The organism is Curtobacterium sp. MCPF17_003, assembly GCF_003224385.1.
Taxonomy (GTDB): Bacteria; Actinomycetota; Actinomycetes; order Actinomycetales; family Microbacteriaceae; genus Curtobacterium; species Curtobacterium flaccumfaciens.
The window spans coordinates 57672-113094 of the sequence record NZ_QKLC01000005.1 but is presented as its reverse complement, the minus strand read 5'-3'; the positions used below and the strand labels follow the sequence as shown (position 1 = coordinate 113094).

Here is a 55423-nt window from a genome sequence, read left to right as displayed (position 1 = left end):
GCGACCGACCGCCAGGATCTGGGCGAGTTCCGAATCCGTGATCGGACGGGTCTGGGTGCTGGTGTAGACGAGCGATCGCATGGTGCTGCTTCCTGGTCGGACGGTCCCCCGGCGTGTGTGGGAGGCGCCGCCGTGTCGAACCCGAATCGACTCGACGGCACCTCGCGGTCGCCGTAACCAGCGGCGACCACCTTCACTGCGACACAAGACGGTCCGTGGCTGCTCGGCACCCGGAGGATGCCGACCTCTGAATGCAACCATCCGGCTGTGTCCGGCGGTACCCCCACAATGGGGAACGCACGTTCTCCGGCTGTTCCCCGGGGTTCGCTTCAGTGCGCGCGGTCGCCCGACGGGGGCGTCTCGACGATGCGTTCGCCCGTCGTCGGGTCCCAGCCGATGGTGCGGGGTTCCACTGCTCGCGGGCGTCGCTCCTCGAGCGGGAAGAACGGTCGAGCGCTGGGCAGGTAGCTGAGCACCGCTGCGACGACGATGCACACGGCATCGACGAGGCCCCAGTCCGCGCCGTCCGTGGCGATGGTGAACACTGCGCTGCAGGCAGTCAGCCCGGCGATGATCGCGAGCCAGAGTCGCGCGTTCCCGGAGCCTCGTCCCATCCGCGTCGCCAGCCACACGAACAGCGCCGACCAGGCGAGGACGAAGAGCAGTCCGATCGAAGCCCCGATGATCGCGCCACCGGCTTCGCGCAGGGAAACGGCGATGCCGGGCGCTGCGGCCACGAGGCGGATGATGACGGACGCCCACCAGAGCGCCACGGCGATCGTGACGACCCGCGGTCGTGTGCGCTGTGCGGTCTGCTGTTCCATCAGGTGCTCCCCCGTCGTTCCGCCGGATGCGGCTCGACGATCCTACGGTGACGGCGCGGAACCGCGGTCTCGCCGCCTAGGGGCGGTAGTCCTCACGACGTGGTGGGACCTGCGCCGCATGCGAATCCGTGAACGGCTTCGCGCCCCGCATCCCGCCCATCGTCTTCGCGACCGTCGTGAGCAACCAGCCCAGTCCTCGTGCCACGGTGCTCAGGATCCTCATGGTGCCCCCTCGTCGGTCCCGACCTGCGTGGTCGTCCGTTTGCCACGCTACCGCCGACACGTACGGTTGGCGTATGGACGCAACCGATCTCCCGCGCATCGGAGCACCGGCGACGAGGGCGCTCCATGGCGCCGGGGTGCACACGCTCGCCGACGTCCGCCGGGTGGGTGTCGACGAACTCTCGCGCCTGCACGGAGTCGGACCGACGGCACTCCGACGACTCGAGGAAGCGCTCGAGGCCGAAACGGGCCACTGATTCCGGTGGGCTACGTGTCCTGCCGAGCAGCGGCCGTCGACGGCAACCGCGATGCCACGAGCGTCCCGACCAGCGCCACGACCGCGAACGCTGCGAACCCGAAGGGCAGCGCGATCGCGCTGCCGACACCGCCGACGACGAGCGGGCCGACGGCGTCCCCGGTCTCGCGCCCGAGCTCCGCAGAGCCCATGGTCCGCCCGAGCCGGTCCGGCGGAGTCGTCCCGGCGAGGTGCGCGAACGCGACCGGCGTCAACGTCGCGACACCGGCCCCGGCGAGCAGCGCCGCGATGAAGACCGCCACCGCGGACGGCGCGACGGCGACGACCAGGAAGGCAGCAGCGACCGCGGCTGTCCCGGCCACACCTGCCACTCCGGTACCGAGGCGCCCGGCGTCGTGCAGTCGACCGGCGACCGGCTGCACGAGCGACGAGGTCACCGCGAGGACGGCGACCGCGAGCGTCGACACCAGGAGCGGGGTACCGACCTGGGTGCCGAGCGCCGGGAGCATGCCGGTGAGTGCGCCGATCGCCGCACTGCCCACGGCCAGCACGACGACCGGGATCAGGAACTGGCGGTCGGTGGCCGCGCGGACCATGACGGCGAGCGTGGCCCGCTGCCGGGGCAGGGGCACGATCGGCTCGACGGCGACGAGCACCGCGACCGCCGTCACGAGAGCCATCACGACCAGGATCCCGAAGAGCCACTGCGTGCTGCCGAACTGCACCACGAGTGCACCGATGACCGGTCCCCCGGCGTAGCCGAGACCCTTCCACGAGCCGTACCGACCGAAGTACGTCCCGCGACGGTGCGCCGGCACGAGGCGGGCGACCGCGGCGGACGACGCCGGCGAGAACGCTGAGGCGCCGGCACCCTGCAGCAGGCGGGCGAGCCCGAGCCAGAACGGTCCGGTTCCGAACACGCCGACGAGCGAGGCCGCCGCGAACACGACCAGTCCGCCGACGATCACCGGTCGCGGGCCGATGCGGTCGGACAGTGCGCCGAAGACCGGCTTGAGGACGAGTTCGGCGACGTCGTACAGCGCCAGGAAGAGCCCCAGCCACGCGAGCGTCAGACCGAGTTCGAGGTGCTCGCCGCCGACCGCCGCCGCGATGCCGTTCGCCCCGAAGGCGGTGACGAACCCCGCGGCGTACAGCGGAGCGAGCCGAGGGGGCGTGGTCGTCGACGGGGCGGTCACGTGACCACCCTTGCGGACGGCGGGCCAGACCGCCAGCGACGGTCGGTGCGTGCGCCGCCGACGACCGACCTGGTCAGTGCGTCCGGTGACCGTCCGTGCCGTACATCTCACGTCGAAGGCGGCTGAACCGTCCCTGGTTGCTGAACCCCCACTTCGCCGCGACGTCCTTGATTAGCTTCGACTCATCGTCGAGGAGTTCCCGGTGCGCCTCGGCGAGCCGGGCGCGGCGCAGGTAGGTCATCGGCGTCATGTCGAGTTGCCGACGGAAGGTCGACTGGAGTCCGCGGGAAGACACCCGTGCCGCCGCCGCCACGTCCTCGAGGGTGATCGGGTCGCTCAGGTGCGAGTCCATGTACGCGGCGGCCCGCCGGACCGTCGCCGCCCCCGCCCCGGTGCCGGCCAAGACCCGCGTGACGGTCTCGAACGGCAGTGCCCAGGTCGCGACGCTGAGCAGGTAGTCGAACGCGGCGGTGCGGACCAGCTCGTTCCGGAACGCGGATTCCACCCGGACGACGTTCTGGTGGACGTGGGAGACCGCCTGTGCCCAGACGTAGGCACGTTCCGGGATCGGCCGGTGGCCGTGGAGCCGGAGGACGCCGGTGTCGGCTCCCTCGGCACGGACGGCGTGCTGTACGAGCGAGGACTCCGGCATGTTGACGACGAGCAGCTCCGAACCGTCGTACTCGGCGACGGTCTCCTCCTGACCGAAGAGCACGCCGCCGACCTCTCCGCCGTCACCGTGCTCGGTCCGGAGTCCGCCGCCGAGTCGGGTGGCCGAGGTGAAGACCCCCGCCGGCTCGACGGTCACCTGCGCGTGGAAGCCCATCGAGAGGCGCGCGATGCTCAGTCGGTCGTCGCCGCGGATGTCCGCGCGGAACCGCACCCGGCCACGCGGCGGCTCGAGGCGCACCTTCGGGTACATCGCTCCGAGTACTTCACTCACCGCGTCGAAGTCGACGGTGTCCTGCTGCAGCATCATCACGGTCATGCGGTGGTCGTTCTCCCAACAGCCTGCTCGGCTCCGAGCATCCCCACGCTAGCCCACAGCCGCTGGCACGATCCACGAACGACGAAACCCCCGACCGGACCTGGTGGTCCTGCCGGGGGCTTCGTGGTGGTGGGCGATACTGGGATCGAACCAGTGACCTCTTCCGTGTCAGGGAAGCGCGCTACCGCTGCGCCAATCGCCCAAGTCCCTGCGTGGACCGGAGTCCATCAAGGTCTTGGAGGGTGGATCTGGAGGTGGGGACGGGATTCGAACCCGCGTGGACGGCTTTGCAGGCCGCTGCCTAGCCTCTCGGCCACCCCACCATCGAGGTTCACGTCTCCGTGAGTACCCGAACGGTGGGATACCCTCTGGTGAGTCGCGGGCCTTCGAAAAGACCCACACTCGAGCGGATGACGAGATTCGAACTCGCGACCCTCACCTTGGCAAGGTGATGCGCTACCACTGCGCCACATCCGCACTTGTCGTTCCGCTGTCGCGGCGACGACGTAAACTCTATACGCACCGGGGCAGTTCCACCAAAATCCTCCCCGTTCACCGGGCGTGTCCCCCGAGTTCATGCGGATCGGGGCGGTTCGACGCCCCCTGGGGCGAGCGCGCCACACCCGGGCCGCGCGATGTGTTCGATGCACCGCCGGACTTCCGCTAGTATCGATCCGCACGAACAGTGCAGGGGGCGATTGGCGCAGTTGGTAGCGCGCTTCGTTCACACCGAAGAGGTCATCAGTTCGAGTCTGGTATCGCCCACGTAGCAACACGAACACCACCGACAAGAGCCCGACGCAGCAGCGTCGGGCTCTTGTCATCTCATCAGGCCCCAGCACGCGGGCCTCACCACCAGCACGATCGGACGAAGGGGCGCATGACCGACGTCGACCTCGAGTTCGCCCGGGTCCGAGCGGTCCTCGACCGTCCGACCCTGCGGCTCATGTCCCGGCCGACCAGCGCCACGGTCCTCGCCGTGTTCCGCACGGTCTTCGACCGCGACGTGCAGTACGTGCCCGCCGACCGCATGCACCTGCAGGTCGAGGAGCACGTCGCGCGCCTGCAGGCGGCGGGTGCCCGCGTGCCCGCCAGCGACCCGGCAGTGCCGGCGGCCCGCGAGCAGGCCGAGGGTGAGCAGGAAGCCCGACCGAACGGCCGCGCGCTGTGCCGCGAGTGGGTCGGCGCCCAGTGGCTCGTCCGCTCGAACTCCCCCGACGGCGACGAGCAGTACTCCCTGACCAGCCACGCGCTCGAGGCGCTCTCGCTCGTCGATGCCCTGTCGGCCGACCGCGCCCTGATCAGCGAGAGCCGGCTGGCGATGATCGTGGACGCGGTGCACCGGTGGGCGGCCCGCGCCGAACCCGACCCCGACGTGCAGATCCGCCGGATCGACGCCCAGATCGCCGAGCTGCAGGCCGAACGCGAGCGCCTGGAGCACGGCGACGACGTCGTGGCCGTCGACGACGACCGGATGCGGGACGGGTACACGAACATCTCCGACCTGATCCGGCAGCTGCCGAGCGACTTCAAGCGGGTGGAAGAAGCGGTCGCGACGATGCACCGCTCGATCGTCGAGGACTTCCGGCAGGAGGTCCGCCCCATCGGCGAGATCCTCGACGACTACCTGGCGCGCACGGACAACCTGATGGAAGCGACGCCCGAGGGCCGCGCCTTCGAGGGCGCCTTCGAGCTCCTCCGCGACGACGCCCTCCTCCTGCGGCTCCGTGACGACATCGCCACGATCCTGGCGCACCCGTTCGCGCAGGGCCTCGGAGCCGGCGAGCGTCGGGCCTTCCGCAACACGGTGACGATCCTGCGCCAGGGCATCGAGGACGTCCTGGCCCAGCGCCGTCAGCTCACCGCCACGCTCCGCGACCAGATCGTCGCCCACGACGTGGTGCGCGACCGCGAGCTCGACGCGGTGCTCCGCTCGATCAACCGCGGCCTCGCCACCCTGATGGACCAGGGCGGTGCACGCGATCGGATCCCGCTGCCGCTCCTGCCGGCGGCCGCCGAGGTCGGCACGCTGCGCGAGCGCTTCTACGACCCGGACGCCGAGTCGGTGCCGCCGCCCATCGAGGAACCCGACGACGACGTCTTCGAGGACCTCGACGTCGAGATGCTCCGCAAGCACGGTGGGCCGCTCCTGACCGAGCTGCGCGCGGCACTCCGCTTCGCCGAGGCCGACTCCAGCGTCGACGCGTTCCACGGGTTGCCGCCCGAGCAGCGCCGACCGGTCGAGCTCTTCGGCCTCGCGCACCTGCTGACGGGGCGCGACGACTTCGAGTCGGCCGCCCACGTCGCCGAGCACCGCACGGTCCGGCCCGACGGCACCGCGATCACCTTCCACATGCCCACCGCTGCGCTCGACGACGAGCGCACTCCGGTCGGCGACGCACACCACGAGAACGCACAGGAGGCACGGTGAGCGACACGACGCCGACACCGGTCGACGAGACGGTCCCCTACGACGACCCCGCATCGGTGATGCAGGACGACGAGCGTGACGAGTCCAGCTTCGCCCTCTTCGAGGGCGACGAGGGCCGGCTCGACGAGCACCAGCGACGCGCCCTGGTGGCACTGCTGCGGCACTCGTACGTCAGCTCCCGCACGCACCCCGACGAGTGGCGTGCCGTGCTCGACGCCGAGTACCAGCTGCGGTCCCGCCTGAACGACCTGTTCCTCGAGCTGCACGTCGACCGTGACCGCGAGGTCGCCTGGAAGCGCCAGGCCCGGTCGGAGAGCCAGCGCCGCACCTTCCCGACCCTGCTCCGCGACCTGCCCTACACCCGCGAGGAGACGATCGTCCTCGTCTACCTGCGGATGCGCCTGCGCGCCGACGCCCGACCGGGTCCGGACCAGGTCGTCGTCGACCGGTCCGAGATCCTGGGGCACGTGGCGGGCTTCCGTCCGGCGACCGCGACCGACCGCACCCGCGACGAGGGCCGGGTGGCGAAGGCGATCGAGCGCCTCGTGACCGCGCGCATCCTGATCCGCACCTCCGACCCGGACCGCTTCCGGGTGGCGAGCGTCGTCGAGGTGCTGCTCCCCCTGGAACGGCTGCTCGAACTGGACGCGTGGTTGCGGACCACCACCGCGCAGGACGAGGCGACCGCCCCGGGCGGTGAGGCGACCGACGGAGCCGCCACGGGCCTCCCGGACGACGACGAGACGGACTCCGTGACCGACACCGACCTGGACGAGGCGAGCGAATGACCGACACGTTCGAGATCCCGGCGCTCTTCGACACGGTCGCGCAGTGGCGCGCCGAGTCGATGCAGGTCGTCAACTGGGGTGGGTTCCACGGCCACCGGCAGGTCGAGCTGTCCGGCACGGCGACGCTCATCTCCGGCGCCTCGGGAACCGGCAAGTCCACGCTGATGGACGCCTACCTGGCCGTGATGATGCCGTCCGACGTGCCGTTCAACGGCGCCTCGAACGACGCCACCACCGGCCGCGCCCGCAGCGCCGACCAGCGCAACCTGCTCACGTACCTGCGCGGCAAGGTCGACACCCGGCGCGACCCGGAGACCGGCAGCCTGCGCGACGTGAACCTGCGCGGCGACGACCAGACCACGTGGGGCGCTGCGGCGGTCACGTTCCGCAACGACGACGAGCGGCGCTTCACGGTGCTGCGTGCGTACATCGTGCCGAAGCGTGCCCGCGGGGTCGGCGACATCCAGATGACCATGGCGACGGTCGACGACACCTTCGACCTGCGCCGGCTCGAGGAGTTCGTGCCCTCGCGGTTCCACCACCTCGAGTTGACCGGCCGCGTGCCGGGGCTCGTCATCCGCGACACCTACCAGGAGCTCGCCTACACGCTGCAGACCCGGCTGGGCATCGGCGACTCCGGCGGCGGCAACCGCGCGATGCGCCTGCTCGCCCGGATCCAGGCCGGTCAGCACCTGCCGACCGTCGACGCGCTGTACAAGTCGCTCGTGCTCGAGACCCCCGGCACGTACGAGGCGGCCGACCGGGCCCTCGCGCACTTCTCCGCCCTCGACGAGGCGTACGAGGCGATGGACACCGAGGAGCGCAAGGTCCGCATCCTCTCCCCCATCACCGACCTGCACGACGAGATCTCGCGCGCGACCGAAGCCGCAGCGGCCCTGGACGGCATCGCGACCGGCGCCGAGGTGTCGCCGTTCGCGCACTGGACGGCCTCGCGGAAGCGTGATCTGCTCGACGCCGAGGTGTCGCGCAACGCCCGCGAGCGCACGGCATCGCGCGCCGAGGTCGCCGCGGCCGAGGCCCGGCACGCCGCCGTCGAGATCGAGCTGCGCGACGCCGAGGCCCGGCTCCGCGACCAGGGCGGCAACGCGCTCGCCCAGCTCGAGGACCGCATCGAACGACTCACCCGTGAGCGCGACGCCGTGGTCCGCACCCGCGCCACGTTCGACGACCGCACCGCGGTGCTCGGAACGTCCGTCGCGACCGAGGCCGACTTCACCGCCGCGCAGCGCAGCTCGCACGAGTTCCTCGGGTCGTACACCGACGCGCGCACCGCCCTCGACGAGCGGCGCGACGCCCTGACCCGCGAGGAGTACCCGCTCCTCGACCGCGAACGGTCCCTGCGGCAGGAGCGCCAGTCGCTCGAGCACCGGCAGGGGGCCATGCCGCTGCCGATGCACGAGGCCCGGCTCGCGATGGCCCGCGCCGCCGGCATCGATCCGGCCGAACTGCCCTTCGTGGCGGAACTGCTCGACGTGCTGCCCGGCGAGGAGCGCTGGCGCACGGCCATCGAGTCGGTCCTGGCGCCCGTCGTCCGCACGCTGCTCGTCGACCAGGACCGCCTCGGCGACTTCAGCGAGGCGATCGACGCACTGCGCCTGCCCGTCCGCGTGCAGTTCGAGGGTGTGCCGACCGGCCCGCACCTGGACCTCGACGGCGACCCGGCGATGGTGTCCGGCAAGCTCGCCATCAAGCCGTCGCCGTTCAGCACCTGGGTGCGCGAGCGGATCGAGTCCGACCGCACCGACGCCCGCTGCGTCGCCTCGGCATCGGACCTCGGCGGTGGTGGCCGTCGGGTCACCGAGTCCGGGCAGCTGCGCGACGGCCGTCGTGGCGCACACGGTGACCGCCGCCAGTCGAACGTCATCGGCTTCACGAACGAGGCCCGCGTCGCCGCGGTCGAGCAGGAGCTCGCCTCGATCGCGCAGGACCTCGCGACGCTCGAGGCCCGCCGCACCGACGTCGCGCAGGACCTCACCGCGCTCGACGTGCTCCGCGCCGCACATCAGCACGTGGTCGACGCCACGTGGACCGCGATCGACGTCGACGGGCCGGGGACGTCCCTCGCCCGGCTCGACGAGGAACGGCAGGCGCTGCTCGCCGCCGACGACGGGCTCCGGACGCTCCGGGCCTCGGTCGCGCGACTGCGGAAGTCCCTGGACGAGGCGGCCGACCGTCGCTCGGCCGCACGGTTGTCCGTCCAGCGGCTCGAGGAGCGCCACGCGGTGCTCGTCGACGGCCAGGACGCCGCCGCCGAGATCCTCGAGCGCTTCGAGTCGTCGCCCGGCTCGCTGCCCGACGACCAGCAGGCCCGCCTGCTCGAGGAGACCTTCGAGGAGATCGGTGCCCCGGACGGCGTCGACGGGTTCGACGACGCCACACGACGGCTCAAGCGGCGGCTCGAGGAGCGGCTCTCGCAGGCCCTCGACGGTGCCGCGGCGGCCTCGACCTCGTTGACGCTGACGTTCCAGCGGTACCAGGACGCCTGGCCCGACCCGAACCTCGGCACCGGCGTCGCGTCGTACCCGGACTACCACGCGATCCTCGACCAGATCGTGGCGACCGGCCTGCACGCGCGTCGGAGCGAGTGGCGTCGACGCCTGTCGCAGTGGAGCGGCGAGGACCTCGTCCCGCTCGCCGGCGCCTTCGACCGCGCCGTCGTCGAGATCGAGGAGCGCCTCGAGCCGGTGAACGAGATCCTGCGGGAGCTACCGTTCGGCGCGAACCGGGACCGCCTGAAGATCCAGATCCGCCGGGTCACCCGCGAGGACGTCACCGCCTTCCGCCGCGAGCTCCGCGCCCTGTCGGCCTCGGTCGACACCGAGTTGACCGACGACGTGCTCGAGACCCGGTTCCGACGGCTCCGGCGCTTCATGGCGGTCATCCGGCCCGACCCGGACGCCGCCCGGGGCCGCACCACCCAGCGCGACGCCGTGCTCGACGTCCGGCGGCACATGGAGATCACGGCCGTCCGGTACGACACCGACGGCAACGACCTCGGCGTGTACTCGTCGCTCGGCGACAAGTCCGGTGGTGAGACGCAGGAGCTCGTGGCGTTCATCGTCGGTGCCGCGCTGCGCTACCAGCTCGGTGACGAGACCCGTCCCCGGCCCCGGTTCGCTCCGGTGTTCCTCGACGAGGCGTTCATCAAGGCGGACTCGGAGTTCGCCGGCCGGGCGGTCACCGCGTGGCTCCGGCTCGGGTTCCAGCTCGTCGTGAGCGCGCCGCTCGACAAGGTCACGGCGCTCGAACCGTCGATGGAGCGGCTCCTCTCGATGCGCAAGCACCCCGAGTCGGGCCACTCGTCCATCACCGAGATCGCCCGCGTGGAGCCGGCCGCCGTCTGACGGGCCGGGGTGGTCGCGCGTGTCGGGTGGTCGCGCGTGTCGGCTGGTCAAGGCACCCCGCTCAGGTTCGCCGAGGGGTCACGGACCGTCGGATGGAGGCCGCGCAGCCGACAGTTCGTGACCGTTCGGCGCGCCGCAGGCGGGGTGTCCTGACCACCCGGCCCGCGCTCTGGACACGACCGACAGCGGCCTGGAGGCGCGGTGCGGGCCCGGTACGAGTCTCCCGGCCGTCGTCCCGCCGGTCGCAACACCCCGCTCAGGTTCGCCGAGGGGTAACGAACCGTCGGATGGCGGCGGCGCCGCCGACAGTTCGTGACCGCCCGACGCGCTGCAGGTGGGGTGTCCTGACCACCCGGCCCGCGCTCTGGACACGACCGACAGCGGCCTGGAGGCGCGGTGCGGGTCCGATACGGGCCTCCCGGCCGTCGTCCCGCCGGTCGCAACACCCCGCTCACCTCCGCGCGCTGGTCACGAACCGTCGCCTGGCGGCGCCGCCGCCGACGGTCTGCGACCGCTCGGCGCGCACCCGGCGGGGTGTCCTGACCACCCGGCGGCCGGGCCGTCAGCGTGTCGACAGGTGCCGCACAGACGTTCCATGACCACGCGCCGCTACGGTGATGGCGTGTTCGGACGCCGCCGCTCCCCCAGTCCCCGCCCCGACGACGCTCCCGGTCTCGGCATCGGTGCCCTCGTGCAGGTCATCGACACCGACCGGGGTGGCGAGCAGTGGGCCGACGAGCCGATCGGGGTGATCGTGGCTCCCGGCGGGAGTCAGATCGGCGGGACACAGCGCACGTGGACCGTTGCGTTCGAGGAGCCCGTGTACACGAAGGACGGCCGCGGCCCCTTCGAGCGCGCGACCGTCCTGAGTCGTCAGCTGGTGCCGGTCACGACCGACAGCGGCGAGTAGTCCGGGTCAGGGACTCAGTACTCCTCGGAGCCGCTCTTCATCATGGCCGCGACGGCCATGCAGCACCCGACGCCACCGAGGACGCCGACGCCGATGATGATCCCTGCGATGAGTTCGAGCATGGGTGGTGACTCCTTGGTTGCGTCGGCGTGTGGCTCCGCTCAGGTTACCGGATGCCGCGCATGAGCCGCAGCACCGGCTTGGCCAGGAGCAGCAGGACCACACCCACCACGACGGCGACCAGGCCGAGGATCGTGAAGTACGGAGCCTCGTTCGCCGGGTCGTAGTAGCGGGACAGCACCCCGGTGACGGCGGTGCCGAGCGACACCGACAGGAAGAACAGCGCGACCATCTGCGTCTGGAACTTCGGCGGCGCGAGCTTCGTGGCGACGGACTGGCCGACGGGCGAGAGCAGCAGCTCGGCGAGCGTGAACACCAGCAGGATGCCGACGAGCGCGAGCAGCGGCGTGCCGTTCTCGCCCGAGCCGGTGAACGGCAGGAAGAGCAGGAACGCGAGCCCCATGATCCCGGTGCCGAGTGCGAACTTCGTCGGGGTGGACGGCTGGCGGTCGCCGAGCTTGGTCCACAGCGCCGCGAAGACGCCGGACAGCACGATGATGAAGACCGGGTTGATCGACTGCACCCACGACACCGGCATCTCCCAGCCGAACAGCGAACGGTCGAGTCGTTCGTCGGAGTAGACCGTCACGACGGTGAACTGCTGCTGGTACAGGGACCAGAACACGGCGCTGCCGATGAACAGCGGGATGAACGCGAAGACCCGCGACCGCTCGTCACGGGTGATGCCGCTCGACAGGATCACGACGAAGTAGCCGATGGTGGCGAGCACGACGACCGCCACCACGACGGTGGGCAGGTTGCCGACGTTGAGCAGGCCGGTCAGCACGGCGACGACGATGACGACCAGCGCGACGACGACGCCGGCACCGATGAGCGGCAGGCGGCGGCGGTCGACCGGGTTCGCCACGTGGCGGACGACCTCGGGCAGCTTCTTCCGACGGATCGCGTACTGCACCAGGCCAGCGGCCATCCCGACGGCGGCGAGGCCGAAGCCCCAGTGGAAGCCGAGCGAGCTCTGCAGCAGCCCGGTGAGCAGCGGTCCGAAGAACGCCCCGAGGTTCACGCCGAGGTAGTACAGCGAGAAGCCGGCGTCGCGGCGCGGGTCCTCGCGGCTGTAGAGGCCGCCGACGATCGTGGTGGCCGTGGCCTTGAGCCCGCCGGAGCCGAGCGCGATGAGCACGAGGCCGACCCCGACCCCGGCCACCCCGGGGACGAGCGCGAGTGCGATGTGCCCGAGCATCACGACGATCGCGCTGCCGAACAGGGTCCGGTCCGCACCGATCAGCCGGTCGGCGATCCACGCCCCGATGATCGTGAACAGGTAGACCGCGCCGCCGTAGGCACCCATGATGCCGGCGGCGATGCCCTTGTCGATCCCCAGGCCGCCCTGCGTGACCGTGTAGTACATGTAGATGAGGACGATGCCCTGCATGCCGTAGAACGAGAACCGCTCCCAGAGCTCCACGGCGAACGGTGTCGAGAGCTCGAAAGGTTGCCCGAAGAAGGTGCGTCCGGGACGGCCTTCGCGGTCCGCGGGGGTGGTACGTGACATGGCGGCCAGTCTGCCCCTGGCCGGGTGGGCACGCCCAATCGTCGAACACCGCTCATGTCTTTGGAGGGTTCCCACGACCTCGTGACGGCATCGACGACACGGTGTTGTGCGGCGCGCACGGCGTTCCCGCCACTGTCGGCACGGGTGTCTAGCGTGGACGGTGCAACACGGACACCGCAGTTCAGGAGGACTCCGCCCATGGTCGACACCGCACCCGCCCAGCGCACCACCCCCGCCAGCGGCAGCGACACCGCGCCGGACGTCGAAGCGCCGAACGCCGACGCCGCCGGCGACCCGGCAGCGGGCACCCCGACCGCCGGCACGGACACCGACGTCCGCATCGACGTCGAGCTGGTGCAGGAGCTCCTGCTCGGACGCTGGGCCGAGGACCGCCGGATCTCCCGACGGCTCGCGCTCGACCCCGCGATGCAGAAGATCGAGGGCCAGCCGATCCCCGAGCACCGGGCACGCGTGCTCGAGCAGCTCCGGACCCTGGTCGACGCCGGGGCCATCCAGCGCCCCTACCCCGCCGAGTTCGGCGGCCAGAGCAACCACGGTGGCAACCTGGCGGCGTTCGAGGAGCTCGTCACCGCCGACCCGTCGATGCAGATCAAGGCCGGGGTGCAGTGGGGACTGTTCGGGTCCGCCGTGCACCACCTGGGCACCGAGGCGAACCACCGCGAGTTCCTGCCGGGCATCGTCTCGTTCGAGGTCCCCGGCTGCTTCGCGATGACCGAGACCGGCCACGGCTCCGACGTGCAGAGCATCGCCACGACGGCCACGTACGACCCCGCGACCGAGGAGTTCGAGATCCACACGCCGTTCCGCGGTGCGTGGAAGGACTACATCGGCAACGCGGCCCTGCACGGTCACGCCGCCGTCGTGTTCGCGAAGCTCGTGACCGCGGGTGTCGACCACGGCGTGCACGCGTTCTACGTCCCGCTCCGCGACGCCGAGGGGGTGTTCCTGCCCGGCGTGAGCGGTGAGGACGACGGCCCCAAAGGCGGCCTGAACGGCATCGACAACGGCCGGCTCGCCTTCGACCACGTCCGGGTCCCCCGCACGAACCTGTTGAACCGCTACGGCGACGTCGCCGCGGACGGCACCTACTCGTCGCCGATCGCGTCGCCCGGCCGTCGGTTCTTCACGATGCTCGGCACCCTGGTGCAGGGCCGGGTGTCGCTCGACGGCGCCGCGGTCGTCGCACAGAAGATCGCGCTGCAGATCGCCCTGACCTACGCGATGCAGCGCCGTCAGTTCCCCACCGGTGACGGCACCGAGGGCGTGCTGCTCGACTACGGCCGGCACCAGCGCCGTCTCATCCCGCGCCTTGCGACGGTGTTCGCGCAGTCGTTCGCGCACGAGAAGCTCCTGCGCACCTTCGACGACGTCTTCAGCGGGCGCGAGGACACCCCGGAGCGCCGGGAGGACCTGGAGACCCAGGCCGCGGCGTTCAAGTCGATGTCGACCTGGTCGGCGCTCGACACCCTGCAGGAGGCCCGCGAGGCGTGCGGCGGTGCCGGGTTCCTCGCCGAGAACCGTCTGACCGGGCTCCGCGCCGACCTCGACGTCTACGTGACGTTCGAGGGCGACAACACCGTGCTGCTGCAGCTCGTCGGCAAGCGCCTGCTCACCGAGTTCCGTGCCAAGGCCCCGAAAGACCCGGCGTCCACCGCGAAGTTCGTGGCGGCCGTCGCGGCGTCGAAGCTGGCCGACGCGTCCGGCATCCGTCGCCTCGGCCAGACCGTGGCCGACCGCGGCTCCCTGGCCGCCAGCGTCGCCGACCTGCAGGACCCCCGCACGCAGCGCGAACTGCTCGCCGGCCGGGTCGACACCATGGTCGCCGAGATCGGCATGCGCCTGGCGTCGGCCGGCAAGGACCGAGCACGCGCCGCCCGACTGCTGAACCGCTCGCAGCACGAGCTCATCGAGGCGTCGAAGGCGCACGCCGAGCTCATGCAGTGGGACGCCTTCACCGAGGCGCTCGACGAGGTGACCGAGGGCGACACCCGCCGTGTGCTCGTCTGGCTGCGCGACCTGTTCGCACTCGGCCTGCTCGAGCAGCACCTGGACTGGTACCTGCTGCACGGCCGGCTGTCGGCGCAGCGTGCCCGTGCGGTGTCGGCGTACATCGACCGGCTCGTCGCCCGGGTCCGGCCCATCGTGCCGCAGTTGATCGAGACCTTCGGCTACGAGCCCGGTCACGTCCGGGCGCCGATCGCGCTCGGTGCCGAGCAGGCCCGACAGGACGAGGCACGTGCCTGGTTCGCCGCCGAGGCCGCTGCCGGCCGCCTACCCGAGCAGGAGAAGAAGCCCCGTCCGTGACGGACGTGCAGCCCCGTCCATGACGGACACGCGGCCGCGCCCGTGACGGGCGTGGCCGTGTCGGGAGCTAGGAGTCGTTCGGTTCCGGCGCAGCCCCGCCGCGGGCCCCGAGCGCCGCGCGCAGCTGCGCCTCGGCGTCGTCACCGGCAGCGGCGGCCTCGGCGTTCGCCTCGGCGACCGCACGCACGACCTCTTCGCGCTGGATCTTCACGCCGCGTGGGGCGTCGATGCCGATCCGGACGCCGTCGCCCCGGGAGTCGAGCACCGTGATGACGATGTCGTCGCCGACGAGGATCCGCTCGCCGACCTTCCGCGTGAGTACCAGCACGCGTTCAGCCTAGCGACACGACGGGGAGCCCCAGCAGGTCCACCGACTCGGGCGTGGCGGTCTCGCGCGCACCGATCGCCACGATGCCGACCACGGGCAGCCTCGAGGCCACCGCGGACACCATGGCGGCCGAGTCCGCGGGCTTCCGCCCGACGTCGACCACGACCCACACCTGGTCGGCCTGCAGCGCGTCGCCGGTCGCCCGGTCGTCCCACGCGGCGACGGCGAGCACGGCGTGACCGTCGCGGACACCGTCGGCCCGCGCCAGGATCGCCGCACGGCGGTCGGCGGCGTCCGTCGGCCGGAGCGCGTGCCGCACCGCGAAGAGCCCGGCGGCCGCGTCGACGTCGTTCGGCCGCCCGACCAGGAGCACCAGGTCACCGTCCGCGGACCGCACGGCCGGGGCGGTGGACCGGGCCACCGCTGCCGCTGAGGGCGAGCCGAGGACGCGGGACGGGCCTCCCGACCGGGTCTCGACGACCGGCTGCGCGACGGCCACCGCCTGCGCGTCGGCCACCGTCTGCGCGTCGACGGCTGCCTGGAGGCGCGGGTCGACCCCCGTGGGCACGTCCGGCTCACCCGGGGCGCGCGTCGGGCGCGGGGCGCTCGGCGTGATCCCGTCCGCCTGGAACCCGTCGAGCACCGACGCGAAGGCGTCGGCCCGCGTCGTCGCGGTGCCGTCGGTGCCGGCGATGCGCGCCTCGGCCGCCTCGGCGTCGGCGAGCAGCGCGGCGATGCCGACGCGCTGCACGGGCGAGTCCGCGATGACCACCCGGGCGGTGGGCTGGTCCCCCGGTTCCGGCACCTCGACGGTGGCTTCGACGTGCGCCTTGCGGAACAGCCCGCCGAAGCCCGGCGTGGTCACGCGTTCGGCCGCGACGATCCGCGCACCCGCGCCGAACTCGGTCCGGACCGCGTCGCGGACCGACTCGAGCGTGGCGCCGCTACGCTGCAATCGGGTCGGCGGCACGGACCACTCCCACGGTCTCGATGGTGGAGCCCGCGGCGGTGGCCTCCTGGTACGACAGCACCGGGAGCCCGTTCGACTGGGCGGCGACCATGCGGTGCACGGCCGGGCGGAGCTGCGGGGCGCAAACCAGGACGGCGGAGAGCCCCTGGTCCTCCACGGAGCGCACGGCGTCGCGGACGGAGCCCAGGACCTGCTCGATGCGGTGTGCGTCGAGCACGATCTGGCTGCCCTGCTCGGACGGCCGGAGCCCCTCGAGCATCGACTGCTCGAGCATCGGGTCGATCATGATGACGCGCAGGGTGCCGGCGTCGGTGTGCCGGGCGGCGAGGGCCGGGCCGAGGGCCGCACGGGCGGACTCGACGAGCCCCTCGGGGTCGGTCGACACCTTGGCGCGGAGCGTGAGGGCCTCGCAGATCCGGCCGAGGTCGTTGATCGGCACGCGCTCGGCGAGCAGGCCCTGCAGCACCCGCTGCAGTTCGGCCATCGAGAGCATGCCGGGGACGAGTTCCTCGACCGCCGCGGGGTTGACCTGCTTGACGCCCTCGGTCAGGACCTTGACGTCCTCGCGGGTGAGCAGGCGTGCCGCGTTGTCGCCGATGACCGCCTGCAGGTGGGTGACGAGCACGGAGACCCGGTCGATCACGGTCGCGCCGGTCATCTCGGCGGCGTGCCGGAGCTCGGCGGGCACCCACTTGCCGGTCAGGCCGAACACCGGCTCGACGGTCGAGGTGCCGGGCAGGCCGTCCAGGTGGTCGCCGAGCGCCAGGACGCTGCGGGCGGGCGCGGTGCCCCGACCGGCCTCGACGCCGGCGATCCGGATGGCGTACGTCGACGGCGGCAGGTCGATCGAGTCGCGGGTGCGCACCGGCGGGACGACGATCCCCATGTCGATCGCGATCTTGCGGCGGAGGGCTCGCACCCGGCCGAGCAGGTCGTCGGAGGCGCCGGACACCATGTCGACCAGGTCGGGGGCGAGCAGGATCTCGAGGGCGTGCACGCGCATCTGCTCGAGCAGGTCCTCCGGGGTGTCGCCGGTCGGTGCCGCCGCCGCGAGTGCCTGCTGCTGGGCGGCGTCGGCCTCGGCCCGGGCGGCGTTCCGGCCGATGCGCCAGCCCGTGAAGAGCAGGGTCGCGCCGACGAGCAGGAAGGGCAGGATCGGCATGCCGGGGATGAACCCCATCGCGATCGCGGCGACACCGGCGATCATCAGGGCGTTGCGCGACTGCGACAGCTGGGTCGCGGCCGAGGAACCCATCTCGGACTCCGCGCCGGACCGGGTGACGATCATGCCCGTCGAGACCGCCATCAACAGCGCCGGGATCTGCGTGACCAGGCCGTCACCGATCGTCAGGATGCCGTACTTCGACAGGGCGTCGGTGGCGGACAGTCCGTTCTGCAGCATGCCGATGGCGATGCCACCGATCAGGTTGATGATGATGATCAGGATGCCGGCGATCGCGTCGCCCTTGACGAACTTCGACGCACCGTCCATCGCGCCGTAGAAGTCGGCCTCGGCGGACACCGCGGCGCGGCGCTCCTTGGCTTCCTGGTCGGTGATCAGCCCGGCGTTCAGGTCGGCGTCGATCGCCATCTGCTTGCCCGGCATCGCGTCGAGGGTGAAGCGTGCCCCGACCTCGGCGACGCGCTCGGCACCCTTCGTCACCACGACGAACTGGATGACGATGAGGATCAGGAAGATGACCGCGCCGATGATGATCGACCCGGAGACGGCGACGTGGCCGAACGCCTGGATGACGTCACCGGCGAAGCCCTCGCCGAGCACCAGCCGGGTGGACGCGACGTTCAGGCCGAGCCGGAACAACGTCGCGACGAGCAGCAGGGACGGGAACACCGAGAAGTCGAGCGGCTTCTTCACGAACAGCGTCGTGAGCAGGATCACCAGCGCCAGCAGGATGTTGATGATGATCAGGAAGTCGAGCAGGAACGACGGCACCGGCAGGATCAGCAGCAGGATGATGCCGACGATGAACACCGGGACGACGAGCTTCGGCAGGTCCTTGCGGTTCATGCGGGGAGTCCTTCGGTCTGGTTCTCTGCGATGCGCGGTGTGCGGAGCTTGCGGGGGCGGAGGTCCCCGGTCAGGGTGGCGGGGTCGATGACGCTCGCGACCTCGTCCGGGGTGGTCGGCCGCGGCGGCGCGTGCGTGCCGGCCGCGGTGCCGCGGGCCTTGAGCGCCATCACGAAGGACAGGACGCGGGCCACCGGGGTGTACAGGTCGACGGGGATCTCGTGCCCGAGCTCGCACGCGGCGTGCAGCGCCCGGGTGAGCGGGACGTCACGGACGATCGGCACCCGCTCTTCTTCGGCACGCGCACGGATGACGTCGGCGACCGGTCCGGCCCCCTTCGCCACCACCCGGGGCGCGGACCTGCCCGGCTCGTACTTGATCGCGACGGCGTAGTGGGTCGGGTTCGTCATCACGACGTCCGCGGTGCCGATGGCCTGGATCATCCGGTTGCGGCTCATCGCGAGCTGACGGGAGCGGCGCTGCGACTTCACCAGCGGGTCGCCGTCGCTCTGCTTGTTCTCGTCCTTGACCTCGCGCTTGGTCATCATCGTGCGCTTCCGGTTGCGGCGGATCACCACGAACACGTCGAGGGCTGCGAGGACGAGTCCGGCGACGATCGCGGCGCGCAGCAGGGTGCCCGACCCGGCGGCGGCGGCCTCGAGCACGGCCGACAGCGGCAGCGAGCCGCTCGTCATCAGGACCGGCATGAGCCCCTGCACCGCGAACCAGAGGACGAGCCCGACGACTGCGGTCTTGAGCAGCGCCTTCGCGCCGTTCCAGAGCGCCTGGGTGCCGAACACGCGCTTCAGTCCGGCGATCGGATCGAAGTGGTCGGGCTGCGGCGTCATCTTGCGGAAGTGCACCCCGCCCTGGGTGACGGCGGCGGCGAGCACCGCGACCGCGACGACCGCGAGCATCGGGCCGAGGGTCGCACCCATCGAACCGAGGGCGTCGGCGAGCAGGGCCTGCACGGCACCGAGCTCGGGGTCCTCGATGACCCGCTGCACGGCGAGCAGCTGGTCCTGCCCAGCGGCCGCGGCGTTGCCGATCGCGGCCGGGATCATGAGCGCCGCGACGGCGATCCCGATCCACGCCCCGAGGTCCTGTGAGCGACCGATCTGGCCCTTCTCGTGGACCTCGCGCATCCGCTGCTGGGTTGCCTGTTCGGAACGTTCTCCGCTGTCGGACACGTCGTCACCCCCGTCCCGTGATCGCCTCGACGGCGTCGCCGGTCAGCGACGACACCACCGAGGGCAGGGCCATGAAGAGCGCGCCGGCGAACAGGACGGTCAGGCCGATCTTGATCGGGAAGCCCATCTGGAACGCGTTGAGCGCCGGTGCCACGCGGGTCAGCAGCCCGAGCCCCACGTCGGCCAGGAACAGCACGACGACGAGCGGACCGGCGATCTGCAGGGTGGCGAGGAACATCTGCGACATCGCGGTCACGAGCATCGACGCGAGCCCGTCCACCGCGAAGGTGCCGGTGAGCGGCACGGCGTCGAAGGACCGCACCAGACCGCCGACGATGAGCTGGTAGCCGCCCGAGGTGAAGAGCAGCGCGAGCGCGGTCATCTGGAACAGGCGGGTGAACTGGGCGCCGTTGACCTGGGACTGCGGGTCGAACGCCTGCGCGAGCGTGAACCCGCCGAACAGGTCGATGAGCGCGCCCGCCGACTGCACGGCGGCGAACACCAGGAACACCAGGAACCCGAGGGACAGCCCGACGACGAGCTGGGTGAGCAGGGCGAGCAGGAACGGGCCCGTGTCGAGCTGCTCGTAGCCGGCGGCGACGCGCGGGGCGACGCCGATGGCGAGCCCCAGCCCGAGGATCACCTTGACCGTGCCGGGGAACGCCCGGTACGAGAACGGCGGCGCGATGACGAAGAACGCGACGAGCCGGACGCCGGCGAGCATGGTCGCCTCCAGACGGTCGGCGTCGATGCTGAGCTCCATCAACCGGCCCCGAGCAGCTTCGGGATCATGTCGAAGGCGACGTGCGTGAACGCGATCATCTCCGAGATCATCCAGTTGCCGCAGACCACCAGGGCGATCGCGACGGCGACGGCCTTCGGCACGAACGAGAGCGTGACCTCCTGGATCTGCGTCACCGACTGGAACAGCGAGATCGCGAAGCCGACGACGAGCGAGGTGATGAGCACCGGGGCGGCGAGCTTGCCGGACACCAGGAGCGCCTGGAGCACGAGGTCGATGACGGCCTGCTGGTTCATGCGTGCCCCCTAGACAACGTGGTAGCTCTCGATGAGCGAGGTGATGATGAGGCCCCAGCCGTCGACCAGCACGAAGAGCAGGATCTTGAACGGCAGCGAGATCATGACCGGCGGGAGCATCATCATGCCCATCGACATCAGGGCCGCGGAGACGACGAGGTCGATCACCAGGAACGGGATGAAGATGACGAACCCGATGATGAACGCGCTGCGGAGCTCCGAGATGATGAACGCCGGGATCACGGTCGTCATCGGCACGTCCGCCATCGACTTCGGGTTGTCGAGCCCGGCGGCGCGGGTGATCAGGGCGACGTCCTCGTCGCGGGTCTGGTGGAGCATGAAGGTCCGCAGGGGTTTCGTGCCGATCTCGACGGCCTGGTTGAAGTCGAGGTGCCCGGCCAGGTAGGGCTGCAGGGCGTCGTCGTTGATGTGCCCGAGCACCGGTGCCATCACGAACAGCGACAGGAACAGTGCCAGTCCGGCGATCACCTGGTTCGGCGGGATCGACTGCAGCCCGAGCGCGTTCCGGGTCATCGCGAGCACGACGAAGATCTTCGTGAACGACGTCATCATGAGCATCAGCGCGGGTGCGACGCTCAGCAACGTGATGCCGATGAGCGTCACCACGGCCGACGACGGCGTGCCGTCCGGGCCGTTCACGCTGACGCTGAAGTCACCGGTCGCGGGGGCGGTCGGGGTCGCCGGGGCGGTCGGTTCGACGACACCGGCGGCGTGCGCGCCGGTCGTCGTGAGCATCAGGAACCCGGCCACGACCGCCAGGCCGAGCAGGACGAGGGCGACGAGTCGACCCGACCGTGCCAGCCGGTGCGGCCCTGCCACGGTCACCCGGCCCGCCGGTTCCGCAGCGCGGCCGCGGCCTGGCGCCAGGTGTCGACCGACAGGATCGAGCCCTGCAGCTGCTGCGCGCTCGGCACCGCGCGCTGCGGACGACGGTTGCGCGGGCGCATCGGCAGCGGCGCGACGGCGCTGGTCGCGTCGGTCGCCCGGGTCACGTCGTCCGTGCCTGCCGGGAGGCCCGGGGTGGCGTCCGACTGCTGCGCGAGTTCCCGACCGAACGCGTCGGCCGACGGGGCGGGACGCACCGGCAGCGCCACCGGGCCGGTGACGATGGTGAGTTCCGGCGCGGGTGCCTGCCCGCTGGTGAGCAGGTTGACGCCGTGCTCGGACACGCCGAGCACGAGCCGCTCCCCCTCGACGTCGACCACGACGACGCTCGCCTTGCCGCCGATGCCCTGCCGGCCGACGACCTCGACGGTCGCCGCACGACGGCCCGACGGCTTGCCCGAGAAGCGCTTGCGGCTCGCGCGGTGCAGCACCCACATGAGGGCGAGCACGACGCCGAGCGAGAGCGCGACGCGGAGGGTGACGACGAGGGTGTCCACGTGCGGGTCAGACCGTTTCGGCGACGTCGAGGATGCGGGTGATCCGGACCGCGTAGTCCTGGTCGACGACGACGACCTCTCCGTGCGCGATGAGCCGGCCGTTCAGCAGGACGTCTGCGGGGGCACCGGCACTGCGGTCGAGCTCGACGACGGCGCCGGGCTCCATGCCGAGCACGTCGCGGACCGACATCCGGGTGCGGCCGATCTCGACCGTCAGGGTCATCTCGACGTTGTTGATCCGGCCGAGGTTGCCGGCCGGCAGGTTCGCCACGACGGGCGCGGACACCGTGCCGTTCTCGCGGATCCGGATGCCGAACCACCCGGCGGGCAGGCCACCGGCGGTCAGTTCGAACACGACGGTGTCCGGGTCGGCCAGCAGTGACGCGGCCGACTCGCGGTTCGCCTCGCCGAGCACACCGACGCCGAGGACCCCGGCCGCGGCCTCGAGCGACGGGCGCAGCACGTCCGTGACGGCCACGATGCCGTGGTCGGTGCCTCCGGCGGCCGTGATCGCCTCGAGGTCGGTGAGCACGAGCGCCAGGTCGGCCGACAGGCCGCCGACGAACGAGGCGACGACGGCGTCCGTCGCCGCGTCGAGCACGACCGGTGTCGCGCCTCCGGGCAGGAGCAGTGCGCTCAGCGGGGCGGCCGTCGGGAGCTGCGCCGCGAGCGACTCGGCCGCTGCGGTGTGGAGGGTGGTCGTTTCGGTCATCAGTGCTGCTCCGTGCTCGTGGTGGTGACGACGATGCCGGCGAGGCGCGAGCCGTTCGCGCCGACCGCGGCGGTGCCGACGGGTTCGCCGTCGACCGCGATGGTGAGGGGCCGGTGCTGCGGGTGCGGCAGCGGCAGGACGTCGCCGACGGCGAGCCGCAGGACCTGCGTCGGCAGGACCGCGGCCGGGGCGAAGCGCAGGCTGACGCCCACGGGCACGCTCTCGAGCTGCGCGTCGAGCAGGGCTCGGGCGTCGGCGGGCGACACGTGCGCGGCGGCCTCGCCGAGCTGCGGCAGGACGGCCTCGGCCGGCAGGGCCAGCGTGCCCGGGGCGATGCGGTCGCCGACCCGGATCGAGAACGAGGCGACGATCATCAGGTCGCCCTTCTGCGCGGCCTGGGCGAACTGGCTGTTGAACTGGAACCCGCCGACCGTGACGTCCTGCGCGAGCAGCCCGCCGAACGAGTAGCGGAGGTCTTCGAGGGCGTCCTCGACGATCTTGCGGACCAGGGCCTGCTCGATCGGCGTGAAGGTGCGGTCCGGCGTCGGCAGCGGCTTCGAGGCGCCCAGCGCGTGCGACACCCACGTCAGCGCGGCGTCGAGCGGGACCTGCAGCACGCCCTTCGGGGTCAGGCCGGTGATCGGCAGCAGCACCATGCCGGTGAGCGCGGGCAGCGACGCGGCGTACTCGTCGTACGTCGTCATCTGCACCTGCTCGCAGGTGACCTGGCTGACCGCGCGGACCTTCGCCGTCAGCTGCGTGCCCCACTGGCGCGCGAACGTCTCGAAGGCGAGCTCGAGGACCCGGGCGTGCTCACGGGCCAGCGTCGACGGGCGCGCGAAGTCGTACACCTCGGGTGCTGGCAGGGTCTCGGTCACGGGTGCGTCTATCGGTCACCTGTGGGGCACCCGTCAGTGCTGTACCCCGTAGTGGGGCGGTGGCGTCGTCCGTGCGTCAGGCCGTCCGGGCTCCGTCCTGTGTGTGTGTCAGCCCTGCTGCGCTCCGTCCTGTGCCTTCGCCAGCGCCGGCATGAGGGCGCTGACGTCCTGGTCGGCGTTCGACAGGACCACGATGTCGACCCGCCGGTTCAGGGCGAGGTCCCGGTCCGTGCCGCCCTTCGCCAGTGGCCGGCTCGACCCGAACCCGACGCTCTGCACGTGGTCGCCGGGCATCCCGCCCCGCTCGACCAGGTCGCGCAGGACCCCGGTCGCCCGCGCGGCGCTGAGCTCCCAGTTGGTGGCGTACGGCGCGGTCGAGTTCCGCTGGTCGGCGTGCCCCTCGACGCTGACGTCGTGGTCGGAGGTCTTCAGCACCGGCGCGATGGCGTCCATGATCGACCGCGCCTGGTCGGACAGGTCCGCGCTGTTCGTGCCGAAGTACGTCTCGCTGCCGATCAACCGGACGATCAGGCCGCGGGCGTCCACCGTGAACTGGACGTTCTCGGTCTGGCCCGCCTTCGCCAGGTTGCGCTGGATCGCACGCTCGAGCTTCGTCAGGTCGTCGAGCTCGCGCTTCGCCTCGGCGAGGTCCTGCTTCGTCGCCGTCGTCGGCACCACCGTCGACGCGGGGTCGACGTTGGTGTCCTTCGTGCCCGACGAGGCGGTCGAGTGGTCGGCCTGGGACTTGTCCGTCGAGTAGCCGGAGCCGTCCTCGACCTGGTCCTTCGTCACGACGGTGCCGCTCGCGGTGTCGATCTTCTGCGAGTCGACCTCGCCGAAGCCGGTGGCGAGCGACTGCTTCAGCTGGATGTACTTCTCCTGGTCGACGGTGGACATCGCGAAGAGCACGAGGAACATGCACATCAGCACCGTGATCATGTCCATGTACGACGCCATCCAGCGCTCGTCGGGGTGCTCAGCCTCGTCGTGGGACTTCTTCGCGCGACCGCGGCCGCGGCCTCGGGGGTTGGCGCTCACGGTCAGGCCGCCAGCTGCTGGTCGTCGGCCGCGTCGGCCTTCTTGCCGCCCTTGCCACCCTTGCCGCCCGTGTCGGCGCGGGCAGCGGGCGGGACCATGGCCTTCAGCCGCTCACCGAGCAGACGGGGCTGGCTGCCGGCCTGCACCGCGAGCAGCCCCTCCATCAGGAGCGTCTGGCGGTCCGACTCGAGCTGGGCGAGCTTGCGGAGCTTGCCGCCGATCGGCAGCCACATGAAGTTCGCGGTCAGCAGGCCCCACAGGGTGGCGACGAACGCGCTGGCGATCAGCGGTCCGAGCTCGTCGGGCTTGCCGAGGTTCGCGAGCACGTGGGTGAGCGAGACCACGGTGCCGATGATGCCGACGGTCGGCGCGAACCCGCCGAGGCCCATGAAGAACGCGCTCGCGCTCCGGGTCGGGGCCGCGTTCGACTCGATCTCGTCCTCGAGCAGGATCCGCAGCTCGTCGCCGTCGGTGCCGTCCGCGATGTTCTGCAGCGCCTTCTTCATGAACGGGTCGTCGTGCTTGTCGGCCTCCTGCTCGAGGGCGAGCAGGCCGTTGGCGCGGGCGGTCTCGGCGAGCCCGACGACGTCGTCGATGACCGACGCCGGCGGGGTGACCTTGCCGGTGAACGCCTTCGGGACCGCCTTGAAGCTGGCGATCGCGTCCTTGAGGGTGGTGCTGGCGATGCCGCAGCCGATGGTGGCGCCGAACACGAGCAGCATCGGGGCGGGCAGGAAGAGTCCACCGAGCTCGACGTGCTCCATCTGGACCATGCCGAACAGGGCGCCGAAGGCGAGCAGGATGCCGACGATCGTTGCGATGTCCACGTCAGCGACCCCCGTCCAGCGCGCGGCCGTGCTGCGTGGAGCGGAGTGCGGCGACCGGGGCGAGCGTGGGCTGCGGGCCGGTGTTCGTGCTCGAGCGGGAGGCCTGGTCGGTGCCGTAGGCCATGCCGACGATCCGTGCGCGGTACGCCGCGATCAGGTCGATGACGTCGGCCATTGACTCCCGCACGATGTACTTCGCGCCGTCGACCATGATGAGCGTCGTGTCCGGCGTCTCCTGGATGCGCTCCACGAGATCGGGGTTCACAGCGAATCCGCTGCCGTTCAGTCGTGTGACGACGATCATGGCCCGTCCTGGTTCTCGATCGTCCCGCCGCCGTCCGTGGGGCAGGATGCGGGCCCGTCCGTGGGCCTGCACGGAGGACTATCGGCGGACGCGGCGGGTGCGTTAGCGACGCGTTCGGGCCGTCTCAGCTGATCCCCAGGAAGTCACTGCATCCGATCGGGGTGCTCCGACGGTAGTGGGGGTACGAGGTCGAGGACGACGTCGTCCGCACCGGCCCGGACAGGCCCGAAGGAGCACGTCATGCGCAAGACACTCGCCACCGGCCTCAGCGCCGGTGTCCTGTTCGCCGCCGCCGCGGCCGTACTGCCCGCGACCGCTGCGACCGCCGCCACCGGCGAGGCGACGCTCTCGGTCCTCCACGCCGTCCCGGACGTCACCGTCGACGTCTACCTCGACGGCGAGCGTGCCATCGACGACTTCACCCCGGGCACCCTCGCCGGCCCGATGATGGTGCCGGCAGGTGCGCACCAGCTCGCGATCACCGCCTCGGACGCCACCGACGCCTCGAAGCCGATCATCGGTCCGGCGGACGTCTCGTTCGACGCGGGGGGCAACTACACCGCCGTCGCCCACGACGCCACGGACGGGTCGCCGACCGCCACGGTGTTCACCAACGACACCTCGGCCGTCGCGGCAGGCCAGGGACGCCTGGTCGTCCGCCACGTCGCCGCCGCACCGGCCGTCGACGTCCTCGCCGGTGGGCAGGCAGTCGTGTCGAACCTGTCGAACCCCGACGAGCAGGCACTCGAGCTGCCGGCCGGCACCGTCTCGGCGAGCGTTGCAGCGACCGGTACCACCGACCCCGTGATCGGCCCGGCGGACGTCGCGGTCACCGCGGGTTCGTCGACCATCGTCTACGCCTGGGGCAGCCTGGACGACGACCTCGCCCTCGCCACGCAGACCATCGCTGACCTCGGTGGCACGCCGAACGGCGTCCCCGCCGGGAACGCCGGTCTCGTGGCCACGAACGACCAGGGCCCCCTGCCCCTGGTCGGCGCAGCGGCGGCCGCACTGGCCGCCGCTGCCGCGATCGGGGCCGTGGTGCTCCGCCGCCGGCACGCAGCGCCCCGCCGCTGAACGTGCCACGCCCCGTGCGGTCCGCCACGGTGACGCTCGTCGTCGCCGTGGCGGCCGCCGCCCTGACCGGGTGCTCGTCGGCCGGGACCACCCCCGGCGGGCAGCCGTCCGTCCTGCCGACCACCACCCCCACACCGGTCCCGTCGGCGTTCTCGACCGAGGTGCCGCAGCAGGCCGCCACGATCCCGCCGATCCGGAACGCCCCCGCCCCGACCACCATCACCGTCGACCACGCCGGCATCAGCGCGCCGGTCCGTCCCGAGGGGGTCGACGAGGACGGCGCGATGGCGCTCCCGCCCGACCCGGCGACCGCGGGCTGGTACCGGTTCGGTGCCGCCCCGTCGTCCACCGGGGGCACCGTCGTCATCGCGGCCCACGTCGACGCGGTCGGCTACGGCACCGGCCCGTTCTCACGCCTCGGCGACGCCCCCTCCGGTACCCGGATCACCCTGACGGACGCGGACGGTGCCGAGACCGCGTGGCGGATCGACTCCGTCAGCATGCTCGAGAAGCGGGGACTCCCCTGGGGCGAGGTGTTCCGTGACGACGGACCACGACGGCTCGTCCTGGTGACCTGCGGCGGGACGTTCGACGGAGCCACCGGACACTACGAGAGCAACCTCGTCGTCACCGCGGTCCCGGCCTGACCGTGGCGACGATCCGCCCCCTACGATCGGATCGTGGTCGACGACGACCGCGCCAGCGACAGGAAGACGTGACGACCATCCTCCCGGACGACAGCGAGCTCTCGGACGCGTTCCGCGCCGGGGGCGAGCACGCCCTGCGAGCCGTCTACGAACGGTGGTCGTCGCTCGTCTACTCGCTGGCCCTGCGCGCCCTGGCCGACCCGGCCGCCGCCGAGGACGTCACGCAGCAGGTGTTCGTGAAGGCCTGGCAGCGCAGCACGAGTTACGACCCCGGCCGCGCCCCGCTCGGCGCGTGGCTGGTCGGCATCACCCGGAACTGCATCGCCGACGCGCAGAACGAGCGTCGACGGCACGCCAGCGCCGCTGACCCGGACGTGGTCGAGGAGACCACCCCGGCGCCGGAACCGGCCTTCGACCTGGCCGAGCGCGCACTCGTCGCCGACGAGCTCGAGCGGCTCGACGAGGTCCCACGACGCGTGATGCGACTGGCGTTCTACGACGACCTCAGCCATCGTGAGATCGCCGAACGGCTCGAACTGCCGCTGGGCACCGTCAAGAGCCACATCCACCGAAGTCTGGCTCGGCTCCGAACACGTCTGGAGGTGATCGAATGAAGCACGTCGACGACGAGACGCTGGCGATGCTCGCGGTCTCCGACCAGGTCGCGACGGACGACGTCGCCGAGCACCTGGTGTCCTGCGACCGGTGCCGCGACGAGGTGGCCGCACTGCAGCGGGTCGCCGCGGTGACCCGCGCGTCCGAGGACGTGACGTTGGCCGCGCCCCCGGAGCACGTGTGGGAGCGGATCGCGGCCGAGATCGCCCGGACGCCACAGCAGGCTGCGGCGCCGGCGACCGAACCCGAACGAGCGGCCGAACGCGCATCCGAAGGGGCGCCCGCCGGCACCCGGTCCGACGCGCAGCACCACGCCGTGGCCCGCCGAACCCGATCCCGTCCCCGTCGTCGCCGAGCCCTCGCCGTTGCGATCGCCGGCGTCGGTGTCCTCGCCGTCGTCCTCGGCATCGGTGTGGCATCGGGGATCGTCCCAGGACTCCCCCGCGGCGACACCGAGACCGTCCTGGCGAACACCGAGCTCGCAGCACTGCCCGGTTGGTCGGGGACGACCGGCCGTGCCGAACTCGAACGTGACCAGGACGGCCGGGTGACCCTCGTCGTCGACCTGCACGGTGAGCGCGGTCGCTCCGGCACCGGTCCGCTGCGCGAGGTCTGGATGATGCGGTCGGACCTCGGCGGACTGGTGAGCGTCGGCTACCTCGACGGCGACCAGGGCCGCTTCACGGTGCCCGACGGCGTCGACACCGCGGAGTTCCCGGTCGTCGACGTCTCGGCCGAGGCCGACGACGGCGATCCGGCGCACTCCGGCAACTCGATCGTCCGGGGCACCCTGACCGATCCCTGAGCAGTTTCGTCCCCCGAAATTCCCAACTGTGACGTATTCGAGACCTCCGGACGCGCAATGGGTGTCCATCTTCCACCGGTTTATCTCATGAGCGTGTTAGCGTGGCGCGCATGACCGACACCACCACCGTCGTCTCGCCGGCATCTCCGGCGACCGCAGCACCCCTCCGTGAGGTCGGCGCCCTGATCCGGGGCGCCCGCAAGGGCCGCAGCATGACGCAGGCCCAGCTCGCCGAACGCGTCGGCACCAGCCAGAGCGCGATCAACCGCATCGAGCAGGGCGGGCAGAACCTGTCCCTCGAGATGCTCACCCGCATCAGCGACGCCCTCGACCAGCAGATCGTCTCGATCGGCGGTGCGCCGCAGCGCGCCCACCTGCGCGTGCAGGGCGGCCGGAAGCTCAGCGGCTCCATCGCGGTGAACTCGAGCAAGAACGCCGCCGTGGCGCTGCTCTGCGCCTCGCTGCTCAACCGCGGCGTGACCCGTCTGCACAAGGTCGCCCGGATCGTCGAGGTCGACCGCATCATCGACGTGCTCCGCAGCCTCGGCGCGAGCGTCACGTGGTCGGAGGACGGCGAGACCCTCGAGATCGTCGCCCCCGACGACCTGCACCTCGACGCGATCGACGCCGACGCCGCCCGCCGCACCCGCAGCGTGCTCATGTTCCTCGGCCCGCTCAGCGGCCGGTACGAGTCCTTCCGCCTGCCCTACGCCGGCGGCTGCGACCTCGGCACCCGCACGGTCGAGCCGCACCTCATCGCGCTCCGTCCGTTCGGCGTGGACGTCGAGGCGACCTCCGGCTGGTACGAGGTCGACGTCGCGAACCAGGCCGTCCCCACCAAGTCGGTCGTGCTCACCGAGCGCGGTGACACCGTGACCGAGAACGCGATCCTGGCCGCCGCGGCCCGCGACGGCGAGACCGTCATCCGGAACGCCAGCCCCAACTACATGGTGCAGGACCTCTGCTTCTTCCTCGAGCTGCTCGGGGTGCAGATCGAGGGCATCGGCACCACCACGCTCCGCATCACCGGCAAGAGCCGCATCGACGAGGTCGTGGACTACTGGCCGAGCGAGGACCCGGTCGAGGCGATGAGCCTGCTGACCGCCGGCATCGTCACAGCGTCGACCCTCACCGTGACCCGTGCACCGATCGAGTTCCTCGAGATCGAGCTCGCGACCCTGGCCGAGATGGGCCTGCGCTTCGACGTCAGCGAGGAGTACGCCGCGGCCAACGGCCGCACCCGCCTCGTCGACATCACGGTGCACCCGTCCGAGCTGCACGCGCCGATCGACAAGATCCACGCGATGCCGTTCCCCGGCCTGAACATCGACAACCTGCCGTTCTTCGTCGTCATCGCAGCCATGGCCGAGGGCACCACGCTCGTGCACGACTGGGTCTACGAGGGCCGGGCGATCCACCTGCTCGACCTCACCCGCCTGGGCGCGAGCGTCACCCTGCGTGACCCGCACCGCCTCGACGTCACCGGCCCGACGCACTTCTCCGGTGCCGAGATCAGCTGCCCGCCGGCGCTGCGGCCCGCCGTGGTGATCCTGCTGGCGATGCTCGCGGCGAAGGGCGAGAGCGTCCTGCGCAACGTCGGCATCATCGCCCGTGGCTACGAGCAGCTCCAGGAGCGCCTCAACTCGCTCGGCGCGTCCATCGAGACGTTCCACGACTGACGCTCCGGCGAGCAAGGCCCCCGCAAGCCACCGGTGTTCGCCGGTTGAACACGTGCAGACCGCGGTTCAGCACGCGAACACCGGTGTTGTGCGCTCCCTCCCTGACGGCGGCTGCACTCCCCCGCCCGGCGGCTGTTCCTGTCGCTCGGGATCGTCGCGGGCGTGCTCGCGATGCTCCTGCCGCCGGCCGCCGTCGCGGTCGGTGACGCGACCGACCCGGCCAGCTCCTTCGAACAGGCGGTGTTCGCGCCGGCTCGTTCTCCGCGCACCTGGCCGAGGTGCGTCCCGCCCTCGCCGCCTTCGGCGCCGCGTTCATCCGGCAGGTCTTCGCCGAGTACCTGTTCCACACCGACCGCGCGTCCCGCAGGTCGTGGCTGGGCAGCCTGGAGGCGCGGCTCGCCTCCGTCGCGCGACCCCGCGTCTGGTCGCTGGTCACCGCTGCGACGGGGGTCGTGGTGTCCTCCGTGCTCGTCGGGTCGCGTTCCGGGTGGGCCGCCGGTGCCTTGCTGCCGGTCGCGCTCGGCGGGGCGGCCGGCATCGCCGCGTACCTCGTGTCGAAGCGGACCGCGTCGTGGGCACTTGGTCCGGGTGCCGGAGGCGGCGCCTCGGACACGGCGTCGATCGGGGTCGGCCGCGGTGCCTGGCGGATCCACCTCTCCGCGTCGACCGTCGTGGTCGAGCGGGGGCTCGTGGTGTTCATGCTCTTCGAGATCCTCGACGGCGTGTACAGCCTGTCGGTGCTGCTGTGGGCGAGTCTGCTCGTGCCGATCCCGGGCGTCGTCGTGGGGTGCTTCAGGACCGTCGTGATCGGGTCGGCGCTGATGGGTTCCCTGCCGTGGCGTGCGTGGTGGCGGCGGGTGGTGCGGCGGCCGCGGGCGGTGTGAGCGGCGGTTCGTGAGGCGTCGTGCGGTGTGGTGCGGCGCGTCGTTCGGCCGTGGTGCGGCGCGTCGTTCGGCTGTTCTGGAAGGATCCACCGTGGATCGGCGTTGACTGGCGGGTCGGACGACGATCGGAGTGCACGTGCTGGGACCGGAACTGGTGGTCGTGCTCGGCCTCGCCATCGCACTGACGGCGGCCGTGGCCGATCGGATCCGGATCGCTCCACCCGTGCTGCTCCTGGTCTTCGGCGCGCTGCTGGCGTTCGTGCCCCAGTTCGCGGACGTCGAGCTCCCCGCCGAGGCCGTGCTGCTGCTGTTCCTGCCGGCGCTGCTCTACTGGGAGAGTCTGACGACGTCGCTCCGCGAGATCCGGAAGAACCTGCGCGGCATCGTCCTGATGGGCACCCTGCTCGTCGTGGTGACCGCCGGTGCCGTCGCCGTGCTGCTGCACCTGCTCGGGATCCCGTGGGGGCCGGCCTGGGTGCTCGGCGCCGCGGTCGCCCCGACCGACGCGACCGCGGTCGGCGTGCTCACGAAGATGCTGCCGCGGCGGAACGTCACGGTGCTCCGCGCCGAGAGCCTGGTGAACGACGGCACCACCCTGGTCGTCTACGGCATCGCGGTGGCCGTCACCGTCGGTACGCAGGAGCTCACCTTCTGGGGTGTGTCGGGCATGCTCGTCCTGTCGTACATCGGCGGGGTCGCCGCCGGTCTCGTCGCCGCCTGGATCGGGACGATGGTGCTGCGGCGCGTGGACACCGTCGTGCTCGAGAACCTCGTCACCCTGCTCGTGCCCTTCGCGGCCTTCCTGGCCGCCGAGGCCATCGGCGCCTCCGGCGTGCTCGCCGTCGTGGCGGCCGGCATCGTCGTCAGCCAGGTCGGCCCCAAGCTCGACCGCGCCGAGACCCGCCAGCAGGTGCGTGCGTTCTGGTCGTTCCTGACCTTCCTGCTCAACGGCGCACTGTTCGTCCTGGTCGGCATCGAGGCGATGGTCGCCGCACGCGCACTCGACCCCGCCGACCTGCTGCGCGGGACCGGGATCGTCTTCGCGGTCGCGGTGCTGCTCGTCATCGTGCGGTTCGCCTTCCTCAACGCCGCGGGCGGGACCATCTGGCTCGTCACCCGACGCACCGGCGGGGAACCGCGCGAGGGGCACCGCGACCGGCTCGTCAGCGGGTTCGCCGGGTTCCGGGGCGCGGTGTCGCTCGCCATGGCCGTCGCCGTGCCGCGCACCCTCGAGTCCGGCGGCGACTTCCCCGAGCGCGACCTCATCGTCTTCGTCACCGCCGGGGTGGTCATCGTCACGATCGTCGGGCAGGCCCTCGTACTGCCGGCCGTCCTGCGTCGCGCCGCGCTGCCCGAGGACGAGTCCGTCAGCGAGGAACGTCGCTACGCCGAACGCACCGCGATCGAGGAGGCGCTCGATGCGCTCCCCCGTCTGGCACGGTCGACCGGAGCGGATCGTGCCACCGTCGATCGCCTGCGGAAGGACTACGAGGCGCACCTCGACGTGATCGAGGCCCGCGAGGGGGACGATGACGACCACCCCGCGCTGCAGCGGCACGACAACGCGGTCGCCCTCGAGCTGGCGCTCGTCCAGCACAAGGCGAACACGCTGTTGCGCCTGCGCGACGCCGACGAGATCGACGACCTGGTGCTGCGTCAGGTCCGCGCCGGGTACGACGCGGAAGAGGCGCGGCTGGACGGCATGGAGTCGGTGGCGTCACCGCCCACGTCGTCGTAGGGCGGCTCCGGGCACACCTGGTCGAACCGGGCGTACCCGGTCTGTCGTTCTGACCAGGTACGCCCGTTTCCAGTTCCCAACACAGCCGTCATGGGAAGGAACGCACTCGCCCGGCCGCCTGGTCAGGGCCGCGTCGAACCGTCGGCGGTAGCTCGAGGGTGTGCTGCCGAACGCCACGGCGAAGTTCTGCCGCAGTGTGACCGGGTTGCCGAACCCGCACGCTGCGGCGATCCGGTCGACGGGCAGGTCGGTGGTCTCGAGCAGTCGACGGGCCTCGTCCAGACGGCGACTCCGTACCCAGGCCGCGGGGGTGGTGCCGGTCGACACCCTGAAGGCCCGGACGAAGCTGCGGCGGCTCATGTGGGCCGCCGCAGCGAGTCGGTCGACGCCGAGCTCCTCGTCCAGGTGCTCCACCGCCCAGGCCGATGCCGTCGCCACCGGGTCGTCGTCGCGACGCTGCACGACCGGCCGCTCGATGTACTGGGCCTGGCCGCCTTCGCGGTGCGGCGCGACGACCAGGCTCCGCGCGACCCGGTTCGCAGCCTCGGCGCCCAGCCGCGTCCGCACGACGTGCAGGCACGCGTCCAGCCCGGACGCCGTGCCCGCCGACGTCAGCACGTCACCGTGGTCGACGTAGAGCACGTCGGGGTCCACGGTGACGTCGGGGTGCGCGGCGGCGAGCCGGTCGACCTCGCGCCAGTGCGTCACAGCGCTGCGTCCCGCGAGGAGCCCGGCACCGGCGACCGCGATCGACCCGAGGCACAGACCGACCACGACCGATCCACGCGCGTGTGCTTCGACGACCGCCCGCTCGGTCGGTGTCGGCAGGCGGGTGCCGTCGTCGGTCCAGGACGGCACCACGACCAGGTCGGCGTCCGCCGCGGCGGCGAGCCCCTGAACCGGACCGAGCGTCAGCCCCTCGGCGGTCCGGACCGAACCGGGCCGGTCGGAGAAGACGACAGTCTCCCAGTCGGCGAGCCCGAGTCGGGTGACCTCGTCGAACACCATCTGCGGGACCGACAGGTGGAACATCGTGATGCCGTCGAAGGCGTAGATGGCGATCCGCACGCGGGACTCCTCCGGTTTGGCCTGGATCCATCGTACCGATGCACGCGTGCCAATCGCACCGAGGGCATCGACGGACGAGGATCGTCGAGTACGCCCACCGACCCAAGGAGCTCCCGTGTCCGATCCCCAGCGCGCCCTCGTCCTCGTCGACATCCAGCTGGAGTACTTCAGCGGTCCACTCGAGGTCCGGTTCCCGCCCGTCCGCGACGCGCTCGCGCAGATCACGAACGCGATCGACGCCGCGACGGCTGCCGACACGCCGATCGTCGTCGTCCAGCACACCGCCGGCGATGCTGCTCCCGTGTTCAACCCGACGACGGAGGCGTTCGCCCTGCACCCCGAGATCGAGCGGCGACGGACGCCCGAGTGGCATCAGGTCACGAAGCAGTTCAGCTCCGTCTTCGCCCACACGGACCTGCTCGCCTGGCTGCAGGAGCGGTCGATCGACACGGTCACCCTGGTCGGCTTCATGACGAACAACTGCATCATCGCCTCGGCGGCCGAGGCGGAGGCGCTCGGCGTCTCGGTCGAGGTGCTGTCCGACGCGACGGGCGCGATCAACATCGTCAACGCCGGCGGGGCCGTGTCCGCCGAGACGGTGCACCGGACGCTGATGGCGTTGTTGCAGTCGAACCTCGCCGCCGTCGCACCGACCTCGGAGTGGACGTCGGCACTCACCGCCGGAGTCGCGATCCCCAGGGACGCGCTGCCGACGTCGGCTCTCGCGGGGACCCAGCGGTTCCCGGGCTGACATCGGTTCTCATCTATAAATGTATTGCAACTTCTGCATGTGTGACCTACGCTGAGGGCATCCCAACCGACGATCAGCAGGAGGTCACCATGGCCGAGCACGAGAACAGCGCCGAGCACACCGTCGCCGAGCACGCACACCAGGACGGCTGCGGCCACGAGACGGTCCAGCACGACGACCACGTCGACTTCGTCCACGACGGACACAAGCACGCCCAGCACGGCGACCACTACGACGAGCACTGATCGACAGCGCTGATCACCAGCACCGACACGACGGCCCCGACGCACCGCGTCGGGGCCGTCGTGTTGCATGCACGTATGCGCGTGCGCTTACATGAGTCCATGTCAGACGGGATCGAAGCAGCGGCGGACCTCTTCAAGGCGCTGTCCTCGCCCGCCCGACTGCGGATCCTGTCCGCGCTGATCTCCCGGTCGTCCGACGTCGGCTCCCTCGCCGAAGCGACCGAACTGTCGCAGCCCCTGGTGTCCCAGCACCTTCGCACGCTGCGGCTCGCGGGCATCGTGCAGGTCGAACGCATCGGGCGGAACGCCGTGTACTCGCTGCACGACGAGCACATCGCGCACATCGTCGGCGATGCTGTCAGCCACGTGCGCGAGGCCGAAGCCGGCTGATCACCGACTGCGCCTGACACACGTCAGCAGCAGTCACAGCCGTCGCCTTCCCGCTCCCCCGTCAGCGCCGACACCGGCTGCTTGCACGCGTCACCGCGCCAGGCCTCGAGTCCCTCGCGTACGGCGAACACCACCACGACGAGTCCGGCGAGCGGATCGGCCCACCACCAGCCGAACAGGGTGTTCGCCAGCAGGCCGAGCAGCACCGCCGCCGACAGGTAGCTGCAGATCAGCGTCTGCTTCGAGTCGGCGATCGCCGACGCCGAACCGAGTTCGCGTCCGGTCCGCCGTTCGACGAGGCTCAGGAACGGCATGACCGCCAGGCTCACCGCGGCCAGGACGATGCCGACCGGACTGTGCTCCGGCGACCGGACACCCGTGAAGGTCAGGACGGCATCGACACTCACCACGACGGCGAGCCCGAAGAACGAGACCGCGATCACCCGCAGTGCCGTTCGCTCCCGGGCCTCCGGGTCACGCCCGGCGAACTGCCACGCGACGGCCGCTGCCGACAGGACCTCGACGATCGAGTCGAGCCCGAAGCCGATCAGCGCGGTGGAGGAAGCAACCGAGCCGGCGGCGATCGCCACGACGGCCTCGATCACGTTGTAGGCGATGGTCGCTGCGACGATCCACCTGATCCGTCGCCGGAGCACGCCGCCACGGACCGGTGCGAGCGACACCGATACCGTGCTCACCGCTCGACCTCGCAGCCGGCGTCCGCGACCCAGCCGTCATCGGCGACGTCCACCGCCAGCACCACGTCGACCAGGGACTCGAGCGCGCGGGTGAGGTTGCGGTCCGCGATCTCGTACCGGGTCCGACGCCCCTCGGGCACGGCGACGACGATCCCGCAGCCGCGCAGGCACGCCAGGTGGTTCGACACGTTCGTCCGCGTCAGCTCGAGTTCCTCGGCGAGCCGCGCCGGGTAGCCGGGTTCGTCGAGCAGCCGGAGCAGGATCCGCGCACGCGTGGGGTCGGAGAGCGCCCGCCCGAGGCGGTTCAACACGTCGTGCCGCGAGGCAATGGTCAGCATGTACTGACCATACCCGAGCTCAGACGTCCCCGAGCCGCCGCCCGGTCAGCGCGTCGTTCCAGCTCGTGCGGCCGCCGGGACCACGCGACTCGTGCACGCCGTCGTGGCCGCGTGGTCGATCGCACCACCAGCGGTCGAAGACGCTGCGGCAGCGGTGGTCGGACTGGTGGTCGGTGTCGTGGTTCTCGCACATCGCACCGATGAGACGTCACGACGCGTCGTTTCGTCACGACCCGGCGCCGAACTCCCTGCACCACGAACGATGGTGAGCAGGAACGGTCGAGTCCCCCTTCAGCACCCGACCGATCCTGCTCACCAAGCGCCCGCCGACGCAAGCGCCCGCGACGCGAGCGCCAGCGACGCGAGCGCCAGCGACGCGAGCGCAGCCCGCCGTTAGCGCTTCAGGTTCGTGAGCTCCTGCAGCACCTCGTCCGAGGTGGTGATGATGCGGGCGTTCGCCTGGAACCCGCGCTGCGCCACGATCAGGTTCGTGAACTCCTGCGACAGGTCGACGTTCGACATCTCGAGCGTCCCCGCCGCGAGCGACCCGACGCCCGCCGAGCCGGGACCGCCGACCGTCGCACCGCCCGAGTTCGCGGTGGCACGGTAGCCCGACGCCCCGGTCTTCTCGAGGCCGGCCGGGTTCGCGAACGTGGCCAGGGCGATGCGGCCGAGCGCGAGCGACGCGCCGTTCGAGAACGTGCCGGTGACGGTGCCGTCCTTCGAGATCGAGTAGCCCTGCAGTGCGCCGGCCTCGCGGCCGTTCTGTGAACCGATCGCCGCGGTGTTGAGCGAGGCGAACCCGGTCAGGTCGCCCATGTCGACCCGGATCCCACCGACGGCGAGGGTCCCGCCGGCGGTCAGCTTGCCGTCGGTGCCGAAGGTCAGCGAGGTCGTCGCCGTGGTGCCTTGGCCGTTGCGCCCGGTGACGTCCCAGCCGTCGGCGGTGCGCGTGTAGGCGAGCGACATCGTGTGCTTGGCACCCGAGGCGTCGTACACGGTGGCCTCGCGCGTGATGGTCTGGCCGACCGCGGTCTCGGACGGCAGGTTTCCGGCGACCGTGGCGGCGGTGGTGCGGACCGCCGGGGCCGCGGCGTCGAGCGGCAGCGTGATGTCGGACAGCTGGCCGTTCTCGTTGACGACGCCGTTCGTGGCCGGGTAGCCCTGCACGATCTTGCCGTCGGCGGTGACCAGGCGGCCGTCCGCGTCGAAGTCGAACGCACCGGCGCGGGTGTAGACGGTGTCGTTGCCCAGGCGGGTGACGAAGAAGCCGTCGCCCGAGATCATCAGGTCGGTCGCCTTGCCGGTGGCCTGCGCCGAGCCCTGGGAGAAGTTCGTGGAGACCCCGGCGACCTGCACGCCGAGGCCGATCTGGGCCGGGTTCGTGCCGCCGATGCCGGTCTGCGGTCCGCCGGCACCCTGGGTCATCTGCGACAGGGTGTCCTGGAACACGGTGGTCGACGACTTGAAGCCCACGGTGTTGACGTTGGCGATGTTGTTGCCGGTGACGTCGAGCATCTGCTGGTGGGAGCGGAGGCCGGAGATCCCGGAGTAGAGCGAGCGGAGCATGGTGCGTCCTTTCGGAGAGGCAGGAAGAGCGAGGAAGAACGAGGAAGAACGAGGAAGAACGAGGAAGAACGGGGAAGGCAGGCCTGGGCGTCAGGGAGCCGGAGCGGTGGTGGTGATGCCGGAGATCACGTCGAGAGCGACCTCCTTCCCGTTCACGGTGACCGTGGGGACGCTGTTCGCGTACGACACGGCCGAGGCGGTCCCGGTGACGGACTTGCCCGAGTCGGCGTCGGTGTAGCTGACCTGCTTGCCGACGAGGTTCGCTGCGGCGATGCGCATCTGGAGCGAGAAGTTCTCGTTCCCCGTCGTGGTCTGGTTGGTGATCTGCTCCATCATCGCGAGCTGCGTCTGCTGGCTGATCATCTGGTTGGTGTCCATCGGCGAGGACGGGTCCTGGTTGCGCAACTGCGTGACGAGCAGCTTCATGAAGACCTCGGAGTCCATCGTCTGGGACTTCTGGGCCGTCGAGTTGGCGGCCAGGGCCGCCGCCTGCGCGGTCGGGTCCACGCTGCCGGTGATGCCGTCGATGGGCATGGTGAGTTCCTGTTCGTGAGCCGGATCAGGCGAGGACGTCGAGTCCCGCGGTGCGGATGGAGGGCGTGTGGGCGGCGGGCTGCGTACGCGGGGTGACCCGCGCCTCCAGGCCGGGGTCGCCAGGCAGCGCACGCGCGGCCGGTCGCTCGTCGCGACCCGGCGCGTCGTGCGGCTGGTTCTGGGACGACAGGTCGAGCGTGGTGCTCACACCGGTGCCGGCCGCGTCGCGTCGCAGGTCCGGCAGGACCTGGCGGACGGCCTCGCGGCCGGCGTCCGACGCGGCGAACAGCTCGACGTGCATGCCGTGCGCGGTGACGTGTGCGCGGACCGTGACCGGGCCGAGGCTGTCCGGCACGACCTGCACGGTGACGACGTGCTCGCCTGGCCCGGCCTGGGCGAGCGAGAACACCGGTCGCGCCAGCTGCTGGGCGAGCGGTGCCGGGGCCGGCGCGGTCGCCGCGGCGGGCGCGGTGGTCGGCGTCGTCGACATGACGAACGGCGTCTCGCCACCGCGGCTGGGGGCGACGGCCGGGAGGCCCGGATCACCCGGCGTCGACGCCTGCTGCTCCGTCCCCTGGCCGGCTCGGGAGCCGGTGCCGGCTGCCGGGGCAGCGACGGTCGCGACGACCGGCGCCTGGGCCGGGGTCACGGTGGCGGTGTCACCGTCGGCGGTGCGGCCGGCGGCGGGGGCTGCGATCGCCGCAGCGGCCGTCGAGGCGGTCGTCGCCGGGTCGGTCGCAGCAGCGGTCGCCACGGCAGCGGTCGCCGCGGGGGTGGCGCCTGCGACGGTCGTCGCGGCAGTGGCCGGAGACGCGGTGCCGACGGGCGCCACGGCGGGGGTCGCCGCGGCGGTGGTCGCCGGGCCCGTCGTCGCTGCGGCAGCGGTCTCCCGTGCCGCGTTCGTCGCGGGTGCCTGCTGCGGGGTCGCCGTGGCGGGGGCGGTGGTCGGCGCCGGGGTCGACGGGACCGGCGTGGAGGCGTCCCCCTCCACCGACGGCGGAGTCGTGGTCGTTCCGACGGTCGCCCCTGCGGCGGCCACGACGACGTGTGGGTCGCCGGCGGGCGTCTCGGCAGCGCTGGTGGCCGACTGGTCCCCCGTGTTGCTCGCGAGGCCCGCCGGCGCGACGGGTGCGGCCACGGCCACGAGTCCGGCGGCGAGCAGCGCCTGCGCGTCGACCGACGGGGAATCGTTCGCGGGCACCGACTGGTCCGACGTGGACACGGACGCAGCCGGCGTGGCGGCGGTGCTCGGCGTCGCGGCCGAGCCGTCCGCCGTGCGGCCGTCGGCGTCGTCCCGCCCGGCGGCACCGTCTCCGGGGCGTCGCTCGGTCGCGACGGCGGCGGTCAGTGCGGCACCGAAGGACCCGGCGGCCGCTGGGTCGGACGCCGCACTCCGGCTGGGGCCCGGTGCGGCGGGCACGGACGGCTGGGTGGCGATGGTCAGGCTCATGCGGCGCTCCCGGACTGCATCATGGACAGCAGCGCGGCGGTCTGCAGGTCGGTCGCGGAACGCGCTGCCGAGGCGGTCGGCGCGGTGATGGCCGCCGGTGCCGCGTGTGCGGGAACGATCCGGCGGATGGTCGCGATGTCGGCGTCGGAGTACCAGTTGTCGACGATCCGGACGTCCTTGCCGGGGCGTGGCGCGTGCAGCACCTTGCCGTCGCCGACGTAGATGACGACGTGGCCCTCGCCCTTCGGGATGATCAGGTCGCCGGGCTGCGCGTCCTTCAGGGAACCGACCTCGACGCCCATCTTCGCCTGGTCCGGCACGACCCGGGGCATGGTGACCCCGAGGTCCTTGAACACCGTCTGCACCAGGCCCGAGCAGTCCATGCCCGCGGTCGTCTCCCCGCCGAACACGTACGGCACGCCGAGGTACTTCTTCGCGTCGGCCACGACGTCGGCCCCGGTGGCACCGCTGCCGGTGGCGAGGGTGCCGGCCCCGGCGTCGACCGAGGTCCCGGGCGCACGGGTGGCCGTCGGGGTCGCTGCGGCGGTCGCACCGGCAGCGGTCGCCGCGCCGGTCGTGCCGTCGGCGGTGGCGAGGGCGTCGGCGAAGGCGGCCGACCCCGCGGCACCGCTGGTGGTGGACGCGCTCGGGGCAGCCGTGGCCGTCCCGCCGCGCAGCGTGTCGATCTGGGACCGGATCTCCGAGATCCGGGAGAGCACCGCTTCGACGCTCATCGGGCACCACCTTCCGTGCGGCGTCGTGCCGCGATCTCGTCGAGGGCGTTCTGTTCGGTCCGGAGATCCTCGGCCGCCTGCAGCTCGGTGTGCTTGCCCTCGAGCTTCTCGAGGCCGACGGCGGCACGACGGGCGGCGGTGTAGTCCTGCTGTGCCCGGTCGGCGTCGGCACGGCGGTTCTGCACCACGGCGTCGAGCTCCTCGAGCATCCCGCGGGTCGCGGCACGGGCCGCGGCGACGGCGCTCAGGGTGGCGGCGTCCCGGATGGGCTGGGCGTCCTCGCTGTCAGCGAGGCTGCGTCGTGCGGCGATCCGGGCGTCGGCCGCGTCACGGACGCGCTCGTTCGCGGTGGCCAGCGTGGCGGCCGCACGGTCCTGTTCGGTGTGGCGCAGGCGCAGGAGTCCGGCGAGCGGGAAACGGCGGGCCATCACGACACCCCCAGCTGCTGCACGAGGCCGCCGAGGCGCTGCCAGGACGCGTCGGCGGTCGCCCGCTCGTCCATGCCCTGGCGCAGGAACGCGTCGATCGATCCCTGGTGGTCGACGGCGGCGTCCACGAGCGGGTTCGACCCGCGCTGGTACGCACCGACGTCGAGCAGGTCCTGGGCGCCGGCTCGGGCGGCCATCACCTTCCGCAGCACGGTGGCGGCGGCACGCTGCTCGGGTCGGGTGACCTTCGAGGCGACGCGGGACACCGAGCCGAGGGCGTCGACCGACGGGAAGTGCCCGGTGATCGCGAGCTTCCGGTCGAGCACGACGTGGCCGTCGAGGATGCTGCGGGCCGCGTCGGCGATCGGCTCGTTGTGGTCGTCGCCGTCGACCAGCACGGTGTACATGCCCGTGATGCTGCCGACGCGGTCGGTCCCGGCGCGCTCGAGCAGTCCGGCGAGCACCGAGAACGTCGACGGCGGGTAGCCCCGGGTCGCCGGCGGCTCCCCCACCGACAGCCCGATCTCACGCTGCGCCATCGCGACACGGGTGAGCGAGTCCATCATGAGCACGACGTCCTGGCCAGCGTCGCGGAACGACTCGGCGATGCGGGTCGCGACGAACGCGGCACGCAGGCGCATGAGCGCGGGCTCGTCAGAGGTGGACACGACGACGATCGAGCGGGCGAGCCCCTCGGGTCCCAGGTCGTCCTCCAGGAACTCGCGCACCTCACGGCCGCGCTCCCCCACCAGGGCGATGACGTTGACGGCTGCGTCGCTCCCGCGCGCGATCATCGACAGCAGTGACGACTTGCCCACGCCGGACCCGGCGAACAGGCCCATCCGCTGCCCTCGGCCGACGGTGGTCAGGGTGTCGAGCACGCGGACGCCGAGCTGCATCGGGGTGTCGATGCGGGTCCGGGCCATCGCGCTCGGGGTGTCGTGGTCGAGCGGGACCCAGGTGACCGGTTCGCCGCCGGGGCCCTCGAGCGGGCCGCGGTCGTCGATCGGTCGGCCGAGTCCGTCGAGCACGCGGCCGAACAGACCGGCTCCGGTCGGCACGAGCACCGGGCGGCCGGTCGGACGCGCCGGGGTGCCGGCGGTCACGCCGGTCAGGCGGCCGAGCGGCATGCAGCGGACGCCCGAGGCATCGGTGGCGACGACCTCGACCGCGGTCTGTTCGCCGTCCTCGGCGCCGACCGTGACGACCTCGCCGACGCGGGCGTCGAGCCCGGCGATCGTCAGCCCCAGGCCGACGGCGCTCGTGACGACACCGACCCGCTGGGGTGCGGCCTGCACCAGCGCCTCGTCGAGACCGCGCGGACGGAGCAGCGTGGCGGTCACCGGCCGGCTCCCGTCGCGTCGACACCGAGGGCGGTGCGGGCGCGGTCGAGCGCCGTGGCGATGCGCGCGTCGAGCATGCCGTCCGGCAGGTCGACGACGGCGTCGCCGTCGCGCAGGGCGCCGTCGGCGACGACCGGCACCGGCAGGTCGAGGCCGGCGACGCGCGCGGCGTCCGCCGGGCTCAGCCGGACGGCCACCGAAACCGTGCGGTCGACGGACGCGAGCGCCCGCCGGACGGTGGCCTCGGCGCCGGACGCGATCCGGGCCTCCCGGTTGCCCTGTCCGTCCGGACCGTCGGCGACGGTCGCGTCGTGTGCGGGCCTGGAGGCACGGACCACGTTCCCGACGATCGCCTCGGCCAGATCGACTGCCGCACTCGCGACCGACGCCTCGGCGTCCGCCAGGACGGGTGCGACCGTGGACAGCATGGCGTTCGTGGCGGCGTCGAGGACCGCGATCCGGCGTGCCGTGTCGGCCTGCAGCGCGGCGATCCGCGCGGCGTGCTCGGTCTCCAGCCGGGCGCGCAGGGCGTCGGTCTCGGCCTGCGCCGCCCGCAGGCCGGCGGTGTACCCGGCCGCGTGCCCGCGGACGTCCGCGCTCGACGCACGCTCGCGTCCGGCGGGGTCGGCGAGCACCGGGAAGGCGACGCGGTGCACGACGGTGTCAGTCAACGAGCTCGTCCTCCTCGGCACGGTGCACGGTGACGACGCCCTGGGCCTCGAGCTCGCGCACGGAGCGGACGACCTCGGCACGGGCTTCCTCGACCTGCGAGACGCGGACCGGGCCCATGGCCTGCAGTTCGTCGTCGAGCAGCTCGCGGTTGCGCTCGGACACGTTCGCGCGGATGGTCTCGACGACCGGCCCGGCTGCGCCCTTCATGGCGGTCGCGAGGATCTTCGAGTCGATGCCGCGCAGCACCTGCTGGATGTCGCGGGACTCGAGCTTCACGATGTCCTCGAAGGTCAGCATGCGGGAGCGGATGTCCTCGGCGAGCTCCGGGTCGCGGGCTTCGAGTCCCTCGAGCACGGCCTTCTCGGTCGCGACGTCCGATCGGTTGATGATGTCGACCAGGGGTGCGATGCCACCGACGACCTCGACGCTCTCGCGCGGCGACACGACGGCCCCGGCGCGCTGGCGCAGCACACCGGCGACGATGCCGACGGCCTCGGGGGTCGCGCTGCCCATGGTCGCGAAGGCCTGGGCGACGTCGGTGCGGACGCGCTCGTCGATCCCGGCGAGCACGGCACTGGCCTGCCCGGGCCCCAGGTGGGCGAGCACGAGCGCGATCGTCTGCGGCAGCTCGCCCTCGAGCAGGGAGATGACCTGGCCGGGTTCGGCGTCGTCGAGGAAGTCGAACGACTGGCCGGCGAGGTTCGAGGCCAGACGGTCCATCACGCCGGCGGCCCGCTCGGCGCCGAACGACGCCTCGAGCAGCCCGAGGGCGGTCTCCTTGCCGCCGCGCTTCTGCAGCCGGCCGCTCATCGTGATCCGGTGGAACTCCGACAGCGTCTGGTCGACGACGGTGTCCTCGACGCGGCGCATCCGGACGATCTCGGCGGAGATCTCCTCGGCCTCCATCTCGGTGAACTGCTTCATCACCTCGGCGGCGCGGTCGGTCTCCATCTGCATGAGGATGAGCGCGACCTTCTGCGCACCGGTCAGGGCACGGTCACTCGGACCGGAGCCGCCGCCGGGGCTCGGCATCAGCGCGCTCACACCGGTGCCCGGTCGTCGAGGAGCCCGCGCAGGAGCTCGGCGGTGCGCTTCGGGTCGCGCTCGGCCAGGGCGGAGATGTCCTGACGGCGGCGCTCGGCGGTGATCTCCTCGGTCGTCAGCACCTCGGTGGGGGCGTCCCCGCCGGGCATCGCCGACAGCACGGCGGTCGGGGCGTCACCGGCGCCGAGCGTCGCCCGGTCGTCGACGCCGTCCATCGCGAGGGGCAGCTGGAACGTCTCGCCGGCGAAGGCGTCGAGCTCGCCGAGGTCGACGGCCTCGCGCTCCTGCTTCCGGTTGCGACGGGCGACGAAGAACATGATCGCGATGACGGCGAGGACGATGCCGATCACGATGCCCGCGGTGCGGATCGACGACCACAGTGCTTCCTGCTGGTCGGCCTTCTGCTGGGCCTCGAGGGCCTTCGCGGCCTGGTCGGAAGCGCTCGTGTCGAAGTCCATCATCGCGACCTTGACCTGGTCGCCGCGGTTCTGGTCCACACCCGCGGCGGCGGACACCAGGTCGTTGATGCTCTGCAGGTTCGCGTTCTGCACGGCGTCGGCCTTCGAGTTCAGCGCGACCGAGATGGTCTGCCGGTCGAGCCCGCCCGAGGGGATCTGCGTGGTCTCGGTGGTGTGGTCGACGGCGTTGTTCTTCGTCGCCGATTCGTTCTTGTACCCGTCGTCGCCGGTGCCGCTCGTCGCGGTGCCGTTGGGGACGGCGATGTTGTCCGGACCGAGGACGCCGGTCGCGCCGGTCCCCGCACCGGCGCCGGCGCCGTACTCCTCGGTGGTGCTCGACTCGTTCAGCGCGACCGGGCCCGACGTGGGAGCCGTGTAGCTCTCGGACGTCCGGGTGCCGGACTCCTGGTTCATCGTCCCGGAGACCACGACGGTCGCGTTGCCGACGCCGAGCGTGGTGTCGAGCAGGTCCTGGATCTTCTTGCTCGTCGCCGCGTCGTAGTCGGCGGCCTGGTCGGCACCGCTGCCGGTCGCACCGCTGCCGACGGCGGACAGGGTCTGGCCCTTCGCGTCGACGACGGACACGTCAGTGGGCTGCATGCCCTCGACCGAGGCGCTCGTCAGGTGCACGATGGCCTGCACCTGGTCGGTGCTCAGCTGCGTGCCGTTCTCGGTCGCGATGAACACCGATGCGGTCGGGTCCTTCTCCTCGGAGACGAACACCGACTTCTCGGGGATCGCGAGCTGCACGGTGGCGGTCTGCACGCCGTCCATCGCGCCGATGGTCTTGGCGAGCTCGCCCTCCATCGCGCGCTTGTAGGTGACGTCCTGCTGGAACTCCGAACTCGTCACGCCCATCTTGTCGAGCAGCGAGTAGCCGCCCTCGTTCGACGACGGCAGGCCGTTCGACGCCGCCTTGAGCCGCTCCGAGTACACCTGCGCCTGCGGCACGAGGATCGTCGCGCCGCCGTCGGTGAGCTGGAACGGCACACCGTCGGTCTGCAGCTGGTCCGTGATGGAGCTCGCGTCGGCCGCGGCGAGCCCGGTGAAGAGCGGGGCGTAGGACGCCTTGCCGAGCCAGGACGCCAGGGCGATCCCGCCGAGCACGAGCGCCGCGATCGCCAGGATCGCGATGGTGCGCTGGGCGGCGGAGAAGCCCTTCACGTAGGCGCTGAGGCGCGCGAAGACGTTCTTGACGGCGACGGGCATCAGGCCTGCATCCTCATGATCTCGTTGAAGGCGTCGACGCCCTTGTTGCGGACGGCGGAGACGAGCTCGAGCGTGACCTGCGCACGGGTGGCGGCGATCGTGGCGTCGTGGATGTCGTCGAGGTTGCCGGTCACGGCCTTGAGCGCCAGGGTCTTCGAGTCGCTCTGCAGCGACTGCAGCCCGTCGACGGCGTTGCCGAGGCTCGCGGCGAACCCGCTGCCGTCGGTCGTCGCGCCGGCGGCACCGGTGGCGTTCGTGCTGTCGCTGGACGTCCCCGACACACTCGTCAGGGCGTTCGTCATCGCGTTGGTGGTCACACCGTTCACGGCGTCGATGGGCATCAGTTCTTCCCGATCTGCAGTGCCGCCTCGTAGGCGGTCTTGGCACGGTCGACCACGGCGGCGTTCGCCTGGTAGCCGCGCTGGGCCATGATGAGGTCCGCCATCTGCGTGCCGAGGTCGATGTCGGGCATGCGGACGTAGCCCTCCTCGTTCGCGAGCGGGTTGTCCGGGTCGTAGGTCACACGGCCGGCGGCGCTGCCGAACGCTGCGCCCTTGACGTAGGCGCCGGAGACGCCGTTGCCCTCCTGCACCTCGACGTAGCGCGCCTGGAACGCGGTGTCGTCCATCGACTTCACGGTGTTCGCGTTGGCGATGTTGTCCGAGACGGCGTCGAGCCACTTCCGGTGCACGGTCAGGCCGGTGCTCGCGATGCCGATCGCGTCGAAGGTCGTCACGAGTTCGTCCGCATCGCCGCACGGACACTGGTGAGCTCGGAGTTCATCGCCTGCGTGGCGAACTGGTACCGCAGCACGGTGTCGATGTTCGACAGCGTCTCCTCGTCGAGGTTGACGTTGTTGCCGTTCGTGTTCGTCGGCTCGAGGCTGCGCGCCATCGTCGGGGTGGTGGCACCGTCGCCGTCCACGATCGACTTCGCCAGGGCGTCCTCGAACTGGACCTTCTCGGCGTGGTAGTTCGTCGTGTTGATGTTCGCGATGTTGTTCGCGATCACCTTCTGGCGCATCGACAGACCGTCGAGTGCGCTCTGCAGCGCGACGCTCGTCACGGAATCGAACACGAAGGGTCCCCTCGTCAGGCGTCGTCGGTGCGACGTCGCCGTGCGGTGGTGGCCGATCCCTGGCCGAACTGGTGAGCGATCCGTGCTCGAGTGGCGCTATCGGTGCCCGTCGTGCGGCACGTTAGGCGTCGCCCCGAACGGGGGGCGGGGCGGGGCGCCCGAGATGCGACAGAGCACCCGTCGATCGACGGGTGCTCTGTCGCAGAACTGGTGCTGGGGCGTGGGTCAGGCGGAAGCGTCGAGGTACACGGAGCCGCGGGGCTCGCGCGTGGCGTCGACGGCGCGCAGGGCACCGAGGTGCTCCAGCGTCGAGCGGCGGTCCGCCTCGAGCACCGTCATGCGGTCCCGCTGCGCGGCGAGCAGCCGGGAGGCCCGTCCCACCAGGTCACGCGGCAGCGGTCCCAGCCCGGTCGGCTCCGACCACCCCGCCACGGCCGTGGCGTCGGCCGCCTGCCCGGCGGCGTCGTGCTCCAGGGACGTGAGCAGGGCCTCCCAGGCGAGCCGCTCCGCCGTCTGCTCAGGCGACACCGAGGGCTCCCCCGGTCGGCGCTTGCGCGGCGGGCGTCGCGGGCAGCGACGCGGCCGCCTCGTGCCACGACTGACGCAGCGGCTCGAGGATCCGGATGCAGTCCCGGGTGGCCTGCACGTCGCGGTGCACGTTCGCCGTGATGAGCGAGGTAGAGGCGTAGTTGTAGACGGCGAGGAGGCCCTCGCCGCCGTCCCAGACGTCGATCCGGAGGGTGCTCGAGAGCTCGCCGACGATCGCCTGGGCGTGCAGGAGCTGCTCGCGGGCCGCCTCCCAGTCGGCGGCGACCTGCGCTGCCTCGGCACGGTGCAGGTCGAGCAGCAGCCGGTCGTAGAGCATCGTCACGAGCTGGGCCGGCGTCGCCGACAGCACCGCCTCGTTCGTGTACTGGGCACGACGCTGGTCGGTGACGGTGCGCGGCTGGGCGGCCTGGCGGAAGGCGGCTGCCTGGAAGTCGAAGGTCATGGTCGTTCCCGTCAGCTCGACGTCGAGGCCAGCTGGCTGGCGAGCCAGCTCGACTGCGACTGGAGCTTGCTGAGGCTGGTCTCGAGGGATGAGTAGAGGGTCTGCAGGGCGGCCCGGCGCATCGTCAAACGGTCGGTCCAGCTGTCGATCTGGGTGTTGAGGTCCTTGGCGACGGCCTGCTGCCCGGTGATGGACGTGGTGACCGAGCCGTCGTACTTGTCGGACGCGGCGGTGGCCGCGGCGCCGACGTTCGCGGCGACCCCGGAGAGCATCGTCTGGGTGGCCTTCGGGTCCGCGGCGAGTGCCTTCTGGAAGACCTCGGGGTCGAAGGTGAAGCTGCCGTCCTTCGTGATCACGATGCCGATCGTCGACGGCGACCTGCCGTCGACGGGGGCGGACATCGTGCTCGTGAGCCGCTGCACGGCGTCGCGGGACGCACCGTCGCCGAGCAGGACGCCGGCCTTCGTCGTCGTGGTGCCGGACGTCGCACTGGTCGAGCTCGACACCGCGGTGTTCGTCTTGTAGTAGGCGGCGATCGCGTTCATCGCGTCGACGAGCCCGGAGGCCACGGACTGGGCCTTCGTGGTGTCCTGCGCGACCGTCACCGTGACGGGTTCGGTGGTGGCCTTCGACACGGTGACGTCGAGCCCGGGGACGAGCCCGGTGAAGGTGTTCGTGGCGCTCGTGACCGTCTGCGCGGCGGCGGTGCCGGCCCAGAGGGTGACGCTGGCGTCGGTCGCCGCGGTGACGACGGCGGCACCGGTCTCGGTGAGGACGTTCGTCGCGGTGCCCGCTGCCACGTCGTCGGCGCCGCCCCGGTACACCTGGAAGCCGCCGGCCGCCCCGGTCTTGGCGGACGTGAGCTGCAGGCGGTAGAGCTTGCTGCCGTCGGCGTCGGTGCCGGCGGAGACCTTCGTCGCGGTGACACCCGCACCGGACTTGTTCAGGGCGGACACGGCGTCGTCGAGCGAACCGGACGCCGGCGTCACGGTGGTGGACCGGCCGTCCGCGCCGACGATCATGATCGGCTGCGCACCGGTCGCCCACGTCGACATCGCGGCCGTGACCCCGACCTGGGCCGAGGCGGTCGAACCGACGGTGAAGCTGATGGAGCCCGCGGTCGCGCCGGTACCGGTCACGGCGGTGACACTCGGCGCGGTGCTCGTCGCGGCGAAGAGGTCGAGCGACGAGGCCTTCGCGGCGTCCGCGGCCTTCGTGGCGAGCCCCTGGATCAACCCGTTGAGCGTCTGCAGTGACGAGATGAACGAGTTGGTGGTGGTGAGCTTGTTCTTGAGCAGGGTCTGCGGGACCCCCTCGACGCTCATCAGCGAGTTGATGAGGTCGGTCGTCTTGAGACCGCTGACCAGACCGTCGATCGCGAGGCTGGTGCTCGAGGACACGGACGAGGACATCGTCGACACTCCCTGGCGTCGTGGAGGTGGTCAGGATGGCGACGTCCGTCCTCCGGGACACCCGATCGGGCCCGGAGGACGGACGTCGTGTGATGGCTAGCGCAGGAGCGAGAGCACGCCCTGGGTGCTCTGGTTCGCCTGTGCGAGCATCGAGGTGCCGGCCTGGCTGAGGATGTTGTCGCGCGTGTACTTGACCATCTCCTCCGCCATGTCGACGTCGGTGATGCGCGAGGAGGCAGCGGTGAGGTTCTCCTTGGCCACGTTCGTCACGTTGATGGCGTGGTCGAAGCGGTTCTGGACGGCACCGATGCTCGAACGAGCCGAGGAGACGTACTTGATCTGCTCGTCGATCGCGGTGATGGCGGCCTGAGCGTTCGTCGCCGAGTCGAAGGTGAGCGCGCCGACCGCGGTCGACACGGACTCCACGTTCGACTTCGACAGGTCCACGTCGATCTGGCTCGCCGCGTCGCCGTTCGCGCCGACCTGGAACTTCAGGACGCCTGCGGTGCCGGCGGAGCCGTCGAGCAGGTTGATGCCGTTGAAGTTGGTCGACTCCGAGATGCGGGTGAGCTCCTTGGTGAGCTCGCCGACCTCGGTGGTGATCGCCTTGCGGGAGTCCTCGTTGTTCGAGTCGTTGCCGGCCTGCACTGCCAGGTCGCGCATGCGCTGGAGGATCGAGTGGGTCTCGGTGAGGCCACCTTCAGCGGTCTGCACGACGGAGATGCCGTCCTGCGCGTTGCGGGCGGCGACCGTGAGGCCACCGACCTGGGACTTCAGCCCCTCGGAGATCGACAGACCGGCAGCGTCGTCGGCAGCACGGTTGATGCGGAGACCCGACGAGAGCTTCTCGAGGGACTTCGACAGGTCGTTCTGCGTCGCGTTGAGGTTCCGGTACGTGTTGAGTGCCGAGAGGTTGGTGTTGATGGACATACCCATGGTGGTTTCCTCCGTGAATGTGGGTCGTGCGTCGGCCCGTCCGTGGGCTGACATGGATGACTCTCGACCGGTTGCCGGGAGTCGTTAGGGGATCGGCGGAGAAGTTTCCGCCGACGTCTCAACTCGCCGCGACGGCCGGGCCGGACGCGGCGTCGTGCACGGCACGGGCGACACCGGCGGCGGCGTTCGTGGCGACACGGGCGAGGTAGGCGCTGCGGCGGGCCGCGGTGGTGCGGCTCGCGGGCTCGACGCTCGTGCCGTCGCCGTAGTGGGCGGCGAGACCGTCGTGGAGCAGGCGCATCGCCTCGGAGCGCTGCTGCGAGACGGCCGAGTGCGTGATGCCGAGCTCGGCGGCGACGTCGGTGACCGAGCGGTCGCCGAAGTACACGGCCTCGACGATGAAGCGCATCCGTTCCGGCAGGGCCTCGACCGCGGCGCGGAGGTACCGGCGCTTCTCGGTCTCGAGCAGGTCGTCCCCGGGGAGCGGCAGGTCCGCGGCGACGAGGTCCTGCACGGTCTCGTCGAGCGGCGCGACGGTTCGGGCGGCGTCGCTCATCGCGTCGACGGCGGTCTGCTTGTCGACGCCCATGGCATCGGCGATCTCCTGCGCACCGACGCTCCGGCCGAGGCGTGCGGACAGGGCCTCCTGCGTGGCCAGGGTCTCGCGGATCCGCTTCCGGGTGCCGCGGGAGGCCCAGTCGGCCGAGCGCATGTCGTCGGCCAGCGCACCGGCGACCCGGGTGCGGGCGTAGGCGCCGAACGGCACGCCGAGGGCGGGGTCGAAGGCCTCGGCGGCTGCGACGAGTGCGAGCGATCCGACGGCGGCGAGGTCGTCGCGGTCCAGGTGCGTCGCCCGGGAGCGGACGTCGGCCACGATGTAGCCCACGAGCGGGAGGTGCTCCACGATCATCGCGTTGCGTTCGGTGCGGTCCATGCTGTTCCCCTGGTCGACCTGACGTGTGTCGGCTCACCCGTCCGTGGGCGCGACGGACGCCGGCCTCGGATGGCCGGTGCGTACGCCGAAGACCCGCCCGGGTCCCTCCGAGCGGTGCACCCCGCATCGTTGCCGAGCGGTTCCGGGTGTCCCCCGGGGTGCGTTCTGAATGTATCGGCTGGCAATGCGCTGAACAGGTGCTCAACCGTCCCCAGTGCGGGGGTGTCAGGCCCCGTTTCCGGTCGGCATTTGGGGGGACTCGGGGTCGGGAACGGTCGTTCTTGTCCCCCGACGGGGGTCATCGGGTCACAGCGTCGACGAGTACGGGTGACGGCACTCGGCCGCCGGGGCTTACGGTCGCGGTCACCGAGTCGATAGGTCCCGGTGTCCGCAGGATGACGGACCGGGGACCACCCCGACGAACCACCACCTGGGAGGAGCTGATGAGCGTGAACGACCTGTCCGCCGTGCTCTGGCGCGAACGCGAGCTGCTCGAACTGCTCACCTTCAAGCTCGAGGAGGAGCAGCTGCTGCTCACCGCGGGCCGCTCCCGATGGGTGTCGCACGCCAGCCGCGAGGTCGAGCAGGTCCTCGACCGGCTCCGCAGCACCGGTCTCGAGCGCGCCGCGCAGAGCGCCGAGGTCGCCGAGGAGTGGGGCGTCCCCGCCGACGCTCCCCTGCGGGACGTCGTCGCCGCGGCACCGAACGGGCCGTGGGGCGAGATCCTGTCGTCGCACCTCACCGCGATGGTCGAGCTGACCACCCAGATCGGCGCCCTGCGCGACGAGAACGACCGGTTCCTGCGTGCCGCAGCCCAGGCCACCGAGGAGACCCTGGCGGGGACCGTCACCGGCGCCGCCACCTACGACGCCAGTGGCACGTCCGGCGCAGGCCAGGACGGCGCCCGCCTGTTCGAGGGGACGCTGTAGCACCGTGGTCAGCACCTTCGGATCCCTCGCGACCGCCTACTCCGGCCTCGCAGCCGCCCGTGCCGGCATCGACGTCACCGGCCAGAACATCGCGAACGCCGGCACCGCCGGCTACACCCGCCAGCGCGTCACGCAGAACTCGATCCCCGCGACCCAGACCGGGTTCATGCGGGGCACCGCGGCCCTCGCCGGCCAGGGCGTCTCGGTCGACGGCATCGCCCGCCTGGCGTCCCTGACGCTCGACGCCGGTGTCCGCGTCGCCGCCGGTTCGTCGGCCTACGCCGATGCCCGCGCCACGGCGCTCTCCGCCCTCGAGACCGGGTTGCACGAGCCCGGCAAGGACGGCCTGAGCGCCAAGCTCGACGCGTTCTGGTCGTCCTGGAGCGAGCTCGCCAGCCACCCCGACGACCCGGGTGCCGCCAGTGCCGTGCTCGGGGCCGCCGGCACCGTCGTCGCCGCCCTGGCCGCCGGCTCGAAGGCCGTCGACGCGCAGTGGTCCTCGGTGCGCGGCACCCTGACCGGGCAGGTCGCCCAGCTGAACGGCGCCGCGGAGCAGGTCGCCGACCTGAACGGCCGGATCCGCACCGCGCTCGCCTCGGGCGGCAACGCCAACGAGCTGCTCGACCAGCGCGACCAGCTCACGCAGCAGATCGCCACGCTCGCCGGCGGCACCACCCGGACGAACGCCGACGGCACGGTCGACGTGCTCCTCGGCGGCAACCCGCTCGTGCAGGGCACCGACGCACGCTCGGTCGCCCTCGGCGGCGGCGAACGTCTCGCCGACGGCACCGCGGTCACCCTGACCTGGACCACCGGCACGGCCGGGGCGGTCGGACTGAGCGGCGGTTCGATCGGTGGCGCCCTCACGGTCCTCGCACCCGCGTCCGGCACCGGCACCGGCGGCGCACTCGCCGAGGCCTCCGCGTCCTACGACGCCGTGGCCACGCGGCTCGCCACGACCGTGAACACCCTGCACGCCGCCGGGACCACCCCGGCCGGCACCACCGGCGCACCCTTCTTCTCCCTGGCGGCCGGCGTCCCCGCCGCCCAGGCACTCGGTGTCGTCCCCACGGACGCCAGTGGGCTGGCGACGCGGAACGCGGCGGGGGAACTCGACGACTCGTTCGCCGACGCGCTCGCGCGACTCGGGGCGTCGTCGGACGGTGCCGACCAGGTCTGGGCGACGTTCGTGGCGGGGGTGGGCACCGCCTCCAGGTCGGCCACGTCGGAATCGACGATGACCGGACTCGCGCTCACCAACGCGCGCAACCAGCAGCAGTCGAGCGCCGGCGTCGACCTCGACGAGGAGAACGTCAACCTGCTGAGCTACCAGCACGCGTACCAGGGCGCGGCGCGCGTCCTGACCGCGGTCGACGAGATGCTCGACACCATCATCAACCGCGTCGGACTCGTCGGGAGGGGCTGATCGTGATCACCCGTGTGACCACCCAGATGTCGATGGCGGCCGCCTCGGCCCGGCTGCAGGCCGGTGCCGCGCGGGTCGCCGAGCTCACCGACCAGGCCACGACGCTGCGTGCGATCCAGAAGCCCTCGGACGACCCGGTCGGCACCGCGTCGTCGATGCAGGTGCGCAAGGAGCAGGCCGCAGCCTCGCAGTACTCGCGGAACGCGAACGACGCCGCGGCGTGGCTCGCGACCACCGACAGTGCGCTGTCCGGCGTGTACTCGGTGCTCAACAACGTCCGCGACCTCACGGTGCGGGCCGCGAACTCCGGCACCATGAGCGACACCGACCGCGACGCGTTCGTCACGCAGTTCCGGTCGCTCAAAGCCGACCTCGAGGCCCGTGCGAACACCACCTACGGCACCCGTTCGGTGTTCGCGGGATCGTCGACCGCCGCTGTCGCCTACGACCCCGCGACGGGTTGGGCGGCATCGGGCACCGACGTGTCCCGTCGGGTCGGCGACGGCACCACGGTGCGGGTCGACACCACCGGCACCGCGGTCTTCGGATCCGGCGACGACTCGGTGTTCGGCATGATCGACTCCATCGTCAGTGACCTGCAGAACGGGGTGAACGTGAACGCTCGCATCGGGGACGTCGACACGGCGCTCGGGACCGTCCGCGGCGCCCAGGCCGACGTCGGCGTCCGGCACGCAGCCGCCCTCGCGGCACAGGACTCGCTGAAGTCCGCGACCGTCTCGCTCGAGAGCCGCCGCGCCGGCATCGAGGACGTCGACCTCGCGAAGGCCGTCCTCGACCTGCAGGTGCAGCAGACCAACTACCAGGCAGCCCTCGCCGTCACCGCGAAGGTCCTGCAGCCGACCCTGATGGACTACCTCCGATGAGCATCTCCCTGACCTTCGCCGTCCCGCCGTTCGGGCTCGCTCCCGCCGCGGCCTTCGAGCTCTCGCCGGTCGACGGCGCCGAAGGGCTGTTCACGCTCGTCGGCGACGACGCACGGCTGTTCCTGCTCGACGCCGCGGTGCACCTGCCGTCGTACGCGCCGGAGCTCACCGACGAGCAGGCCGCCGGGCTCGGGCTGACCGACCCCGCCGACGCGATGCTGCTCGTGGTCGCGAACCCCGGGGCGTCCGGCACCACGGTCAACCTGCTCGCGCCGATCGTCGTGAACGCCCGGACGGCCGTGGGCGCGCAGGTCATCCTCGAGGAGCAGGACCTGCCGCTGCGGGCGGAGCTCGCGCGGGTGTAGGCGCGGCTTCGCGGCTTCGCGGCTTCGCGGCGCGGCTTCGCGGCTACGCGGCGCGGCTTCGCACCGGTTCTGCGACCTTCCACCAGTCGTTCCCGGCGTGGATCGTCGGAAGATGTACACGCAGAGGTTGCGTGTGCATGTAGCGACAGGACGCGAGTCGTTCGACGCGTGGATCGTCGCAAGATGCACACGCATTGCAGCTGGTCAGTCCTGCACAGGTCGTCGTCGCCGCCCGGCTCTCCACAGATCGGGCGATGGCGCGAGCTGGACCACGAGGTTCGGCGAGCCTGGTGCCATGTCCAGAGCGAACGACGTCGAACTGATCCGCACGACGGGTACGACCTCCGCCGAACGCCGCGCACTCGAGCGCGATGTCCACCGCGGACGGTACGCACGCCTCCGCCCCGGCGTCCTCGTCCGCCCGGACGCACTCGACGG

General features: G+C 71.7%; 60 protein-coding genes, 4 tRNA genes and 1 pseudogene (2 of these 65 only partly in view). 22 read left to right on the top strand and 43 right to left on the bottom strand.

Features of this window, described 5'->3' with window-relative positions; translation table 11 throughout:
* From DEJ30_RS07100 to DEJ30_RS18095, 3 genes are all read right to left on the bottom strand, one after another.
* Positions 1-81, bottom strand: the beginning of a protein-coding gene (locus tag DEJ30_RS07100; RefSeq protein ID WP_181420039.1) for a BLUF domain-containing protein. The gene continues 972 nt to the left of window position 1, outside the view; 81 of the gene's 1053 nt are visible here — the first part of the coding sequence; the start codon lies at positions 79-81; the stop codon falls past the left edge of the window.
* A gap of 248 nt (positions 82-329) precedes the next feature.
* Positions 330-824, bottom strand: coding sequence for a hypothetical protein (locus tag DEJ30_RS07095; RefSeq protein WP_110859900.1), 495 nt, complete (start codon positions 822-824; stop codon positions 330-332).
* Between the two features lie 76 nt (positions 825-900).
* A complete protein-coding gene (locus DEJ30_RS18095; protein ID WP_173033777.1) occupies positions 901-1047 on the bottom strand; it encodes a hypothetical protein in 147 nt (48 codons plus the stop codon).
* Between the two features lie 73 nt (positions 1048-1120).
* Between DEJ30_RS18095 and DEJ30_RS07090 the strand changes: the two genes are divergently transcribed.
* Positions 1121-1303 carry a helix-hairpin-helix domain-containing protein gene (locus DEJ30_RS07090; protein ID WP_220032934.1) on the top strand — a complete coding sequence of 61 codons (183 nt, stop codon included), beginning with the start codon at positions 1121-1123 and terminating at the stop codon, positions 1301-1303.
* A gap of 10 nt (positions 1304-1313) precedes the next feature.
* On the opposite strand, the gene DEJ30_RS07085 is transcribed toward DEJ30_RS07090, so the two are convergent.
* From DEJ30_RS07085 to DEJ30_RS07065, 5 genes are all read right to left on the bottom strand, one after another.
* Positions 1314-2498, bottom strand: coding sequence for an MFS transporter (locus DEJ30_RS07085; RefSeq protein WP_258369855.1), 1185 nt, complete (start codon positions 2496-2498; stop codon positions 1314-1316).
* A gap of 73 nt (positions 2499-2571) precedes the next feature.
* Positions 2572-3486, bottom strand: coding sequence for a helix-turn-helix transcriptional regulator (locus DEJ30_RS07080; RefSeq protein WP_110859898.1), 915 nt, complete (start codon positions 3484-3486; stop codon positions 2572-2574).
* 127 nt (positions 3487-3613) lie between these two features.
* Positions 3614-3688 (bottom strand) — tRNA-Val (locus DEJ30_RS07075).
* A 47-nt stretch (positions 3689-3735) separates the two neighbouring features.
* A tRNA-Cys gene (locus tag DEJ30_RS07070) sits at positions 3736-3809 on the bottom strand.
* A gap of 82 nt (positions 3810-3891) precedes the next feature.
* Positions 3892-3963 (bottom strand) — tRNA-Gly (locus tag DEJ30_RS07065).
* A gap of 215 nt (positions 3964-4178) precedes the next feature.
* Here DEJ30_RS07065 and DEJ30_RS07060 point away from each other — a divergent pair.
* From DEJ30_RS07060 to DEJ30_RS07040, 5 genes are all read left to right on the top strand, one after another.
* Positions 4179-4251 (top strand) — tRNA-Val (locus DEJ30_RS07060).
* A 115-nt stretch (positions 4252-4366) separates the two neighbouring features.
* Positions 4367-5917 carry a DUF3375 family protein gene (locus DEJ30_RS07055; RefSeq protein WP_110859896.1) on the top strand — a complete coding sequence of 517 codons (1551 nt, stop codon included), beginning with the start codon at positions 4367-4369 and terminating at the stop codon, positions 5915-5917.
* Positions 5914-6705, top strand: a complete 792-nt coding sequence (locus tag DEJ30_RS07050; protein ID WP_110859894.1) for a DUF4194 domain-containing protein — start codon at positions 5914-5916, stop codon at positions 6703-6705. Before DEJ30_RS07055 ends, DEJ30_RS07050 begins: the two co-directional genes overlap by 4 nt.
* Positions 6702-10070 (top strand): ATP-binding protein, encoded by a 3369-nt coding sequence (locus tag DEJ30_RS07045; protein ID WP_110859892.1) that lies wholly within the window; start codon positions 6702-6704, stop codon positions 10068-10070. Before DEJ30_RS07050 ends, DEJ30_RS07045 begins: the two co-directional genes overlap by 4 nt.
* Before the next feature lie 595 nt (positions 10071-10665).
* On the top strand, positions 10666-10980 hold the full coding sequence (locus tag DEJ30_RS07040; protein ID WP_051596716.1) for a hypothetical protein: 315 nt from the start codon (positions 10666-10668) through the stop codon (positions 10978-10980).
* A 166-nt stretch (positions 10981-11146) separates the two neighbouring features.
* Here DEJ30_RS07040 and DEJ30_RS07035 read toward each other — a convergent pair whose 3' ends face one another.
* Positions 11147-12613: a peptide MFS transporter gene (locus DEJ30_RS07035; RefSeq protein ID WP_181420038.1), complete on the bottom strand. Its 1467-nt coding sequence runs from the start codon at positions 12611-12613 to the stop codon at positions 11147-11149.
* Positions 12614-12811: 198 nt separating this feature from the next.
* Here DEJ30_RS07035 and DEJ30_RS07030 point away from each other — a divergent pair, with 198 nt between their 5' ends.
* On the top strand, positions 12812-14938 hold the full coding sequence (locus DEJ30_RS07030; RefSeq protein ID WP_110859890.1) for an acyl-CoA dehydrogenase: 2127 nt from the start codon (positions 12812-12814) through the stop codon (positions 14936-14938).
* Between the two features lie 67 nt (positions 14939-15005).
* On the opposite strand, the gene csrA is transcribed toward DEJ30_RS07030, so the two are convergent.
* From csrA to DEJ30_RS06965, 13 genes are all read right to left on the bottom strand, one after another.
* Complete coding sequence (gene csrA / locus DEJ30_RS07025) at positions 15006-15266, bottom strand: carbon storage regulator CsrA (protein ID WP_110859888.1); 261 nt, start codon at positions 15264-15266, stop codon at positions 15006-15008.
* Between the two features lie 4 nt (positions 15267-15270).
* Positions 15271-16236: a hypothetical protein gene (locus tag DEJ30_RS07020; RefSeq protein WP_110859886.1), complete on the bottom strand. Its 966-nt coding sequence runs from the start codon at positions 16234-16236 to the stop codon at positions 15271-15273.
* A complete protein-coding gene (locus DEJ30_RS07015; protein ID WP_027465543.1) occupies positions 16211-18265 on the bottom strand; it encodes a flagellar biosynthesis protein FlhA in 2055 nt (684 codons plus the stop codon). The genes DEJ30_RS07020 and DEJ30_RS07015 overlap by 26 nt, the downstream gene beginning before the upstream one ends.
* On the bottom strand, positions 18262-19455 hold the full coding sequence (locus DEJ30_RS07010) for a flagellar biosynthesis protein FlhB (protein WP_110859884.1): 1194 nt from the start codon (positions 19453-19455) through the stop codon (positions 18262-18264). The genes DEJ30_RS07015 and DEJ30_RS07010 overlap by 4 nt, the downstream gene beginning before the upstream one ends.
* 4 nt (positions 19456-19459) lie before the next feature.
* Positions 19460-20218, bottom strand: coding sequence for a flagellar biosynthetic protein FliR (locus DEJ30_RS07005; protein WP_110859882.1), 759 nt, complete (start codon positions 20216-20218; stop codon positions 19460-19462).
* Positions 20218-20493 carry a flagellar biosynthetic protein FliQ gene (locus tag DEJ30_RS07000; protein ID WP_027465541.1) on the bottom strand — a complete coding sequence of 92 codons (276 nt, stop codon included), beginning with the start codon at positions 20491-20493 and terminating at the stop codon, positions 20218-20220. Before DEJ30_RS07000 ends, DEJ30_RS07005 begins: the two co-directional genes overlap by 1 nt.
* A gap of 9 nt (positions 20494-20502) precedes the next feature.
* Entirely contained in the window at positions 20503-21339 is an 837-nt protein-coding gene (gene fliP / locus DEJ30_RS06995) for a flagellar type III secretion system pore protein FliP (protein WP_110859880.1), read from the bottom strand.
* Positions 21336-21896 carry a flagellar biosynthetic protein FliO gene (locus tag DEJ30_RS06990; RefSeq protein WP_110859878.1) on the bottom strand — a complete coding sequence of 187 codons (561 nt, stop codon included), beginning with the start codon at positions 21894-21896 and terminating at the stop codon, positions 21336-21338. The genes fliP and DEJ30_RS06990 overlap by 4 nt, the downstream gene beginning before the upstream one ends.
* A 7-nt stretch (positions 21897-21903) precedes the next feature.
* Positions 21904-22608 carry a flagellar motor switch protein FliN gene (gene fliN, locus DEJ30_RS06985; RefSeq protein ID WP_110859876.1) on the bottom strand — a complete coding sequence of 235 codons (705 nt, stop codon included), beginning with the start codon at positions 22606-22608 and terminating at the stop codon, positions 21904-21906.
* Complete coding sequence (locus DEJ30_RS06980) at positions 22608-23486, bottom strand: flagellar motor switch protein FliM (RefSeq protein ID WP_110859874.1); 879 nt, start codon at positions 23484-23486, stop codon at positions 22608-22610. Before DEJ30_RS06980 ends, fliN begins: the two co-directional genes overlap by 1 nt.
* A 108-nt stretch (positions 23487-23594) precedes the next feature.
* Positions 23595-24524 (bottom strand): flagellar motor protein MotB, encoded by a 930-nt coding sequence (locus DEJ30_RS06975; RefSeq protein WP_110859872.1) that lies wholly within the window; start codon positions 24522-24524, stop codon positions 23595-23597.
* Between the two features lie 2 nt (positions 24525-24526).
* Positions 24527-25351, bottom strand: a complete 825-nt coding sequence (locus DEJ30_RS06970) for a motility protein A (RefSeq protein ID WP_110859870.1) — start codon at positions 25349-25351, stop codon at positions 24527-24529.
* A 1-nt stretch (position 25352) separates the two neighbouring features.
* Positions 25353-25655, bottom strand: a complete 303-nt coding sequence (locus DEJ30_RS06965) for a flagellar FlbD family protein (RefSeq protein WP_110859868.1) — start codon at positions 25653-25655, stop codon at positions 25353-25355.
* Positions 25656-25895: 240 nt separating this feature from the next.
* Between DEJ30_RS06965 and DEJ30_RS06960 the strand changes: the two genes are divergently transcribed.
* From DEJ30_RS06960 to DEJ30_RS06930, 7 genes and pseudogenes are all read left to right on the top strand, one after another.
* On the top strand, positions 25896-26732 hold the full coding sequence (locus tag DEJ30_RS06960) for a DUF4397 domain-containing protein (RefSeq protein ID WP_110859866.1): 837 nt from the start codon (positions 25896-25898) through the stop codon (positions 26730-26732).
* A gap of 14 nt (positions 26733-26746) precedes the next feature.
* Complete coding sequence (locus DEJ30_RS06955) at positions 26747-27379, top strand: class F sortase (RefSeq protein ID WP_146238516.1); 633 nt, start codon at positions 26747-26749, stop codon at positions 27377-27379.
* 68 nt (positions 27380-27447) lie between these two features.
* Positions 27448-27993: an RNA polymerase sigma factor gene (locus tag DEJ30_RS06950; RefSeq protein WP_110859862.1), complete on the top strand. Its 546-nt coding sequence runs from the start codon at positions 27448-27450 to the stop codon at positions 27991-27993.
* The gene (locus DEJ30_RS06945; RefSeq protein WP_110859860.1) at positions 27990-28799 is read left to right on the top strand and encodes an anti-sigma factor; all 810 of its coding nucleotides are present in this window, start codon (positions 27990-27992) and stop codon (positions 28797-28799) included. The genes DEJ30_RS06950 and DEJ30_RS06945 overlap by 4 nt, the downstream gene beginning before the upstream one ends.
* Positions 28800-28909: 110 nt before the next feature.
* On the top strand, positions 28910-30478 hold the full coding sequence (locus DEJ30_RS06940; RefSeq protein ID WP_176708770.1) for a UDP-N-acetylglucosamine 1-carboxyvinyltransferase: 1569 nt from the start codon (positions 28910-28912) through the stop codon (positions 30476-30478).
* A gap of 263 nt (positions 30479-30741) precedes the next feature.
* Positions 30742-31362 (top strand): annotated as a pseudogene (locus DEJ30_RS06935) (DUF475 domain-containing protein); the annotation flags it as partial.
* A 136-nt stretch (positions 31363-31498) separates the two neighbouring features.
* Positions 31499-33100, top strand: coding sequence for a Na+/H+ antiporter (locus tag DEJ30_RS06930; protein ID WP_110860090.1), 1602 nt, complete (start codon positions 31499-31501; stop codon positions 33098-33100).
* Here DEJ30_RS06930 and DEJ30_RS06925 read toward each other — a convergent pair.
* Positions 33080-34168 carry a GlxA family transcriptional regulator gene (locus tag DEJ30_RS06925; RefSeq protein ID WP_110859856.1) on the bottom strand — a complete coding sequence of 363 codons (1089 nt, stop codon included), beginning with the start codon at positions 34166-34168 and terminating at the stop codon, positions 33080-33082. The genes DEJ30_RS06930 and DEJ30_RS06925 overlap by 21 nt on opposite strands.
* Positions 34169-34283: 115 nt before the next feature.
* Between DEJ30_RS06925 and DEJ30_RS06920 the strand changes: the two genes are divergently transcribed.
* From DEJ30_RS06920 to DEJ30_RS06910, 3 genes are all read left to right on the top strand, one after another.
* Positions 34284-34919, top strand: coding sequence for an isochorismatase family protein (locus DEJ30_RS06920; RefSeq protein WP_110859854.1), 636 nt, complete (start codon positions 34284-34286; stop codon positions 34917-34919).
* An 89-nt stretch (positions 34920-35008) separates the two neighbouring features.
* Positions 35009-35164: a zinc transporter permease gene (locus tag DEJ30_RS06915; protein ID WP_110860088.1), complete on the top strand. Its 156-nt coding sequence runs from the start codon at positions 35009-35011 to the stop codon at positions 35162-35164.
* A 99-nt stretch (positions 35165-35263) separates the two neighbouring features.
* On the top strand, positions 35264-35554 hold the full coding sequence (locus DEJ30_RS06910; protein WP_110859852.1) for a helix-turn-helix transcriptional regulator: 291 nt from the start codon (positions 35264-35266) through the stop codon (positions 35552-35554).
* A 23-nt stretch (positions 35555-35577) separates the two neighbouring features.
* Here the strand turns inward: DEJ30_RS06910 and DEJ30_RS06905 are convergent, their stop codons facing one another.
* From DEJ30_RS06905 to DEJ30_RS06815, 20 genes are all read right to left on the bottom strand, one after another.
* Positions 35578-36252, bottom strand: a complete 675-nt coding sequence (locus tag DEJ30_RS06905) for a cation diffusion facilitator family transporter (protein ID WP_110859850.1) — start codon at positions 36250-36252, stop codon at positions 35578-35580.
* Positions 36249-36590 (bottom strand): helix-turn-helix transcriptional regulator, encoded by a 342-nt coding sequence (locus DEJ30_RS06900; RefSeq protein ID WP_110859848.1) that lies wholly within the window; start codon positions 36588-36590, stop codon positions 36249-36251. Before DEJ30_RS06900 ends, DEJ30_RS06905 begins: the two co-directional genes overlap by 4 nt.
* Before the next feature lie 19 nt (positions 36591-36609).
* Positions 36610-36783, bottom strand: a complete 174-nt coding sequence (locus tag DEJ30_RS18090; RefSeq protein ID WP_181420035.1) for a hypothetical protein — start codon at positions 36781-36783, stop codon at positions 36610-36612.
* A 200-nt stretch (positions 36784-36983) separates the two neighbouring features.
* On the bottom strand, positions 36984-38159 hold the full coding sequence (locus DEJ30_RS06895) for a flagellar hook protein FlgE (protein ID WP_110859846.1): 1176 nt from the start codon (positions 38157-38159) through the stop codon (positions 36984-36986).
* Positions 38160-38249: 90 nt separating this feature from the next.
* Positions 38250-38693, bottom strand: a complete 444-nt coding sequence (locus tag DEJ30_RS06890) for a flagellar hook assembly protein FlgD (RefSeq protein ID WP_110859844.1) — start codon at positions 38691-38693, stop codon at positions 38250-38252.
* 25 nt (positions 38694-38718) lie between these two features.
* On the bottom strand, positions 38719-40143 hold the full coding sequence (locus tag DEJ30_RS06885) for a flagellar hook-length control protein FliK (RefSeq protein WP_110859842.1): 1425 nt from the start codon (positions 40141-40143) through the stop codon (positions 38719-38721).
* The gene (locus tag DEJ30_RS06880) at positions 40140-40877 is read right to left on the bottom strand and encodes a C40 family peptidase (RefSeq protein ID WP_110859840.1); all 738 of its coding nucleotides are present in this window, start codon (positions 40875-40877) and stop codon (positions 40140-40142) included. The genes DEJ30_RS06885 and DEJ30_RS06880 overlap by 4 nt, the downstream gene beginning before the upstream one ends.
* Positions 40874-41305 carry a flagellar FliJ family protein gene (locus tag DEJ30_RS06875; protein WP_110859838.1) on the bottom strand — a complete coding sequence of 144 codons (432 nt, stop codon included), beginning with the start codon at positions 41303-41305 and terminating at the stop codon, positions 40874-40876. The genes DEJ30_RS06880 and DEJ30_RS06875 overlap by 4 nt, the downstream gene beginning before the upstream one ends.
* Positions 41305-42648, bottom strand: a complete 1344-nt coding sequence (locus DEJ30_RS06870) for a FliI/YscN family ATPase (protein WP_110859835.1) — start codon at positions 42646-42648, stop codon at positions 41305-41307. The genes DEJ30_RS06875 and DEJ30_RS06870 overlap by 1 nt, the downstream gene beginning before the upstream one ends.
* Positions 42645-43319: a hypothetical protein gene (locus DEJ30_RS06865; protein WP_110859833.1), complete on the bottom strand. Its 675-nt coding sequence runs from the start codon at positions 43317-43319 to the stop codon at positions 42645-42647. Before DEJ30_RS06865 ends, DEJ30_RS06870 begins: the two co-directional genes overlap by 4 nt.
* A complete protein-coding gene (gene fliG, locus DEJ30_RS06860; RefSeq protein ID WP_071244891.1) occupies positions 43312-44352 on the bottom strand; it encodes a flagellar motor switch protein FliG in 1041 nt (346 codons plus the stop codon). Before fliG ends, DEJ30_RS06865 begins: the two co-directional genes overlap by 8 nt.
* An 8-nt stretch (positions 44353-44360) precedes the next feature.
* Positions 44361-46031: a flagellar basal-body MS-ring/collar protein FliF gene (gene fliF / locus DEJ30_RS06855; RefSeq protein WP_110859831.1), complete on the bottom strand. Its 1671-nt coding sequence runs from the start codon at positions 46029-46031 to the stop codon at positions 44361-44363.
* Complete coding sequence (gene fliE, locus DEJ30_RS06850; protein ID WP_027465513.1) at positions 46031-46372, bottom strand: flagellar hook-basal body complex protein FliE; 342 nt, start codon at positions 46370-46372, stop codon at positions 46031-46033. Before fliE ends, fliF begins: the two co-directional genes overlap by 1 nt.
* Positions 46372-46767 (bottom strand): flagellar basal body rod protein FlgC, encoded by a 396-nt coding sequence (locus DEJ30_RS06845; protein ID WP_071244596.1) that lies wholly within the window; start codon positions 46765-46767, stop codon positions 46372-46374. Before DEJ30_RS06845 ends, fliE begins: the two co-directional genes overlap by 1 nt.
* Complete coding sequence (locus tag DEJ30_RS06840) at positions 46764-47108, bottom strand: flagellar basal body protein (RefSeq protein WP_017886135.1); 345 nt, start codon at positions 47106-47108, stop codon at positions 46764-46766. The genes DEJ30_RS06845 and DEJ30_RS06840 overlap by 4 nt, the downstream gene beginning before the upstream one ends.
* 225 nt (positions 47109-47333) lie before the next feature.
* Positions 47334-47636: a hypothetical protein gene (locus DEJ30_RS06835; RefSeq protein WP_110859829.1), complete on the bottom strand. Its 303-nt coding sequence runs from the start codon at positions 47634-47636 to the stop codon at positions 47334-47336.
* Complete coding sequence (fliS, locus tag DEJ30_RS06830; protein WP_110859827.1) at positions 47626-48099, bottom strand: flagellar export chaperone FliS; 474 nt, start codon at positions 48097-48099, stop codon at positions 47626-47628. Before fliS ends, DEJ30_RS06835 begins: the two co-directional genes overlap by 11 nt.
* 11 nt (positions 48100-48110) lie before the next feature.
* The gene (fliD, locus tag DEJ30_RS06825) at positions 48111-49499 is read right to left on the bottom strand and encodes a flagellar filament capping protein FliD (RefSeq protein WP_258369853.1); all 1389 of its coding nucleotides are present in this window, start codon (positions 49497-49499) and stop codon (positions 48111-48113) included.
* 108 nt (positions 49500-49607) lie between these two features.
* Positions 49608-50447: a flagellin gene (locus DEJ30_RS06820; RefSeq protein WP_181420034.1), complete on the bottom strand. Its 840-nt coding sequence runs from the start codon at positions 50445-50447 to the stop codon at positions 49608-49610.
* Positions 50448-50565: 118 nt separating this feature from the next.
* Positions 50566-51381 carry a sigma-70 family RNA polymerase sigma factor gene (locus tag DEJ30_RS06815; RefSeq protein ID WP_110859824.1) on the bottom strand — a complete coding sequence of 272 codons (816 nt, stop codon included), beginning with the start codon at positions 51379-51381 and terminating at the stop codon, positions 50566-50568.
* A 443-nt stretch (positions 51382-51824) separates the two neighbouring features.
* Here DEJ30_RS06815 and DEJ30_RS06810 point away from each other — a divergent pair, with 443 nt between their 5' ends.
* From DEJ30_RS06810 to DEJ30_RS06790, 5 genes are all read left to right on the top strand, one after another.
* Positions 51825-52310: a flagellar protein FlgN gene (locus DEJ30_RS06810; protein WP_071403931.1), complete on the top strand. Its 486-nt coding sequence runs from the start codon at positions 51825-51827 to the stop codon at positions 52308-52310.
* A 4-nt stretch (positions 52311-52314) separates the two neighbouring features.
* Positions 52315-53736, top strand: coding sequence for a flagellar hook-associated protein FlgK (gene flgK / locus DEJ30_RS06805; RefSeq protein ID WP_110859822.1), 1422 nt, complete (start codon positions 52315-52317; stop codon positions 53734-53736).
* 2 nt (positions 53737-53738) lie between these two features.
* Positions 53739-54620, top strand: coding sequence for a flagellin (locus DEJ30_RS06800; protein ID WP_110859820.1), 882 nt, complete (start codon positions 53739-53741; stop codon positions 54618-54620).
* A complete protein-coding gene (fliW, locus tag DEJ30_RS06795) occupies positions 54617-54985 on the top strand; it encodes a flagellar assembly protein FliW (protein ID WP_027465503.1) in 369 nt (122 codons plus the stop codon). Before DEJ30_RS06800 ends, fliW begins: the two co-directional genes overlap by 4 nt.
* A gap of 295 nt (positions 54986-55280) precedes the next feature.
* A protein-coding gene (locus tag DEJ30_RS06790) for a hypothetical protein (protein ID WP_110859607.1) crosses the window boundary here: on the top strand, positions 55281-55423 show its start. The gene runs 778 nt beyond the window's last position; only the first 143 of its 921 coding nucleotides appear in the window; it begins with the start codon at positions 55281-55283; its stop codon lies off the right edge, out of view.

Excerpts from the sequence above, each read along its gene's own strand:
- DEJ30_RS06900 (WP_110859848.1), bottom strand. The coding sequence starts at position 36,590 with ATGCTGACCATTGCCTCGCGGCACGACGTGTTGAACCGCCTCGGGCGG.
- DEJ30_RS07095 (WP_110859900.1), bottom strand. The coding sequence starts at position 824 with ATGGAACAGCAGACCGCACAGCGCACACGACCGCGGGTCGTCACGATC.
- DEJ30_RS06890 (WP_110859844.1), bottom strand. The coding sequence starts at position 38,693 with ATGCCCATCGACGGCATCACCGGCAGCGTGGACCCGACCGCGCAGGCG.
- DEJ30_RS07000 (WP_027465541.1), bottom strand. The coding sequence starts at position 20,493 with ATGAACCAGCAGGCCGTCATCGACCTCGTGCTCCAGGCGCTCCTGGTG.
- fliW (WP_027465503.1), top strand. The coding sequence starts at position 54,617 with ATGAGCATCTCCCTGACCTTCGCCGTCCCGCCGTTCGGGCTCGCTCCC.
- fliN (WP_110859876.1), bottom strand. The coding sequence starts at position 22,608 with ATGACCGAAACGACCACCCTCCACACCGCAGCGGCCGAGTCGCTCGCG.
- DEJ30_RS07005 (WP_110859882.1), bottom strand. The coding sequence starts at position 20,218 with ATGGAGCTCAGCATCGACGCCGACCGTCTGGAGGCGACCATGCTCGCC.
- DEJ30_RS06960 (WP_110859866.1), top strand. The coding sequence starts at position 25,896 with ATGCGCAAGACACTCGCCACCGGCCTCAGCGCCGGTGTCCTGTTCGCC.
- DEJ30_RS06885 (WP_110859842.1), bottom strand. The coding sequence starts at position 40,143 with ATGAGCCTGACCATCGCCACCCAGCCGTCCGTGCCCGCCGCACCGGGC.
- DEJ30_RS07040 (WP_051596716.1), top strand. The coding sequence starts at position 10,666 with ATGACCACGCGCCGCTACGGTGATGGCGTGTTCGGACGCCGCCGCTCC.
- DEJ30_RS06810 (WP_071403931.1), top strand. The coding sequence starts at position 51,825 with ATGAGCGTGAACGACCTGTCCGCCGTGCTCTGGCGCGAACGCGAGCTG.
- DEJ30_RS06875 (WP_110859838.1), bottom strand. The coding sequence starts at position 41,305 with ATGGCCCGCCGTTTCCCGCTCGCCGGACTCCTGCGCCTGCGCCACACC.
- DEJ30_RS18095 (WP_173033777.1), bottom strand. The coding sequence starts at position 1,047 with ATGAGGATCCTGAGCACCGTGGCACGAGGACTGGGCTGGTTGCTCACG.
- DEJ30_RS18090 (WP_181420035.1), bottom strand. The coding sequence starts at position 36,783 with ATGTGCGAGAACCACGACACCGACCACCAGTCCGACCACCGCTGCCGC.
- DEJ30_RS06880 (WP_110859840.1), bottom strand. The coding sequence starts at position 40,877 with ATGAGCGTCGAAGCGGTGCTCTCCCGGATCTCGGAGATCCGGTCCCAG.
- DEJ30_RS07090 (WP_220032934.1), top strand. The coding sequence starts at position 1,121 with ATGGACGCAACCGATCTCCCGCGCATCGGAGCACCGGCGACGAGGGCG.
- DEJ30_RS06820 (WP_181420034.1), bottom strand. The coding sequence starts at position 50,447 with ATGGGTATGTCCATCAACACCAACCTCTCGGCACTCAACACGTACCGG.
- fliS (WP_110859827.1), bottom strand. The coding sequence starts at position 48,099 with ATGACCTTCGACTTCCAGGCAGCCGCCTTCCGCCAGGCCGCCCAGCCG.
- DEJ30_RS07030 (WP_110859890.1), top strand. The coding sequence starts at position 12,812 with ATGGTCGACACCGCACCCGCCCAGCGCACCACCCCCGCCAGCGGCAGC.
- DEJ30_RS06965 (WP_110859868.1), bottom strand. The coding sequence starts at position 25,655 with ATGATCGTCGTCACACGACTGAACGGCAGCGGATTCGCTGTGAACCCC.
- DEJ30_RS06945 (WP_110859860.1), top strand. The coding sequence starts at position 27,990 with ATGAAGCACGTCGACGACGAGACGCTGGCGATGCTCGCGGTCTCCGAC.
- fliG (WP_071244891.1), bottom strand. The coding sequence starts at position 44,352 with ATGCCGAGCCCCGGCGGCGGCTCCGGTCCGAGTGACCGTGCCCTGACC.
- DEJ30_RS07035 (WP_181420038.1), bottom strand. The coding sequence starts at position 12,613 with ATGTCACGTACCACCCCCGCGGACCGCGAAGGCCGTCCCGGACGCACC.
- DEJ30_RS06895 (WP_110859846.1), bottom strand. The coding sequence starts at position 38,159 with ATGCTCCGCTCGCTCTACTCCGGGATCTCCGGCCTCCGCTCCCACCAG.
- DEJ30_RS06915 (WP_110860088.1), top strand. The coding sequence starts at position 35,009 with ATGGCCGAGCACGAGAACAGCGCCGAGCACACCGTCGCCGAGCACGCA.
- fliF (WP_110859831.1), bottom strand. The coding sequence starts at position 46,031 with ATGCCCGTCGCCGTCAAGAACGTCTTCGCGCGCCTCAGCGCCTACGTG.
- DEJ30_RS06910 (WP_110859852.1), top strand. The coding sequence starts at position 35,264 with ATGTCAGACGGGATCGAAGCAGCGGCGGACCTCTTCAAGGCGCTGTCC.
- fliE (WP_027465513.1), bottom strand. The coding sequence starts at position 46,372 with ATGCCCATCGACGCCGTGAACGGTGTGACCACCAACGCGATGACGAAC.
- DEJ30_RS07045 (WP_110859892.1), top strand. The coding sequence starts at position 6,702 with ATGACCGACACGTTCGAGATCCCGGCGCTCTTCGACACGGTCGCGCAG.
- DEJ30_RS06940 (WP_176708770.1), top strand. The coding sequence starts at position 28,910 with ATGACCGACACCACCACCGTCGTCTCGCCGGCATCTCCGGCGACCGCA.
- DEJ30_RS07080 (WP_110859898.1), bottom strand. The coding sequence starts at position 3,486 with ATGACCGTGATGATGCTGCAGCAGGACACCGTCGACTTCGACGCGGTG.
- DEJ30_RS06815 (WP_110859824.1), bottom strand. The coding sequence starts at position 51,381 with ATGGACCGCACCGAACGCAACGCGATGATCGTGGAGCACCTCCCGCTC.
- DEJ30_RS07015 (WP_027465543.1), bottom strand. The coding sequence starts at position 18,265 with ATGAACCGCAAGGACCTGCCGAAGCTCGTCGTCCCGGTGTTCATCGTC.
- DEJ30_RS07055 (WP_110859896.1), top strand. The coding sequence starts at position 4,367 with ATGACCGACGTCGACCTCGAGTTCGCCCGGGTCCGAGCGGTCCTCGAC.